Source organism: Terrabacter sp. NPDC080008 (genome assembly GCF_040702505.1).
Taxonomy (GTDB): domain Bacteria; phylum Actinomycetota; class Actinomycetes; order Actinomycetales; family Dermatophilaceae; genus Terrabacter.
The window spans coordinates 110,048-167,718 of record NZ_JBFBLC010000007.1 but is presented as its reverse complement, the minus strand read 5'-3'; the positions used below and the strand labels follow the sequence as shown (position 1 = coordinate 167,718).

Here is a 57,671-nt window from a genome sequence, read left to right as displayed (position 1 = left end):
CCTCGGCGACCAGCAGCAGCAGGCACAGCACGACGAGCACGCTCGCGAGCATGTTGCCGGCGGCGCCGTTGAAGGTCGACTGGTACTGCACCATGATCGCCGTCGTGAAGGTGTCGAAGCGGATCATCGCGAAGGCGCCGTACTCGGAGAGCAGGTGCAGTCCCACGAGCAGTGCGCCGCCCGTCATGGCCAGGCGCAGCTGGGGCAGCACGACCCGCCGGAAGACCTGCCACGGGCTGAGTCCGACCGAGGCCGCGGACTCCTCGAGCGCCGGGTCGAGGCGGCTCAGCGTCGCGGCGGCCGGGATATAGACGAGCGGGAAGTACGACAGCACCGAGATGAGCACGCCGGACCACAGGCCGGCGAGCGAGGGCACCGCGGACACCCAGCCGTAGCTGTTGACGAACGCCGGGATGGCGAGCGGCGCGGCGAGCGCCAGCGCCCAGAACCTGTTGCCCCGCAGGCGGGTCCGCTCCACGAGCCAGGCACCGCCGACGCCGAGGACGATGCACAGCGGCACCGAGACGAGCATGAGCAGGATCGTGTTGAGCAGCAGCTCGCCGACGCGGGCGCGGAAGATCAGCTTCTCCGCGGTGTCCCAGCCGGTCGCGATCGTCATCACGACGACGTAACCGAGCGGCATGAGCGAGAACAGCGCGATGAGCACGGCGATGACCGCGAGCGCCGAGGGTCGGCGGCGGCTGCGCGCCGGGCCCGGGAGGGCGCCCGGGCCCCAGCCCTCGTCGCGGCCGGCGTCGCGGTCGGCGCCGGGTGCCCGGCGGGCACCCGGCGCGGTGGTCAGGTCGGTGGTCACCCGACTACTACAGCAGACCGGCCTTGGTCATCAGATCGGTGACCGTGGCGGAGTTGAGCTTGGCAGGGTCGACGGTCGGCGCCTGGAGGTCCTTCAGGGGCACGAGCGCCGGGTTGGACGGCACGTCCGAGCCGACGGCGTACTCGAAGGACGTGCCCTTCTCGAGCACCTCCTGGCCGGCCTTGCCGGTGATGAACTTCAGCAGGGACTGGGCGGCCGCGGCGTTCTTCGACGACTTGAGCACTCCGCCGCCGGAGACGGACACGAAGGCGCCGGGGTCCTGGTGCTTGAAGTAGTGGGTGCCGAGGTTGGCGGAGTTCTCGCCGGTCTTGGCCTGGTCACCGTAGAAGTAGTAGTGGTAGATGAGCGCGGTGTCGACCTCGCCGGAGTTGACGGCCTTCATCGCGGTGCTGTTGCCCTTGTAGACCTTGGCGTTGGCCTTCATCGCGGTGAGCCAGTCGTTGGTGACGGCCTCACCCTTGAGCTCGAGCAGCGCCGAGACGATGGCCTGGAAGTCTGCGCCCGACGGGGACGCGGCCCAGCGGCCCTTCCACTCCGGCTTGGCGAGGTCGAGCATCGAGGCGGGGAGCTGGTTCTCCTGCACCTTGCGCTTGTCGTAGACGAGCACGGTCGACCGGGCGGCGATGCCGACCCACTTGCCGGTCGACGGGCGGTACTGCTCGGGCACCTGGGCCAGCGTGGCCTTGTCGACGTCGGCGAAGAGGCCCGCGTTCTCGACCTGCGTCATGGCCGGGCTGTTCTCGGTGAGGAAGACGTCGGCCGGCGACGCCGCGCCCTCCTGCATGATCTGGTTGGACAGCTCGGTGTCGGAGCCGTTGCGCACGGTGACCTTGATGCCGGTCTGCTTCGTGAACGCGTCGACCCACTCCTTGGTGAGGGTCTCGTGCTGGGCGTTGTAGAGGGTGATCGAGCCGGAGCCCGAGCCGTTGCCTGCGGAGGCGCCCGTGCCGCAGGCGCCGAGGGCCAGCGCACCGGCGGCGACGGCTGCGACGCCGAGGGAGGTGTGGAGGCGAGAGGTCATGGGTGAGCTGCCTTCGTGGTGGGAGGTAGGTAAGGCTTACCTTACACAGTCCCGCGAGTGCCTTCGTACGCGCTCCTCCGAGGACGTACGCCGCCCCCTCCACACCCCTGCGCGTGACCACTGCGACACGTGGCCACGCATACGCCTCACCCCCTCTCACATCGAGTGGGCACTTTGCGACGCCTGACGCGCCCGGGAGCGTGGCGGAAAGTGCCCACTCGACGTGGGGCTGCCGGGTTGTGGGTCAGAGGACCTGGGAGAGGAAGCGCTGGAGGCGCTCGGTGCGGGGGGCCTCGAAGACCGCGTCGGGCGCGCCCGACTCGACGACCCGACCACCGTCCATGAAGAGCACCTGCTGGGCGACCGAGCGGGCGAAGCCCATCTCGTGCGTCACGACGAGCATCGTCATGCCTTCGGCGGCGAGGTCGGCCATGGTGCCGAGCACGCCCTTGACGAGCTCGGGGTCGAGCGCCGAGGTGGCCTCGTCGAAGAGCATGACCTCGGGCTCCATCGCGAGCGCCCGGGCGATCGCCACGCGCTGCTGCTGACCGCCGGAGAGGCTGCCGGGGCGCACGTCCGCCTTGTGGGCGAGCCCGACCCGGTCGAGGTGGTGGTGCGCCCGCTCGGCCGCCTCGTCCTTCGACAGGCCCTTGAGGTGGACGAGACCGAGGGTGACGTTCTGGAGGACCGTCTTGTGCGGGAAGAGGTTGAAGTGCTGGAAGACCATCCCGACGCGCTGACGGAGGGCGTCCGGGTTGTCGGCCAGAACGCTCCGGCCGTCGAGCAGCACGTCGCCCTGGTCAGGCTCGAGCAGGCGGTTGACGACCCGCAGCAGCGTGGACTTGCCCGACCCCGACGGTCCGATGACGCATGCCGTGGTCGCGGCCTCCACGTCGAGGTCGACACCGCGGAGCACCTGGTTCGAGCCGAACGCCAGGTGGACGTCGCGGGTCGCCACGGCCACTCCGGCGGCGTTCCCGTCGACGGAGGCCGCGGGGGAAGCACTCGGAGACGGGGTCACGGCACTCATCGGACCTCCTGGGGCACGGCGACGGTGGCGGGCAGGGGATCCTCGTCGAGACCGCCGGCGAGCGCTCCGTCGGCACGCCGACCCTCCCGCAGGCGCCGGTCGACGGCATTGACGACGTGGGTGAGCGGCACGGTGATGACGAGGTAGAGCAGGCCGGCCAGGAGCAGCGCCGACTGGTTGCCCGAGTTCGCCGCCGCGTCCTGGCCGATGCGAAAGAGGTCGCGCTGGGTGGCGAGGAGCCCGAGGAAGTAGACGAGCGAGGAGTCCTTGATGAGCGCGATGAACTGGTTGACGAGCGCCGGCAGCACACGCCGCACGCCCTGTGGGATGACGACCAGGAGCATGCCCGAGGGTCGACTGAAGCCGAGGGCGCGGGCGGCCTCGAGCTGCCCGTGGTCGACGCTCTGGATGCCCGAGCGGAAGATCTCGCCGATGTAGGCGCTGGCGATGAGCGAGAGCGCGAGGATCCCGAGCGGATAGGGGTTGGGCCCCCAGATCTTCAGCCCGACGGGCGCCAGGCCCACCCCGATCAGCAGGATCGTCACCGCCGCCGGCAGACCCCGGAAGATGTCGGTCCAGACCCGGGCCGGCCACCGCAGCCAGCGTCGGGGGGACAGGCCGGCGACCGCGAGCAGCATCCCGAGCAGCGTGCCGATGACCGCCGACGACAGGGCCAGGATCAGGGTGTTGACCAGGCCCACCCGCAGCAGGTCGGGCAGCGCGGCTCGCATGGCCCCCCAGTCGAGGAAGGTCTCGCGCAGCGTGTTGAGGACGTCCATGCGGCCCCGGGGCTACTTCGCGGCGCCGGCGCTGCCGGGCTTGAAGTCGGCGGGGATCGCGCGGCCCGGGTAGTACTGCTTCTGCAGCTTGGCCCACGTGCCGTCGGCGACGACCTCGTCGATCCCCTTGTCGAGCGCGGCCCGCAGCTTGTCGTTGCCGGGCGCGACGGCATACGCCATGCCACCCGGGTCGAGCTGCTTGGCGACCGAGACGATCTTGCCGCCGGAGTCGGCGGCAGTCTTCTCACCGATCTCGGCAGGGGTGATCCACGCGTCGGCGGTGCCGGCCCGCAGCTGGTTGAGGGCCGCGTTGTAGTCCGGGACGCGCACCGGGTTGAGGTTCTGACGCGTCGCGTAGTCGTCCTGGACCGTGCCCTGGACCACCGCGACACGCTTGCCAGCGAGCTGCGCGAAGGAGGTGATGGCCGAGCCCTCGGGCACGTCGAGCCCGAGGAAGCCGAAGTCGTACTTGTTCGTGAAGTCGACGGTCTTCCTGCGGGCCTCGGTGATGCTGATGGAGGACGAGCCGACGTCGAACTTGCCGGTCTTGACCTGCGCCAGCAGCGAGCTGAACTCCGTGCCCACGAACTCGACCTTGAGGCCGAGCTTGCCGGCGACGGCGGTCAACAGGTCGTTGTCGAAGCCGGTGAACTTCCCGTCCTTGATGTAGACGTTCGGCGGGGCGTCGGTCAGCGTGCCGGTCCGGAGGACGCCCGGCTGCTGGAGGTTGTAGGGGTTGTCGGCGGACGGCTGGCCGGCGGACGAGCCGCCGCACGCGGTGAGCGACAGGGCGGCGAGGGCGAGCGCCGAAGCGGCGACGGCACGCGTGGGCGTGAGCATGGTGCGATTCCTCCGGGTGGTGGCGGGGCAACGGCCCCCGGGCACGCCGAGGACCGTCTCGCCGGGCGACGGTGCTGGCAGAGCGAACGCGATGGTCAGGCCTGCCCGGGCGCGCCCAGAGATCAAGGCTGAGCCGGCGCGGGGCTCCCGGCGCGTTCGCGTACACGATGTTATAGGACAAGTAACCCAGGGTGATAACTGGGGTCGAGTGAGGTTGGCGCTCGAGGAGCGCCCGCGGCCTCGGACGCGTCAGCTGCGGGGCAGCACCGTGAGCACGCGCTCGATGTGGTCGCGGAACTCCTGCATGAACGCCGAGAGGAACTCTGCCGTGGTGTCGTCGGTGACCTCGCCGTCGTCGGTGACGAGTCCGGGCCGATACATGATGTAGGCCTCCGGCGCCGTCATCTGGCGGGCGTTGCAGAAGCTCAGCACCGCACGCAGGCTCTGCTGGCCCACCGCAGTGCCGATCTGCCCGGGGGAAGCGCCGATGACGGCCGCCGGCACATGGTGGAAGGAGTTCTGACCCCACGGCCGCGACGCCCAGTCGATCGCGTTCTTCAGCGCACCGGGGATGGAGCGGTTGTACTCCGGACTGACGAAGAGGACGGCGTCCGACGCGGCGATGGCGTCCTTGAGGGCGCGGGCCTCCGGCGGGTAGTCGTCGTCGAAGTCGGGGCTGTAGAGGGGCAGGTTGCCGATGGGCAGCTCGGTGAACTCGAGGCCCGCCGGAGCGAGCCGGATCAGGGCCTTGCTCAGCTGCCGGTTGATGGAGGTCGAGGAGAGGCTGCCGACGAAGTAGCCGACCGAGTAGGTGCGCACGTGTATCTCCTTGTCGGGCAAAGGGGTTGGGAAGGTCAGCTCACTCGTCAGCCGGGCTCTCCCCCTCCTCGGCGTCGAGGAACTCCGCGTCGGAGGACGCGTTCTGTGGTGGGGCGTCGTCCGACCCACTCGTGGTCTCGTCGGCAGTCCAGCTCATTCCGTCGGGGCGCCCCTCCTCCGGTGCTGTCATGGTCGCTTCGGTGTCGGGGTCCTGGTCCGGGTCGTAGGGGCCGGCGCCGCCCTGGGTCGTGTGGTCGCTCATGCCCCACGCGTACCCCCTGCCGTCAGCGCAACGCGCGACGCTTCGGGGCCAATCGCCTGACGACCGGAGCCCGCAGTGGGTACGTCGACCGGGCACGAGTCTTCCGAGCGCTGCTCCCGACCCGCACGTCGGGCAGTGCCTGACCTTCGAGGAGAGCCACATGCAGATCGACAAGCAGCAGATCCTGGAGTTCCTGCGCAGCCGCGGCGACCAGCAGCAGGCCCAGCAGGCCGAGAGCGAGCTGCCCGACCAGGTCGACACCGACCAGCACGCCGACCTGCTCGGCAAGTTCGGGATCAACCCGCAGGAGCTGCTGAGCGGCGGCCTCGGTGGGCTGGGCGGCAAGCTCGGCCTCTGAGGCCCCGCCTGCACACTCAGCGGGAATGATCCACCGACTCCCGGGACACCGCGGGCGGGCTCCCTTCGCGAGGGAGCCCGCCCGCGGCGGTCCCGACCGAGCCGCACGTCCGCTTTGCACGGCCTGCGCAGCCGCTCCTAGTCTGACTGCATGGCCGTCACACCACCTGCGGAGTCACGGGGCAAGCCGTCGGCCGACAACACCGGCACCACGGTCGACCACGACGTGCTGGCCAAGCTGCTGAGCGACTTCGCCCGGCGCGTCGAGACGCAGAGCGACCCCGACGCCCTGCTCAGTGAGGTGGTCAGCTCGGCGCTGGCCTTGATCCCGGGCGCCGATGAAGGCTCCATCAGCGTTGTCGTCGGGCGCAGCCGGATCTCCTCCCAGCACCCCTCCGGAGATCTGCCGGCGAAGGTGGACGCCGCACAGATGGAGGCCGGCGAGGGCCCCTGTCTCGATGCTGCCTACGCACATGAGACGGTCCGGGTCGCGGACATGGCGACCGAGGAGCGCTGGCCACGCTTCGCGCCCGCCGCTCTCCGTCTCGGCGCCGCGAGCATGCTCTCCCTGCAGCTCTACGTCGAGAACGACGACCTCGGCGCGCTGAACCTCTACAGCCGCACGCCCGGCAGCTTCACCGACGACTCGGAGCACGTCGGCCTGCTCTTCGCGAGCCACGCCGCCATCGCCTTCGCCGGCGCCCAGAAGGTCCACCACCTCGAGGTGGCCGTCGACCGCCGCGACCTCATAGGTCAGGCCAAGGGCATCCTGATGGAACGCCACCGGATCACGGACGACGAGGCCTTCCGGATGCTCGTCAAGACGAGCCAGGACAAGAACCGCAAGCTCTACGAGGTCGCTGAGGACCTGACGCGCACCGGCCAGCTCGACCAGTGACCGCTCCTACCCTGTCGACCTGACCCGTCGCGAACGCCTACATCCACAGCGGCGCTCCACGTGCGCACAGACGCCCCCGTCAGCGACGGCCGCGACGGCGTCGCACCACGTCCACGACCACCGGCGCCGCCACCGCCACGAGGCCCGTCAGGCAGCCGATCGGCAGCGGTAGGCAGCAGCCGCTGCACGAGACCCGGGTGCCATTGGCCGTCGTCCGTGAGTAGCCGGGAAGCGGGAGCAGGCGGAACCGGCCGGGCTGCGCAGGGGACATGGGTCTCGCCTCTCGGGTGGGCTGTTCGTCGCCGGACGGTCCGGCTCACGAGCCCACGAGCCCACGCGTACCCAACCTCGGAACGGCGACGCTCCCTCAGCCGCGCCTCCCTGCTCGATCTCCCTGACCGGGGACGACCCAGTCGGCGCGCGCACTCTCGTGCGCGGCCTCGTTGAAGGTGCGCAGCGCCGCCACGACGTAGCGCCCGGACTCGGGCTCGAGCGAGCCGAGGAGGTCGCGGATCTCCCGGCGCCGGCGCTCGTCGACCGCGTTGACGACCTCGAGACCCTGGGTGGTCAGGGCGATCTTGACCGACCTCGCGTCGGTGGTGGAGCGACGGCGTGCGACGAGCCCGAGCCGCTGCAGCCGGTCACACACCCGGCTGGCGTTGGACGCGTTGACCCCGAGCTCGTCCGCCAGCATCGAGACCGACTGCTCCCCTTCCGCGGCCAGGAGCACCAGGACGCGGTGCTGCATCAGCGTGACCTCGACCGGAGAGGCGTTGACCGACCTCAGCGCGATGCCCACGAGGGCGCGGGCCGAGGTCACGAAGGCGTCGGTGAGCTCCTCGAGCTCGTCGGGCGGGAGCCCCTGCGGACCGGCGCCCCCGCGCTCGCCCCCCGTGTCAGGTGGGCGTGGACCTGCGTCCGGTCGGGTAGGAGGCACTTGTCGCCACCCCCTCCTCCGTGATTTGTTTGCTGAGACGCAAGTTTTGCGCTCACGCAAGAATGCTACGCGATCACCACCCAGGAGCGAGGAGCAATCGTGAGTGACAGGATCTCTGATATCCACGGCGAGCGCACGCCCCACGCGCGAGGCACCACCTGGCCGGCCCGGGTCGACCTCCACCTCGAGGGCGGACTGGAGGAGTCGGACGTCGACTCCTGGGTGCAGTCTGCCTGCCTGCTGTGCAGCAACGGCTGCGGGTGCGACATCGCGGTCAAGGACGGCCGCATGGTCGGCATCCGGGGCCGGGCCACCGACGTGGTCAACCACGGACGCCTCGGACCCAAGGGTCTCTACGGCAGCACCGCCTGGGCCAACTCGCCCGACCGGCTGACCCGACCGCTCGTGCGCGAGGACGGAGGGCTCGTCGAGACCGACTGGGAGACGGCGATGGGCCGCATCGTCGAGCGCTCGAAGGACCTGCTCCACCGCAAGGGCCCGCTGTCGCACGGCTTCTACACCTCCGGGCAGCTCTTCATCGAGGAGTACTACACGCTCGCGGTGATCGGGAAGGCCGGGATCGGGACGCCCCACATGGACGGCAACACCCGCCTGTGCACCGCCACCGCCGCAGCCGCCTTCAAGGAGTCGTTCGGCGCGGACGGGCAGCCCGGCTCCTACACCGACATCGAGCACTGTGACGCGATCTTCCTCTTCGGCCACAACATGGCCGAGACCCAGACGGTGCTGTGGGCCCGCATCCTCGACCGCACCCGCGGCGAGGATCCGCCCACGGTCGTCTGCGTCGACCCGCGCCGCACCCTCGTGGCCCAGGAGGCCCAGCGCACCGGCGGCGTGCACCTCGCACCGCGGGTCGGCACCAACCTCGCCCTGATGAACGGCCTGACGCGCGAGCTCTTCGCCAACGGCTGGGTCGACGAGGACTGGGTCGCCGCCCACACGATCGGTGTGGACGACCTGCGCTCCACCGTCGAGCCCTACACCCCCGAGCACGTGGCAGACATCTGCGGGGTCGACGCGGAGGACGTCCGGCGCGCCGCACGCATCTTCGGCGAGAGCGGAGCGGTTCTCTCCACGGTGCTCCAGGGCTTCTACCAGTCGCACCAGGCCACCGCGGCGGCCGTGGCGGTGCACAACCTGCACCTGCTGCGCGGCATGATCGGCCGCCCCGGCGCCGGCGTCCTGCAGATGAACGGCCAGCCGACGGCCCAGAACAACCGCGAGTGCGGCGCCGACGGCGACTTCCCCGGCTTCCGCAACTGGGACAACGTCGAGCACGTCGACCAGCTCGCCGACGTCTGGAACGTCGACCCGATGACCATCCCGCACTGGGCGCCGCCCACCCACGCGATGCAGATCTTCCGCTACGCCGAGACGGGATCGATCGAGCTGCTCTGGATCTCCGCGACGAACCCGGCCGTGTCGATGCCGGAGTCGGCCCGCATCCGCAGAATCCTCTCCGGCGACCAGTGCTTCGTCGTCGTCCAGGACCTCTTCCTCACCGAGACGGCCGAGCTCGCCGACGTGGTGCTGCCGGCGGCCGGGTGGGGCGAGAAGACCGGCACCTTCACCAACGTCAACCGCACGGTCCACCTGTCCGACAAGGCGGTCGAGCCGCCCGGAGAGGCGCGCAGCGACCTCGACATCCTCCTGATGTACGCCGACCGAATGGGCTTCACCGACAAGGACGGCGACCCGCTCATCACCTGGCGCACGCCCGAGGAGGTCTTCGACGCGTGGCGGGCGGTCACCGCGGGGCGGCCGGTGGACTACACGGGGCTCAGCTACGGGAAGCTGAGGGGACCCACCGGCATACCGTGGCCCGTCAACGAGGAGCACCCCGACGGCACGGACCGCCTCTACGGCGACGGCGTCTTCCCCACCGACACCGACTACTGCGAGACGTACGGCCACGACCTCGTCACCGGCGGCACGGTCACCGAGCTCGAGCACCGCGCCCAAGCACCCGGCGGGCGGGCCTTCCTCAAGGGCGCCCCGTACTCCCCTGCCCACGAGCTGCCCTCCGACGACTACCCGCTGCTCTACACGACGGGGCGGACGGCATACCACTTCCATACCCGCACGAAGACCGGGCGCGCCCGGTCCCTCCATGACGCGGCGCCCGACGCGTGGGTTGAGCTGTCCGCGCCCGACGCCGACCGGCTCGGCATCGCCGAGGGCGACTGGGTATGCGTGGAGTCCCCTCGCGGGGCGATCGAGGTCCGCGCCCGGGTCGGCCGGGTCATGGAGGGCGCGGTGTTCGCGCCGTTCCACTACGGCCACTGGGACCCGACGGGGCTGGCCCCCGACGCGGAGCACCGGCTCGCCAACGAGCTGACGATGACGGTCTGGGACCCCGTGTCCAAGCAGCCCTACTTCAAGACCGCGGCCTGCCGGGTGACCAAGGTCCGCGACGGCGACGGGCCCTCCCCCGCGCCCACCACCACAGCCTCGGCGCCGGCCCCGGGCCGCCACCACGTGCTCGCGACCGGCGGTGGCGAGCCGACCAGCAGCCACGTGCTCGAGGAGACGCCGGCATACAGCCTCGACCCCAGCCAGTCGGGCACGGCCGGCCACCATCAGTCGCGGGTGGCCTCGGCCGTCGACACCGTCAAGGAAGCAGCCGCCGACACCGTCCACCGGAGGTCCTGATGCCGCACCTCAGCACCTACATCGGTCTCGCCGACCACAGCGAGAAGACCCTCGCGGACTCGTTCCGAGCGGTCGCGCAGGGACACCAGCAGGAGGCGGACGTCTACCACACCTGCCAGACCCTGGCCGGCTGGAGCGACCAGCACCGCGAGAGACTGGCGCCCGTCATCGAGCGCTACGGGGAGGACGAGCAGCTCGAGGAGCCCGAGCGCCTGCACGCCTCGGGGCTCGCCGACGTGCGCTCGGGTCCGGTGGGCTTGCTGCGCGACCTGCAGGACCTGCACGTGCTCGGCTCACTGGTCCAGACGACGTGGACGGTCGTCGCCCAGGGGGCCCAGGGCCTGCGCGACCGCGAGCTGCTCGAGGTCGCGAACTCCGCCAACGCCGAGACCGGGCGCCAGCTGCGCTGGCTCAACACCCGGATGAAGCAGGCCGCACCGCAGGCCCTCATCGTCGACCCGTGACAACGGGATCGTGTCCGCAGCACACTTGAGTGGCCCACCGCAGGACGCCGCCCCACCCCTCCCACGGATCGGAACCATGACCGGTGTGATCGACCACCCGTCCTCACCCGAGGAGTTCGCCCACCTGGCCCGCGAGCTCGTCGAGACTCCCGGCGTCATGCCCACCGTCCACGGGGTCGTCGAGTCGGCGATCCACGCCGTGCCCTGCACGTGGGCCGCCGTCGTCGTGACCGACGACGTGCACCAGCGGCCGGCCCGGATGCTCGCGGCGAACGACTCCGAGCTCGTCCGGGTGATCGGCGGGATCGCGGTCGGGGTCGGCGCGAGCCCCGGGATCGTCGCCTTCGACGAGGCCCGCACCGTCTGCTGCCCCGACCTCGAGCACGAGGAGCAGTTCCGGCACTACGCGGAGGAGATGGTGGCGCACACCCGCGTGCGCGCAGTCATCTCGATCCCCCTGGTGCTGCGGGGTGCGACCACCGGAGTGATGACTGTGTACGCGGACCGGCCGCACGCCTTCGACCGCGACGCCGCCGCCCGGGCCCACGTGCTGGCCGAGCACGCCGCCATCGCCATCGACGCAGCACGCGTCGAGGACGCCGCGGAGAACCTCGAGGTGGCCCTGCTGCGCAGCCGCACCATCGGGGCGGCGATGGGCATCCTCATCGAACGCCACAAGCTGACGGTGGACGAGGCGTTCGACCGGCTCCGCGTAGCCAGCCAGAACGCCAACCGCAAACTGGCCGACATCGCGGCCGAGCTCGTCGAGACGGGAACCGCGGACGGCTTGTAGTCAAACCGCGCGCCGCACTACGCGACGGGCTCAGCAACCCCTCGTCACGAAGCTGCGTCTGAGCCGGGGTCGAAGACTCGCGCGGAGGTCGCGGCCGGCCGGTCATGGAAGAAGTCGTCGGCCGCCTGAGCCTCGAGCTCGTCGTCGCCCGGGTCACCCGGCGCGTGTGGGCCGTCCGGGATCGCGTCCCTCTCGGGCTCCCGCTCCTCCGCCGTCCCTGCAAACGGCTCGCGCCGAACGGACGAAGCCGCCTGCGTCGCAGGCTCGGTGCGCGGCTGGGCGTCAGGGTTCTCGGGCACGGTTCGCTCCCTTCGATCGTGCGGTCTTCCGCTGGGCCGGTTGCCGGACCGGAAGACGTCACCGTCGGGAACTCCCCGGCGGCGCTCGTTCCGGTCGGACGGACCGGCATCTGTTGTCCTACCCATCGGGGTCTCGTCGACGCAGGTCCCTGCTGCGGATGAGCCCGATCCACTGTCGGTGATCGAATGTATGTTCGACTCATGGCCCCAGAACCATCGAAGCTCGAGCTCCTCCGGAGCCGGCTCACCGACCTCGAGGCGCGTCAGCGCGCCGCGGGTGGGGTGGCCGAGGGCGGGTTCTGGGAGCGCTTCGCGGGGCGTATGCCGTCCGCTCCCTCGCAGCTGTCCGCGCGGTCGGTGGGGTCGGCCTTCTTCACCCAGGCGCGCGAGGGGTCGGAGTGGGCTCATGCCTCGCAGTCGGCCGACTCGGCCCTCTTCGCCCAGCCGGCCGGGTCGGCGTTCTTCGCCCCGACAGCCGGTCCCGCTCAAGCCGCGCAGCCGGCGTGGTCGGAGTGGTTCCGGGAGCCAGGGCCGGCGCAGTCGGCGCAGGCGGGACCCGCCGACGGATCCGAGCACCAGCCAGCCAAGCTGGCCAATGCCGCCGATGCCGCCGACGCTGACGCCGGTGCCGGCGACGGTGAGAGCGCGTGCGACGCCGCGGCCGCTCGGCGGCGGACCCGGCGGGTCGCCCCGCATACCCGACCGGCCGGGGCACCGGCCGGGCCGTGGGGAGGCAACTCAGCCGAGGAACTGGAGTCGCTGGACCTGGACCAGGTGCAGTGGCTCGACGAGGCCGGCTACCAGCAGATGATCGACGACCCCGCCTGGCTCGCCGCGATAGACGCCCACGCCGCCGCCCACGCCGACCGCGACCACGGCACCGGGAGCCGGCCCGAGACGTTGGACGCGATCGAGGTCGCCGCGATGGCCGGGTTCGGCCTCACCACCCACGCGGACCTCGACCTGACCGCCGCTGCGGAGCGGGTCGCCGCACAACGCCGCACCTACGAGGTCACCCTCGTCACGATCATCGCCGAGCTCGCCGCCCGCGGCACCGACGCCCCCGAAGGCCTGTCCCGCACCGACTGGCTCCGCCGGCACGACCCGTCCCTGACCGCCGCACAGGCCAAAGCCTTCGTCACCGTCGGCACCGCCCTGACCGAAACCCGGTGGGCCCGGCTACGGATGCTCGTCGCCACCCAACAGGTCACCGTCGGCCACGCCGCCCAGATCATCGACTTCCACACCCGCACCCACCCCATCGCCGACCCCGCCGACCTCGCCACCGCGATCGCCGACCTCACCGACCAGGCCGCGCAGCTGCGCCCTGAGGAGCTCGCCCGCCTCGCCCGGCACCACACCGAACAGATCCGCCCACCCAAGGACGAGGACCGGCTCGACCACCGGCGCCGTGACGCTCGCGGCCTGTGGTTCACCCAGCCCACCGCCACCGGCATGGTCGGCCTGCGCGCCACCCTCGACCCGGAGGCGGCCGCCATCGTCAAAGCCGCCATCGACCCGCTCTCCGCGCCCGCCCCCGTCACCGACGAGCACGGCCACAAGATCAGCGACGACACTCGCAGCTTCGCCCGGCGCCGCCTCGAAGCCCTGCTGACGATGGTGCAGCGCGGCGTCGCCGCCGCCGATGGCGTCCCGGTCACCGACAAGGCCAAGGTCGTCGTCCTCATCGACTGGGACACCCTCCTCGGCGACCTCACCAATACAGGCACCGGCACCACCCTCTCCGGTGACGTCCTGTCCCCCGGCGTGGTGCGGCGGATGGCGTGCGACGCCGAGATCATCCCCGTCGTCCTCGGCACCGACAGCGAACCCCTCGACGTCGGCCGCAGCCGGCGCCTGTTCACCCGGGGCCAACGCCTGGCCCTGATCCACCGCGACAAAGGCTGCACCTACCCCGGCTGCACCGTTCCGGCCACCTGGTGCGAAGCCCACCACGTCGTCCACTGGCGCCACGGCGGCACGACCTGCGTGTCCAACAGCGCCCTGCTCTGCCAGCGACACCACACCGAGGTCCACGAACGCGACCTCACCGCCACCATCACCGCCCTCGGCGTCACCTGGCACACCTGACCACCACGCCCCACACCCCGCCACCACCGGCGGGGTCGCTGGCACGTCCGGGGGCAGCGCAGGGCGCGGGTCGCCGACCCGTCCAGGGCCGCCGGGACGTCCAGGGCCGCCGGGACGTCCAGGGCCGCCGGCACCTCCAGGTCGCCGCGCCGCTCGAAGCGGCCGCGGGGGCCGACCTGGGTCAGGCCCGTTGCGTTCCGGGCGGCTCCGGCGCGTTGAGGTCGTAGCGGATGCCCACGAGCCTGATGACGAAGCAGGCCACGACGGCCACGACGGCGGCGGGCCAGCCCCGAAGGCCGAGCTCGGCGGCCACGACGGTGATGGCGGCACCGACGAGGGCCGGGATGGCATACAACCCGCTGCTGAGCACGGTGGGGACGCGCCCGATCATCACGTCCCGGATCGTTCCCCCGCCCACCCCGGTGATGGCCCCGAGCACCATGGCCTGGATCGGTCCGAGACCCGCATCGAGTGCCTTGCTGGCCCCGGTCACGGCGAAGAAGCTGAGGCCGAGCGCGTCGAAGACGTCGATGGCGAAGGTCATCCGGTCGAGCCTGCGGCCCCAGACGAACGCGACCAGCGCACCGGTCGCGGCCACAACGAGATAGCGCCAGTCGCGGAACGTCGACGGCGGCAGGTAGCCGATGATGACGTCACGCACGATGCCACCGCCGATCGCCGTGACGATCCCCAGGGTGAGGACCCCGACGATGTCGAGGCGGGCCGCCCTGACCGCGGTCAGTGCCCCGTTCAGGGCGAAGACCGCGGTCCCGGCCAGGTCCAGCGCGAGCAGCAGCGTGCTGACGTGGATCACCTCGGCGCCTCCTCGACAGCTGCGCTCATGCCGACACGCTACGCGCACGGACGGTGCACATCGCCGTTGAGCCGTTCGCGTCCCAGTGCCATACGCACCCGGTCAGCCCGCGAGGTGACCCCAGTCGTCCGACAGCTCGACCCAAGGCCCGACCGCGGCCACCTGACCCTCGACGAGCACCACGACGCGGTCGGCCTGGGCCAGGGCGGCGCGCTTGGAGGTGGCTCCGATCACCGTGGCACCCCGCTCCCGCAGGGTGGACCACAGCTCGATCTCGGTGGCGGAGTCGAGCGCGGACGACACGTCGTCAGCGAGGAGCAGCTCGGCGTCGCAGGCGAGGGCTCGCGCGAGCGCCAGCCGCTGCACCTGCCCACCCGAGAGCCGGACGCCGCGGTGGCCGACCAGGGAATCGGGCCCGCCGGCCGCGTCCACGTCGGCGCCCATCCGGGCAGCCTGCAGCGCGGGCATGACCTCACGGTCGGCGTGGTCGAGTCGCACGTTGTCGCTGAAGGTGCCCGACAGCACGAGCGGCACCTGTGCGACGTGGGCCACCCGACCGGGTCGCAGGAACGCCTGCGCGTCGGACACCGACTGGCCGTTCCAGCGGATCTCGCCGCGGGAGCTGATGAGCCCGGCCAGCGCCGAGAGCAGGCTCGACTTGCCGGAGCCGACCTGGCCGAGGAGCAGCACCAGCTCGCGGGCGTGCACCGTCAGGTCGACGTCGGTGGCGCCCAGTGTCCCGTCGTCGTGCACCGCCGTGACACCCGTGAGCTCGAGGGTGCGCAGCGGCTCCCGCTCGACTGGCGCCGGAGCCGGGGCTGCGCCGTGGACGAGGTCGACCCCCGTCGTGACGTGCATCAGGTCACCGCCGCCGGCGAGCCGGCTGGTGGCCTGCATCCACGCCTTGGTGCCCGGGGCCTCGGTGATGACGGACCCGGCCACCCGGCCGAACCAGTCGAAGCCGTTGACGGCCCCGGCGACGAGCAGGGCCGTGGCCAGGCCCCACTCCCCCATCACGAGCAGGGCCCAAGCCGCCACCACGCCGCACTGCACGAGCACGACCGGCACACCGTCGAGCAGCGCCTGCACGCGGTGCTCACGCACCGCCGCCTCCACGCGCCCGGAGTCGACCTCCCTCAGGTGGGCGTGGACGCTGGGCGTCGAGGCGGCGAGCTTGATGGTGCGCACCGAGTCGAGCGCCGAGACCAGCGAGCGTCCGAACCGGGCGCGTGCAGCGGCCGAGGCCGCCGCGGAGCGGCCTGCGACGCGCCGCCCCAACGACGAGGCCAGGGCCGAGGCCGCCATCACCGCGAGCAACACGGCACCGGCCACCCAGCTCCCGGCGACCGCCGCGGTCACACCGGCGATGACAAGGCCGTTGACGAAGTCGACCCAGCGGTCGGCATAGCGCGCGAGCCGGTCGGCGTCCATCGTGCGGGCAACGGCCTCCCCCGGCGGCGTCGGCTCCAGCCGGTGCTGCGCCGTCTGGCCGACGAGGACGGCTGAGCGCGCGCGCAGCATGACCGAGATCCACCACCGGGGGTAGCGGCGGAACGCCTCGGCGAGCATCAGCGGCGAGAGCATCAGCGAGGCGACCAGCGCGACCGTCAGCCCGGTCGGGCTCTGCCCCTGCTGCAGCGCCACGACGAGGTGCCCCCAGATCCAGCCCGTGAGGGCGCCGAAGGCGCCGGTCAGCGCGGAGACGAGGAAGAGTCCCACGCTGACGAGGCCCCACTGCGGCTCGATGAACAGGGCCGACGCGGTCGCCCGAGCCAGACCGGGTGTGGGCCGCAGCTCCGGCGCCGGGGGCGCGGTGCCGGTGCGGCGAGCCGTGCCGACCTGTCCCACCGCCGCAGGGCCGGGGACCATGGTCTCGCCGGTCTCGGCCGATGCCACCAGCAGGGCGCGGAAGGGCCCCTCCTGCGACGCCAGCCGGGCGCGTGGGCCCTGCTGCACCACGTGACCGGACTCGAGCACGGCCACCTGCTCGGCGCGCTCCGTCGTCGAGAGGCGGTGGGCGACGAGCAGCCCGGTGCGTCCGGCGAGCAGCCGCTCGGCGGCGCGGACCACCTGGGTCTCGGTGACCCGGTCCATGCGGGCGGTGGCCTCGTCGAGCACCACGACGCGGACGTCGCGGACGAGCAGCCGCGCGAAGGCGACGAGCTGCTCCTCCCCCGACGACAGGGTGGTGCCACCGGGGCCCAGCACCGTGTCCAGCCCGTCGGGCAGGCCGGCCACCCAGTCGTCCAGGCCCAGCTCGGTGATCGCGCCCTCCACCTGCGCGCGTGTGACCGGCTCGAACAGGGTGATGTTCTCGGCCAGCGTGCCGGCGAGGATCTCGGTCCGCTGGGTCACGACGCCGACGGCGGACCGCAGCTGCTGCAGGTCGACGTCGAGCACGTCCACACCACCGAGCAGCACGGTGCCGCGCTCGGGCTCGACGGCGCGCGAGAGCAACGAGGCCAGCGTCGACTTGCCCGAGCCGGTGCGCCCGACGAGTGCGCACGTCGTGCCGGCGGGGACCCGTAGGTCGACGTGCTCGAGCGCGAACCGGCCACCGGCGTACGCGAAGTGCAGGTCGCGGAACGCGACGTCGAGCGGACCGTCGGGCAGGTCCGCCCCGCCGACGGGCTCGCGTTCCGCGTCGAGGAGTCCACGCAGCCGCAGCACCGCGCCGAAGCCGGCCTGCAGGTCGGGGAGGTGGCGCGCCAGCATGTCGACCTGGCCCACGAACATCGTGGTGACGAGGAAAAGTGTCACGAGCGCGGCCGTGTCGAGGCGGTCGCCGACGACGAGGGCCACTCCGACGAGCGCCGTGCCCGCGAGCACGGCGTGGAGCAGCGAGCCGGTGCGTCTCCCGATCCGGCTCTCGAGGCCCAGCACGATGGCGAAGCGGCGGTGCACGGTGGCGGCGAGCTCGGTGCACCGGCGTACGACATGGGCCTGGCCGAGGCTGGCGCGCAGGTCGTTGCGGGCGGCCACCCCCTCCTCGAGGGCGGCGGCGTGGTCGGTCCACGCCATCTCCTCCTCCACCTTGCGGGCGGACACCTGCGGCAGCAGGGGCCGCACCACGGCGACGGCCCCGAGCCCCGCGAGCGGGAAGAGGATGAACGCCGGCCACCACGTGGTGCCGGCCACGATCCACAACGGCCCGGACGCGAGCACGGTACGGATGGCCTGCCAGGCGCTCTGGCGCAGCAGCGCGCCGACCTCGTGCGTGTCGTCGTCGACGCGGTCGAGCACCTCGCCGACCGCCTGGTCGTTGAGGGCCCTAAGCGGCTGGTGCATCGCGGCGTCGAGGAGGTCGGCTCGCAGGCGCCCCTCGGCACGGTCGACCGACCCGGCCCAGAGCGTGCGGCCCACGGTGTCGAGCAGCGCCGCACCGACGACGCACACGGCGAGCAGCTCGACGAGCGTGGTCGTGGCGTGCTCGGCCAGGCGGCCGGCGAGGAGCGAGCCGAGGGAGGAACCGACCGCGGCGATCGCGCAGGCCACCAGCGCCCACACCGCCACGGGGTTGCGCAGCCGCCGCCAGTCGACGGATCGGTGGACGTCGCGCGGCGCCGCCGGAGCCGTCTCGGAGCGGTGCGAGTCCAGTCGCGTCGAGGTCACTGACGAGACCCTAGGACGGGCCGCCGACAGCCGTCGCCCGATTTTCGGGCCCCCTCACGACACGTAGCGACGCGACCGGCCGTTCAGCTGCGACTCCTCGAGCAGCCGGTAGCCCTGCTCCACCTCGGGCGGCACGACCCGGCGTTCGCGAGCCACCCACCGGGCACCCCGCAACGCGTCGAGAACGCCCTGGGCGGTCACGCGGTCGCGCGGCAGCCGCACGAGGAGCCTGGCCGTGCGGCGCACCGCGCTTCCGAGTGGTCGTCGGAGCCAGGTGAACCACAGCGTGTTGCGTATGCCGTGTCGTCGCCTGAGGTGCGCGTCGCGCAGGACCGAGGCGTGGTGGTGGGCGACGACCTCGGGGACGTAGGCCAGGTGCCACCCGGACCGCACGAGGTCCGAGGCGAGCAGTTCCTCCTCACCGCCCAGCCACAGCCGTTCCGAGAAGCCGCCCGCCTCGAGGAACGCCCGACGGCGCACCACCGACACCCCCGCCAGGAAGCTGAGCAGCGGGTGCCCGGGCAGGCCCGGCGGGCACTCGATCGGGCTCTGCGCCATTTCCTCACAGATCCCGTCGAGCCTCCCGTCCGGCTCGACGCGGATGCTGCCGGTGACGACGGCCAGCGTCGGGTGCGCGTCGAGCAGGTCGGCCGCGAGGGTGAGCGCGCCGGGGTCGTACCACGTGTCGTCGTCGCAGAAGGCGACGTAGGGCGTCGTGGCCCGGTGGACACCGACGTTGCGGCCCACGGCTCCGAGGTTCTCGCCGGCGGTCACGAGCTCGGCGGCAGGGTGTCTGGTCCTGACCATCCCGCTGGTGCCGTCGGACGAGCCGTTGTCGACGACGATCACCGGCGGCTGCTCGGGCAGGCGCTCGAGCGAGGACAGCGTGCGGTCCAGCTCCGCGCAGCGGTTGTGGGTGATGACCACCACCGTCAGGCGCTCGTCAGGTCCTGTCACGGCGGACGCTTACCCCGCCCGTGAGCGCTCAGGCTCGGGACCTGTCCGACCAGCCGACCGGATCGGACAAGACGGACATCTCGGATTGCCCGCTGTGCAGGGCCCTCCCTAGCGTGGCGGGCTCAGGGCCAGAGCCGACGCCGGCGAAGAAGCCGGCAGGAGGAGAACCGACATGCACCTTCCGAGAACCAGGGGCAGGTGGGTGGTCGCTCTCACGACCGCCGGCCTGCTCGCCGGCGCGACCGGAGGGGCGGCGAGCGCGGACTCCGACCACCGGGCCGTCCCGCCGCACCACCGCCAGGTGCTGCCCCTGACCCAGTTCGTCGATCCCTTCATCGGGACCGCCGTGTCACCGACGAGTGGCTACGCCGGCAACGACAACCCGGGCGCCAAGGTGCCGTTCGGGTTCACGAACTTCGGGCCCGACATGCCCAGGACCAACTTCAACGGCTCGGGCGGCTACCTGAACCCGCCCGGCGCCACGACCGGACGGATCAACTTCTTCAGCCTCACTCACCTCAACGGGGTCGGCTGCCCCGGCGAGGGCGCGGTGGGGATGATGCCCTCGGCCACCGCCACACCCGTCGCGTCGAGCACCGGCGTGCCGAGGGGCGTCCCCTTCCACACCGCCACCGAGTCGGCGTCGCCGGGCTACTACGGCGTCACGATGGACGACCAGGTCAAGGTCGGCCTCACCGCCACGACCCGCACCGGTCTGGCGCGCTTCACCTACCCGGACGCCGGCTCGGGCTACTTCTCCATCGACACCCGGCTCAACGGCAACAGCAACCGGCGCACCGAGGCCGGCAAGATCACGCCCGACCACGTGTCGCTCGAGGTGGGCAACCACGGGCGCGTGCTGTCCGGCATGGCCGTCGCCCCGGCCTTCTGCACGCCCTACGGCACGCCCTGGAACTCCCCGGTCTACTTCTACGCCGAGCTCGACCGGCCGCTCGCCACGGGCGGGCCGACCGACCCGGCCGGCGTCAACACCGTCCGCGACGGCGCCGCGCTGCTGCACTACGAGCTGCCCGCCTCCGACCCGACGCTCACCATGCGCGTGGGCATCTCGGCGGTCAGCGTCGCGAACGCCAAGCTCAACCTGCACACCGAGAACCGGTCCTCGTCCTTCGAGCAGACCCGGCGCGCGGCCGAGGCGGCGTGGAACACCCGGCTCAACACCGTGCAGGTCGACCGGGCCGCGAACCCCGGTGCGCTCACGGCAGCGCAGCGTGCCGACCTCGTGAAGTTCTACACCGCCCTCTACCGGGTCTTCGGCTCACCGACGGTCTACTCCGACGTCAACGGCGACTTCCGCAGCATGGGAGCCGAGAAGCCTTTCCCCACCGGGGTGGACACGACGGGTGGGGTCGCACCGCGCGCGGTGGCGAACGTCGCCGACTACCGCTACACGCGGCCGGGCGGCGGGCGCGGCGGCTACACCACCCACTACAGCAGCTTCTCGATGTGGGACACCTACCGCTCCCAGGCCCAGCTCCTCGCGCTCCTGGCTCCGAAGGAGTCCGCGGAGATGATGCAGTCGCTGGTGGTGGACGCCCAGCAGTGCGGGGCCTTCCCGCACTGGGTCGACGCGAGCGACGACTCCACGCCCATGGCCGGCGACAACGCCCTGCCGGTCCTCGCCGGCGCGTACGCCTTCGGCGTGAAGGACTTCGACGTCACGACCGCCGCCAGGCTCGTCAAGCAGTCGGTCTTCGACCCGTCGAGCGCCTGCAACGGCAACAAGAGCATGGCCAGCTCGGAGCAGTACCTCCGTGACGGCTACTACCCGAGCCCGGAGTGGTCCTCGAGCAACATCGAGCGCTGGAACAGCGACCGCGCCGCGGCAGCCTTCCTCCAGGCGCTTCCCGCGTCGGTCCGCCACGACCCCCGCGTCCGCGTCACCGACGCCGACCTGGCCAAGCTCTACGACCGAGCCGGCTGGTGGCGCAACATCTTCGACCCGGCCACCGGCAGCATCGCCACCCGAGAGGCGCCGACGACACCCGGCACGCCCGGCAGGCTGCTGCCGGGAACCTTCCACGAGTCGACCGAGCCGAACTACTTCTGGTCCTTCGGCTACGCCTGGACCGACCTCGTCGAGGCGATCGGCGGCAAGGAGCAGGCCGTCGCCCGCCTCGACCGGCTCTTCTCGGTGGACTCCTCGCTGTCGACCACGCCGACCATGCAGCAGCTCAACGGCGGCCAGGACTCGGACACCTTCTACATGGGCAACGAGATGGGCTTCAACGCTCCGTGGGCCTACAACTGGGCAGGCTCTCCGGCCTCGACGCAGTACGTCGTGCAGAAGCTCATGGACGTGACGTTCGGCACCGATCGGGACGGCCTGCCGGGCAATGACGACATGGGCGCGCTGTCGAGCTGGTACGTCTTCGCGGCCCTCGGGATGTACCCGACCGTCGCGTCGGCCCCCGGGCTGGCCCTGTCCACGCCACGGTTCCCCGCGGTGACGCTGTGGCTCGGCAACAAGCCGCTGCGCCTGCAGACCGACCGGGACGCCACCGCGAGCCCGTTCATCGCCGGGCTCTCGCTCGACGGCAGGGCGTATGCGAGCTCCTGGCTGCCGCTTCGCGAGGTGCACCGGGGTGGCCGGCTGGCCTTCACGCTGGCGTCACGCCCGACCGGCTGGGCGGCCTCCGACGCGGTGACCCCGCCGTCCGGGCCGGATGCCGACTACAGCAGGCCGACGGCCGACCGGACGGCACTGACCGGACGGCACTGACCGGACGGCACTGACCGGACGGCTTCCGGCCAGGAAAGACCGAGAGGGCCCGGTGGCAGCGCGCGTGAGCGGCTGCCACCGGGCCTTCGCCGTACCACCGGGCCTTCGCCGTACCACGGGGCCCTCTGGTGCGACCGGGGCCCCAAGCGCCTCGGCCGTGCCTCAGCCCTCGGGAAGGGCCTCGAAGGCCGCCTTCGTGTCGCGGTACCAGCCCATCGACTGCCTGGGGTGGCGCCAGCGGCTCTTCATGGCATCGCGGGCCTGCTGGTGCGTGGCGTCACCGGCACGCTCGGCCTCCTTGAGGTGTCGGTCCTGGGCCTTGATGACCTCGTCCGCGTTCTCGCCGCGGTGCGCGACGTCGCACGGTCCACCGAGGTCTCGGCAGCTCATCGTCTTCATGGTTCGACTCCTTCGATCGGTGCTCTTGCCCTGATGACGAACGGGACGCGCGAAGTGTGACGGCGCCTTCGCAAGGTCGCTGTTCCCGCGACGAGGACGGCAGCGGTCAGAAGCCCCGACAACTCCGAGGGCTCCTGAACGCACCGGCTGTGCGCCTGCCATGATCGCCGGATGCGTGCCGTCGTCGTCGATGCCGTCCGAGCCCAGCCGCAGGTCCGCGAGGTCCAGGCGCCCACCGCCCCGCCCGGCGGGGTCGTCGTGGAGGTGGCGGCGACCGGGCTGTGCCGCAGCGACTGGCACGCCTGGGCGGGGCACGACGAGATCGCCTTCCCGCACGTCCCGGGACACGAGCTGGCCGGCGTGGTCACCCAGGTGGGTGACGGCGTGCGCCGGTGGTCGGTGGGTGACCGGGTGACGGTGCCCTTCGTCTGCGGCTGCGGCCGGTGCGAGTGGTGCCTGGCCGGCGACGCCCAGGTCTGCCCTCACCAGGAGCAGCCCGGCTTCACGCATTGGGGATCCTTCGCCGAGCAGGTGGCCCTGCACGCCGCGGACACGAACCTCGTCGCCGTCCCGGACGCGGTCGACCTCGCCACGGCGGCGAGCCTCGGCTGCCGGTTCGCCACCGCCTACCGTGCCCTGGTCGCCCGGGCGCGTGTCCGCGACGGCGAGTGGGTCACCGTCGTCGGTGCGGGAGGCGTGGGACTGAGCAGCGTGATGATCGCCAAGGCCCTCGGTGCACGCGTGGTCGCCGTCGACCGCAACCCGCAGGCGCTCGAGGCGGCGAAGGCCCTCGGTGCCGACCACACCGTGGAGGCCGGGGACACCAGCAGCAGCGGTGACACCGACGTCCCCGCCCTGGTGGCCGAGCTGACCGGCGGAGGCAGCCACGTGTCCGTCGACGCCGTCGGCAGCGAGCAGACCTGCGCCCAGGCGATCCGCGGGCTGCGTCGCCGCGGCCGGCACGTGCAGGTCGGCCTGCTGCCCCCGGTGTCGGGTCACCCCCGCGTGCCGATGGACCGGGTGATCGCCTGGGAGCTGGACGTGCTCGGCAGCCACGGCATGGCCGCGGGCGACTACCCCGGCATGCTGCAGCTCATCGAGCAGGGCCGGCTCCAGCCGCAACGGCTCGTCGAGCGCACCGTCGGGCTCGAGGAGGCGGCCGCCCTGCTCCCCGGCTTCGACCGGGCCGCGGTCGCCGGCATCACCGTCATCGACCCCAGCCGCTGACCGGCCCCGCTGACCGGCCCCGCTGACCGGCCCCGCGCGACCACGGACCCGGCGACACGGCATACGCCATCGGTCAGATGCTGACGGTGGCGCCCATCGAGACGGTGCGGTCCTCGGGGAGCTTGAAGTAGCCCGTCGGTGACGCCGCGTTGTGTGCGAGCGCGAGGAAGAGGCGCTTGCGCCAGGGCGGCATCGTCGTCGCGGCGCCGCGCTCGAGGGAGATCCGCGAGAGGAAGTAGTACGCCGTGTCGGGGTCGACGTCGACGATCTCCTGCCTCCGGCACAGGGCGAGGGCGCGCGGCACGTCCTGCTCCTCCTGGAAGCCGAAGCGCAGCGTGAGGTGCGTGATCGCGTCGTAGGGGTCGCCGAGGTGGTCGAGCTCGATGCGCTCGGCGTCGTCGACGAACGGCACGTTCTCGGAGGAGATGCTGACGATGAGGACCAGCTCGTGGATGACGTGGTTGAAGGTGGCGTTCTCGCGCAGCGCGAGCGGCGTCGAGAGCTTGCCGGGGTGCAGGAACACGGCGGTGCCGGGCACCTTGTCCACCGGGTTGGTGTGCAGCCACTCGATGAAGGGGTCGAGCGGCCCCTCCATCTCGATGCGGCGGTCGGTCACGATGCCGCGCCCGCGCTGCCACGTGAGCATCACCGTCGCGACGAGCGTCGCGATGACGAGCGGCAGCCACCCGCCGTGGGTGATCTTCGTGAGGTTGGCCGCGAAGTACGTCAGCTCCAGCGCCGCGAGCGGGATGCCGAGCAGCAGCAGCCGCCGCCGGCTCCAGCCCCAGGCGGCCTGCGCGTGGATGAGGAAGAGGGTCGTGGTGATGAGGAACGTGCCCGTCACCGCGAGGCCGTATGCCGTCGCGAGGCGTTCCGAGGACCCGAACAGCAGGAGCAGGGCCATGACCCCGACGTAGAGCGTCCAGTTCACGGCGGGGACGTAGATCTGGCCGCGCTCGCGGTGCGAGGTCTGCCGCACCGTGAGTCGGGGCAGGTAGCCGAGCCGCTCGGCCTGCCTCGACACCGAGTAGGCCCCCGAGATGACCGCCTGCGAGGCGATGATGGTCGCCGCCGTCGAGAGCACGACCAGGGGGATGCCGAGCGCGTCGGGAGCCAGGTGGAAGAAGGGGCTCTCGGCGGTCGACGGGTCCTTCAGGATCAGGGCGCCCTGTCCGAGGTAGTTGAGGGTCAGGGCCGGGAAGACGACGAGGAACCAGCCCCGCCGGATGGGGGCCCGGCCGAAGTGCCCCATGTCGGCATAGAGCGCCTCGGCACCGGTGATCGACAGCACGACCGCGCCCATCGCCACGAACGCGACGACCGGGTGCTCGACGACGAACAGCACCGCGTAGTGCGGCGACAGCCCCGCGATGACCGAGGGGTCCCGGACCACCTGCGCCCCACCGAGGACCGCGAGCACCGCGAACCACAGCGCCATGATCGGCCCGAAGAACCGGCCGACGAGCTCGGTGCCGAAGCGCTGGCCGGCGAAGAGCAGCGTGATGATGACCGCCCCGACCGGGACGACGAGATGCGCGACGCCCGGGCTCGAGACCCCGAGGCCCTCGATCGCCGACATGACCGAGATGGCGGGGGTGATGACGCTGTCGCCGTAGAAGAGCGAGGCCCCCAGAACCCCGAGCAGCATCACCAGGCCGAAGCGCCGGCCTCCCGGGCGGACCGCCGTGCGGGCCAGCGCGGCGAGGGCCATGACGCCGCCCTCGCCGTCGTTGTCGGCCCGCAGGATGAAGACGACGTACTTCACCGAGACGATGAGCGTGACCGACCAGAAGACGAGCGAGATGACGCCGAAGACGTCACCGGGGGTGGTCGCCACCATGTTGTGGTCGATCGAGAAGACGGTCTGCAGGGCGTAGAGCGGCGAGGTCCCGATGTCGCCGAAGACGACGCCGAGCGCTCCCACCGTGAGGGCGGCCAGGCCCGCATGGGGGCGCCGAGAGGTGCTGGTCACGAGGAGCCATCCTTGCACCCCCGGGCGACGGGCGATTCCTGCCGGGAGGGTGACGGCATCAGGGTTGCGTCAAGATTCGTCAGGATCCCGGCGAACTGCTGCGGCAGGCCCGGGGCAGGAGTTGGGTGGAGATATGACGCACAGCTGGTTCGCCGCGCACCGGGTCGCCGTGCGCTGGCTGGCCGTGCTGCTGCCGGTGGTCGTCGGCGCAGCCCTGGTGCTCGTCCGCGACAGCATGAGCGGGGCGGCGGCGGCCATGGTGCTCGTGCTGGCCGTCGTCGCAGCGGCGGCGACCGGCGACCGGATCGCCGGCGTGGGCGCGGCGCTGTCGGCCACCGCGAGCTTCGACTTCTTCCTCACGGTCCCCTACTACACGCTGGCCATCACCTACCGGGACGACGTCCAGCTCGCCGTCACGCTGGTCCTCGTCGGCCTCGCGGTCACCGAGATCGCGATCTGGGGGCGCCGGCAGCAGGCGGCGGCGCTGCGGCGCGACGGCTACCTGCAGGGCCTGGCCCACCTGCTCGACCTGCCGCCGGAGGCCGACGAGACCGAGCGCGGACGGGTCATCGCGGCGGCCGTCAACCAGGTGCTCGGTGCGGACCGCACCGAGTGGGTGCCGTACCCGCCGGACGCGGACGACGCCGTCGTCGAAGCCGACGGGGAGGTACGCGCCGCCGGGGCGGTGCTCGACGTGCGCCGCGTGGGGCTGCCGACCGACGGCTACACCGCGATCCCCGTCCGCGTCGCGGACCACCCGGTGGGTCACTTCCGGATCGTCACGTCGACCCGCGTCGTGCACCCCGGCGCCGAGCAGCTGCGCGTGGCCATGCTCCTCGCGGACCGCATGGGAGCGCTCAGCAGCGCGACGTGACCCTGCCAGGCTCGGCGGCTCGAGGCGTACGCGGGCTCGTCCTCGGGCGGGCACCCGGGGGACGTTGGGCCCTGCCGGGTGGGACCGACATCGCGACATGCTGGTGGTGGAGGCGAGCATGAGGTGGGCGACGGGGTTATGGACCGCCGGGGCGCGGCGGCGCGTGCCGGCGGTGGTGGCGACGCTCGGACTGGTGGGGTTGCTGAGCGGCGTGGCCGCGTGCGGCTACGCCGCCCCGGGCCACGTCGAGGTCGGGGCGGGCGACGTCGTCTCACGCTCGAGGAGCGTCGGTGACTTCACCGAGGTGCAGGCCGGCGGCGGCATCTCGCTCACCCTCGCGCAGGGGCCCCACGCGGTGGTCGTCACCGCGCAGCCCAACCTCGTCGACATCACGAGGACCGAGGTGTCCGGGTCGCGCCTCACCGTCGACACGACGAGTGGGTTCGCCAGCCCCGACGGCATCACCGTCGCCGTCACCGTGCCACGGCTGACCGTCCTCGAGCTGTCCGGCGGGGCGAGCGCGTCGGGCAACGCGGGCCGTGCCGGCACCCTCACGGTGCAGATGTCCGGCGGGGCGCGCACGACGGTCTCTGGAACCGTGACGCGCCTCGACCTCCACGCCAGTGGCGGAGCCATCCCCGCCCTCGGCGACCTGCACGCCACGACGGCCGCCGTCGACCTCAGCGGCGGGGTGGTGGCCACCCTCGACGTCACCCAGTCCGTCACCGGTTCCGCGTCCGGAGGCGTCGTGCTCATCCTGACGCGCCGGCCCGCCCGCACCGGCGTCGAGACCTCCGGCGGTGCCGTGGTGCGCACCCCGTGAGCGCGGACGCGGAGTTGGGCGGCGACGGCGTCACCCGGGCACCGGAGGACCGCCTCGACCCGCACCGGGCGGCGGCGATCGTCGACGTCTTCGTCTACGTGGTCGTGCTCAACCTCTTCGTGGAGTACCTCCCGGCGGTGATCAGCGAGACGTTCACCCTGTCGCTGCTCACCGCGGTGCTGCTCAAGGTCATCCTCGAGGTCGTCGTCGCCGTGAAGAACCGGGTCAGAGCGCGCTACCGCCGGGCGTCCGGACCCGCGGGGAAGCTCGTCGCTGCATCGCTGCTGTGGGTCGTGCTCTTCGGGAGCAAGTTCGTCGTGCTGGAGGCTGTCGCGCTCGTGTTCGGCGACCGGGTCACGCTGGGCGGGTTCGCGTCGGTGACCCTGCTCGCGATCGCGCTGCTGCTCTCCCGCGCGTTCGTCCGGCGGCTGCTGCGGACGCCGCACCGGACACCGCTGGGAGCGGACGCACCCCGGAGACGCGGCGGTACGCATACGCAAGCGTGAGCGCGGGGAGTCGGGGCCCGTTCCGGAGGCTAGTCAGGCAGGCAGCGCATCTCGAGGAGCGTGTAGCCCAGGTCCTGGAACCGGTCGATGACCCCGCGCAGGTGCGCGGTGTCGAGGATCTCGCCGTAGAGGACGCTTCCCCGCGCCCCCACGGCCACCGTGGACTCACGCAGCTCGGGAAACGCCCATTGCGCGATGTCCGCGAGACGCTCGGCAAGGATGAACTCGTAGCGCACGGCGGGCTCCCATCACACCCTCGATGGCAGGTACCACCCATGCTCGTCGGGGCTCCCTGCGCCGGCCTCACCCAAGCCGGGTGAGCGATGGGACGTCCGTCACGTCGCGGATGGACGCAACCGGCCACGCGCCGGGAGCTCCTCGGCTACCGTCGAAGACACGGGGGCCCGCCGGACTTGGCGGAGTCCCCTCACTGCTGGAGGTTTCCATGCGACGGTTGTCACGCGCACGGACACACCGGGCCTGGCCGACGACGATGCCGTCACCGGCTGCGGCCACGGACGGCGAGAACAACAGGGCCGGCCCCGTGGGAGAGAGCGCGGTGCGGCCAGAGCGTGCGGAGCAGACGCGATGACGACGGCCTCGGGGGCTGTCGTGACGCCGAAGCACCGCAGGCCCGCCGTCACGGCGCGGACGGTCCGCCGGGCCGCGCTGCCGGCGCCGCGCGCCCTGGCAACGGCCGTCGAGCGTGACGCCGGGACCGTGGTGCTGGTCGCCGGGTCGGCCGGGACCGGCAAGACGACGCTGCTCGCGACGTGGGCCCGGGACCTCGAGAGCCGCGGGGACGCCGTCGGGTGGGCGAGCCTGGACCGCGACGACGACGAGCCGAGCGTCCTCGCGCAGAGCATCGCCGAGGCGATCCGCGGGGCACTCGCGACCGGACCGGACCGCCGGCCCACGTCACCCGACGGAGCCGACGAAAGCGACGCGAACGACGGGGACAGCGGGGGCAGCGAGAGCAACGACGGCGGTGCTCGCGTTCCCACGCTCGACGGAGCCGCCAAGCCCCGGGTGCTCGTCGACGAGGTGGTCCGCGTCGCCGCCTCGCGTGACCGGCAGCTGTGGCTGCTGCTCGACGACGCGCACGTCGTCCGGTCGGCGACCAGCCGAGCCCTCCTCGACCGGCTGATCCGCTGGGCGCCGGCCAACCTGCACCTCGTCATGGCGACCAGGTCCGAGCCCGACCTGCACCTGGCGCGGCTGCGCGTCGAGGAGCGCCTCGTCGAGCTGCGCGAACCCGAGCTGAGGTTCTCCCTCGACGAGGCCGGCGAGCTGCTGCGGCTGCACGGCCTGTCCCTGGACGCCGGCGACGTCGACCGGCTCCACCAGCTGGCCGAGGGCTGGCCCGCCGGGCTGGGCCTGGCTGCCATGTCGCTGTCACGGGGACGGGACACCGACACCTTCCTGCAGGAGTTCGCCCACAACGACAGGGCCATCTCCAGCTACCTCGTCGAGGAGGTCCTGTCCACCCTCGAGCCCGACGCACGGGAGTTCCTCGTCACCACCTCGGTCCTGGACCGGGTGGACCCGGATGCCGCCGCCGCGCTCACCGGGCGCCCGGACGCGCGGGCGATGCTGCTCGAGCTGTCGGCCGACAGCGCCATGGTGACTGCGGTCCCCACCGGAACGGCTGCGCCCGACACGTTCCGCTACCACTCGCTGCTGCGCAGCCACCTCGCCGCGCTCCTCGCCTCCCAGGGGTCCGGCCGGTTGCGCCGGGCCCACCGGGCGGCGGCCCGCTGGTACCTCGCCTCGGGCCGGCCGCGACAGGCGCTGCACCACGCCCGGGAGGCCGGCGACGACGCGCTCGCCTCGGAGGTGATCCGGCGCCAGGCGCTGCACCTGCTGACCGAGGGGCAGGCGGACGAGGTGCGGCGCACCGTCGCCGAGCTCGCCACCGAGGACCCACTGGTCACCGGCATGGCTGCGCTGGCCCTGGGCGAGCTCGCCGACCCACAGGCGGCCCGGGAGGCCCTGGACCGGCTGAGCGAGCGGATGCCGGAGGCGCGAGGCGCCGTCGCCCTGGGCCGCGCGGCCGGTGGCGGCTCGCCACCCCTGCAGGACCTCGTGTCGCTGGGCGGCCGGATGCTCGCGCTGATCTCCAGGCCCGCGGAGCCGCAGGGCAGCTCGCGGGCGCGGACGGCAGCGCCGCGAACGACCTCGGTGCGCTCGCTGGTGGGCCGGGCGCACCACGCCTCGGTTGCCGCCGTCCCGTCGGGGCGTTTTGGGCCGTCGGGTCCGCCGGGGTCGGGGCGGTCGCGGCTGTCGGGGTCGGCGTCGCCGGGGCCGTCGGGACACGCGGGAGCAAACGGGTTCGCACCTGAGGCCGGACACGGCGTCGGTCATGGGGTCGCCAATGGGGTCGGACACGTGGCCCGAAGTGACGCCTGGGAGCACCACGCTCTCGACTTCTCCCTCCTGGCCGGCCTGACAGACGGTGGCGAGCTCCTTGCTGCGGGTCGGTTCGACGAGGCGAGCCGGGCCTTCCGCGACGTGCTGGAGACGGCGCGTCGGACCGGGCACGAGCTCGTCGCGCTGCAGGCCATGAGCGGGCTGGCGTCGGTGTGCGCCGGAGCCGAGGACTTCCAGGGCGTGGACCTGTGGTCCGGCCGGGCCCTGCGGATGGCGGAGGGCACGCCGTGGCAGCGCTCGCCGCGGCTGCTGCCGGCCTACGTCCTGGCCGCTTGGTCGGCCTACCACCGCATGGACGACGACGCGGCCCGCCGGCGCAACGACGTCGCGCGCACCCTGCTGGCCGAGTCCGCCTCGCCGGTCGACGGAGGTCCGGGACCGGACGAGGGCTCCCCGCGGCAGCGTGGTCTCGCGCAGCTGGGGAGGATGAGCCGCCTGCTGGACGCGCACCTGGCCCTCGCCGTCGACCGCAGCCCGAGCTCGACGTATGCCGTGGCCCGGTCCGTGAGGGCCGACGTGCGGGCCATCGCGACGCAGTCGCTCACCGAGGGGATGGCCGCGAACGAGGTCGTCTCCATCCACGAGCTGCTCCTGCGGGCCGGGTGCGCCCGAATGGCCCCCGAGGTCGAGGACGTGGCAGCGCACCTGGGCATCGACCCGCTCCGGCTCTGCGTCATGACGGCCCTGCGGCTGCTCCACGAGGGCGATGACGACGCCGCACGCGAGATCGTGCACGACGTACTGGCCGAGCCGGACGCGGCCTCCTGGCGCGACGTCGTCAAGGCCGAGCTCATGGCAGCCGTCCTGGCCTCACGCCGGGGGCAGCCCTGGCGGTCCCACGAGCTGCTCGTGGCCGCGATGGAGCGGGCCGCGCCGGAGGGGGCCGTGCGGCTCGTCGTCGACACCGTCCCGGGCGTGCCGGACCTGCTGCTCGCCGACGCCGGGCGGTTCGGACCGCTCGAGCGGTTCGCGAGCGACCTGCTCGAGCACGTCGCGGAGGCCAGGCCCGTGCCTGCCTCCCGCCGGGAGGGACGGCTGACGGCGCGCGAGCTGTCACTGCTGCGCGAGCTGCCGTCGCTGCTGACCATCAAGGAGATCGCGGCCGCCCGTTCGGTCAGCGCCAACACCGTCAAGACCCAGCTGCGCTCGATCTTCGACAAGCTCGGCGTCTCCTCCCGGCGCGAGGCCGTGGCGGCCGGCCGCCGGCTCGGCCTGCTCTGATCCCGGGAACCCGGCAGGTCACCCCTGCCGGGTGATCAACCCGGAAGCGGTGGCGCGGCCGGCGTGATGCCGTGCCGACGAACCGACCGGTGCGCTGACGATGTGGTGGTCGTCGGGGCCTCACCGCACGGCGATCGCCAGCAGGTCACGGGCCGGTTCGGACAGCCGCTGGTCGGCCCGCCAGACCCCGGTGAGAGGCCGGCGCAGGTCGAGCCGGTGCGGCACGGACACGAGCCGGCCCGTCTCGAGCTCGCCGCGGATCGACAGCTCGGACACCACTGCCGGTCCGACCCCGGCCATCACCGCCCCGAGCAGGGCCGTCGTCGACGTCGCCTCCAGCGCGACCTGGGGCTGGTCACCCAGTGCGGCCTCGAACGTGCTGCGCGTGCCGCTGCCGGGCTCCCGCAGCACCCAGCGCGCGGCCGTCAGCTCAGCCTGGTCGAGTTCAATGCGACGGCGGGCCCACGGGTGTGTTCGTGCCACCACGACGACCAGCCGGTCGCGCCCCACGGTGCGGCTGGCAAGGCCGGCGGGCAGGCTCGTCGACTCGACGAAGCCGATCTCTGCAGCCCCCGAGCGCACGGCGTCGGCCACCGACTCGCTGTTGACGACCTGCAGCACCGGGCGCGTCGCCGGACGCGTCGCGTGCAGCTCGCCGAGCCAGCGTGGCACCAGGTGCTCGGCGAGGGTCAGGCTGGCGGCGATGTGCAGGTTGGCCGAGCGGCTCTGGCTCAGCGCCTCCATGGAAGCGCGCATGGTGTCCACAGAGCCGAGCACGTCCCGGGCCCACGCGACCACGGCCTGCCCGTCGGTCGTCAGCGTCGCCCCGCGCGAGGAGCGCCGGACGACCGAGAGCTGCCAGCGCGCCTCGAACTCCCGGATGCGCGCGCTGGCGGCCGGCTGGCTGATGCCCTGCAGCCTCGCCGCGGCCGTCAGGCTCCCGGCCTCGACGAGCGCGGTGAGCAGCCGCAGCGTGTCCAGCTCGAGGTCAGCAGGCATGTCCGTCCTTCGTCCGTCGCTTGTCGTTCTCGCTCCCGAGCCGACAGTTCGCGACACAGCAGAGGATCTCCAGTCATAACCCATCTGGATGGTTCGTGCGTGATGAGGGTCTTCTGGGCGTTCCGCGAGGACGCGAAGGTGGACTCATGCCCACCACCGAGCGCACCGTCCCAGCCGTCTGGCGCATCGCGCCCCCGCTCGTCGCAGCGCTCGCCGCCACGCTCGTGAGCCGGTTCGTGCCGCTGCCGGGCCCCCTGCTGCTCGCCCTCATCGTCGGCGCGGTCGTGGCCAACACGGCGTGGTCACGCTCGGCGGTGCTCGACGGGCACGCGTCGGTGACCCGGCTGCTGCTGCGCATCGGCGTCGTCATGATCGGCCTGCGGCTGCCCATCGGCGACATCGCCGCGATCGGGCTGCGCGGCGTCGCCGTCGTCGTGCTCACCGTGTGCGCCACGTTCGTCGGCACCCGGCTCGTCGGTCGGCGGCTGCGGCTGGACGAGGGCTTCGTGACCGTGCTGGCCACCGGCTTCTCGATCTGCGGTGCGGCCGCGATCGCGGCCGTCTCCGACACGGTGCGGGTGCGCCAGCGCGACGTCGCGCTGGCCGTGGCGATGGTGACCCTCTTCGGCAGCGGCATGATCATCGCCCTCCCCTGGCTCGCGCACGCCCTCGGGCTGACGGTCGAGCAGTCGGCGATCTGGGCCGGCGCGAGCATCCACGAGGTGGCCCAGGTCGTCGCCGCCGCCTCGATCGTGGGCACCGGAGCCGTCGCGATCGCCACCACGGTCAAGCTCGGCCGGGTGGCGTTGCTCGCCCCGACCTACGGCTTCGTCGCCAAGGGCAGCCAGGCTGCCGGGAGGTCCGTGCCGCTCGTCCCGTGGTTCCTCGCCGGCTTCCTCGTCGCCGTGGTCCTGCGCTCGACCGGGATCGTGCCGGCCGGCGCCCTCGCCGTGGCCGACGTCGTGACGAACGTGCTGCTCGCCGCCGGGATGTTCGGGCTGGGGCTCGGCTTCCGGCTCGCCGACCTGTGGCCGGTCCCGCGCCGGGCGCTGGCGCTCGCGATCGCCTCGACCGTCATCGCAGCCGGGGTGTCCCTGTCCCTCGTCGTCGCGCTCTACTGACCACACGTTCCGAGGGCGTGTGGCGTGGCGTCCCGAGGGCGTATGCCGTGGCGTCCCGAGGGCGTATGCCGTGGCGTCCCGAGGGCGTATGCCGTGGCGTCCCGAGGGCGTGTGCCGTGGCGCCCGCCGGCGGGTCAGCCCACGCTCTGCACCTCGAGCTCGCCGGCGGCGTACCTGCTCCGCAGCACCTTCTTGTCGAACTTCCCGACGCTCGTCTTGGGCACCTCGTCGATGAGCGCCCACCGCTCGGGCACCTGCCAGTGGGCGACGCGCCCCTCGAGGAACTCGCGCAGCTGCTCGACCGTCACGTCGGCGCCGGGGCGCAGCACGACGGAGGCCAGGGGCCGCTCGCCCCACCGCTCGTCCGGCACACCGACGACCGAGGCCTCGAGCACGTCGGGGTGGGCCATGATCGCGTTCTCGAGGTCGACGGAGCTGATCCACTCCCCGCCAGACTTGATGACGTCCTTGGCCCGGTCGGTCAGCTCGAGATAGCCGTCGGCGGAGAGGCGGCCGACGTCGCCCGTGCGCAGCCAGCCGTCGTCGAACTTGGCCGCCATCTCGTCGAGCTCGGACTGCGGCTCGGTGCCGTTGGAGTAGTAGGAGCCGGTGATCCACGGCCCGCGCACCTCGACCTCGCCGACCGACTCGCCGTCGGCGGGCACGACGTCTCCGTCGGGCCCGACGAGCCGGGCCTCGACACCGCAGAGGATGCGGCCCTGCGAGGACTTGTAGCGCCAGTACTCCTCGGAGCCGGGCTCCACCCGCGCCGGCGGCAGCGCGAGGGAGGCGACGGGCGAGGTCTCGGTCATCCCCCAGCCGTGGACGATGTCGATGCCGTGCCGGTCGGCGAACGCCCGGATCATCGCCGGCGGCGCGGCCGAGCCCCCGACCATGAGCATCCGGCACGACGACACGTCGGTCTCGTGGTTGTCGAGGTGGTGCAGCAGGTCGTTCCAGATCGTCGGCACGCCGGCGCCGCCGGTCACCCGCTCCGCGGCGATCATCGCGGCGAGCGGCTCGGCCTGCAGGTAGCGGTCCGGCATGACGAGGGTGGCGCCGGTGACCATGGCGCTGTAGGGGTAGCCCCAGGCGTTGGCGTGGAAGAGCGGCACGACGATGAGGAACCGGTCGGCCTGCGTGATCCCGAGCGAGGACGCGACACCCATGGCGTGCAGGTAGTTGCTCCGGTGCGAGTAGACGACGCCCTTGGGGTGGCCGGTGGTCCCGGAGGTGTAGCACATCGACGACGCGTCGTTCTCGTCGATGTCCTCGGGCCAGTCGAAGGTCGTGGGCTCGTCGGCGATGAGGGTCGCGAGGTTGTGGACGCCCTCGACATGCTCTGCGAGCGCAGCGGTGACGGCACCGTCGACGGGGCCGTTGACGATGACGTGGCGAACCTCGGGCAGGTGCGGCAGCAACCGCGAGAACGCCTCTGCCAGCGTGTTGTCCACGATGACCACCTGACTGCCACCGTGCCGGGTCACGTAGACGAGCTGCTCGGGGAAGAGCCGGATGTTGAGCGCGTGCAGCACCGCACCCATCGACGGCACGGCGAGGTAGGCCATCAGGTGCTCGGCGTTGTTCCACATGAAGGTGCCGACCCGCTGGTCCCCGGTGATGCCCAGACCTCGCAGCGCGTGGGCGAGCTGGACTGCCTGCCGGCCGAGCTCGCGGTAGCTGGTGCGGCGGGCGCCCTCGCCCGTCCACGTGACCACCTCGCTGTCGCCGTGCATCGTCGTGCCGAAGCGCAGCAGCGACGAGATCAGCAGAGGCGAGGTCTGCATGGTGCTCTTCATGTGCTGAGACTGCCACCAGCGGGACGGGACCGCACCCCCTTCGACAGACGCCCCCTCGCCGGCGTCTGGTGCGTCACAGTCCGGCGTCCGGCTGCACCGTGGCGGCTCGCGCGGGTACTGGCGACACAGAGGATGCTCGGGCAACCGGCCCCGAGCCGACGAGAGGACGAGGTGCTCCCCCATGACGCTGTCGCTGCCTGTGCTGCTGCTGGTCTTCGTCGCCGCGGCGGCAGCCATCTGGGTCGCGGGGGTCCAGCTGTCCAGGCAGACCGACGTCCTCTCCACGCGGCTGCACCTCGGTCAGGCGCTGGGCGGCCTCATCCTGCTCGCCCTTGCCACCAACCTGCCGGAGATCGCGATCGTCGCGAGCGCCTCGCTGTCGGGCAACGTCGGCGTCGCGGTCGGCAACATCCTCGGCGGCATCGCGATCCAGACGGTGGTGCTCGTGGCGCTCGACGCCTTCGGCATCCGCGGCAGGCGTCCTCTGACCTACCAGGCGGCCTCGCTCGTCCTCGTGCTCGAGGGGGTCCTCGTCGTGGCCGTGCTCGCCGTCGTCATCGCCGGCAGCCAGCTGCCCGCCGGCCTCATCTGGTGGAGGCTCACGCCAGCCCCCGTGCTGATCGCCGCCCTCTGGGTCGTCGGGCTCCTGCTGCTCCAGCGCGCGGGCAAGCACCTGCCGTGGCACGAGTCCGGTGAGGCCCCCGACAACCAGGGACCGCCGAAGGGCCACTCGCAGCAGGAGGCCGAGCACGACGCCACGTCGAAGGGCACCAGCACCGCCAAGTCGGCCACGATCTTCGGCATCTCCGCCCTCGTGACCCTGGCCGCAGGCGTGGTCCTCGAACGCAGCGGGGACGCCATCGCGGGAGACATCGGCCTCTCCGGGGTGCTCTTCGGCGCCACCGTGCTGGCCGCGGCCACCTCGCTCCCGGAGCTGTCGACGGGCCTGACGTCGGTGCGCCAGGGCGACTACCAGCTGGCGGTGAGCGACATCTTCGGAGGCAACGCCTTCCTGCCCGTGCTCTTCCTCGTGGCCACCCTGCTGTCCGGCAAGGCGGTCCTGCCGCATGCGCAGAACACCGACATCTATCTCACCGCCCTCGGCGTGCTGCTGACGATCGTCTACGTCGTCGGGCTCGTGTTCCGGCCCGAGCACCGACGAGCCCGGATGGGGCTGGACTCGATCGTCGTGCTGGTGCTGTATGCCGTCGGGGTGGCCGGCCTGTTCGCCGTCGCCAGCTCCTAGCCGCCCGGCCGGGCGCCGTGGGCCCGCGGGCGTACGCGTGCAGCCCCACGCGTACGCCCCCGGGCGACCCGGCCGTCGACGGGCGGACCGTCGCGCGTCAGCGGGTGCGGGCACCCACCTCGTAGCTCGTGTTCGTCGCCTCGAAGAAGTTGACGAGCTCGAGCGTGTCGTTGGCTGCCGCCATCCACTTGGCCGGGTTGCTGACGCCGAAGTGCGCGTCGAACCCGAGCTCCTCTAGCCGCCGGTCCGCGAGGTAGCGCACGTAGGTGTTGAGGTAGGTCGCGTTGAGCCCGAGGATCCCGTGCGGCAGCAGGTCGTGGTTGTAGCGCTCCTCCAGCTCGACCGCGTCGAGGATCATCTGCCGGATCTCGTCGGCGAACTCGGGTGTCTGCAGCTCCGGGTTCTCCTCGAGCACCGTGAGGACCAGGCTGATCCCGAACTTGAGGTGCAGGCTCTCGTCCCGCACGACCCAGTCGATGAGAGACCCGAAGTTGCGCAGCAGGTTCCGCTGCCGGAAGCTCAGCGCCACCATGAACCCGCTGTAGAACCAGATGCCCTCGAGGATGACGTTGTACGCGACGAGGTTGCGCACGAAGTCGCGCTTGCCCTCGGGCGTCGTGATGTCGAGCGTGCCCTCGGTCATGCGGCCGAGGTAGCGCAGCTCGAAGGCCTCCTTGGCGGCCATCGACGGCGTGTCCACGTGGGCGGCGTACGCGGCCTGCCGGTCGATCGGGAACGTCTCGAGGACGTACTCGAAGGCGACGCAGTGGTTGGCCTCCTCCCACATCTGCTTGGCGAGGTAGAGGTGCGCCTCCGGCGCGGCCACGTAGGGGTAGACGCCGAACGCGAGGGCCTTGTTGACGAGCAGCTCGTTGGGGTTGAAGTAGCTCATCAGGAAGGTGACGGCGTGCCTCTCCTCCTCGGTCATGCGCGCGAAGTCGGCGAGGTCCTCGCCGAGCTGGACTTCGTGTGGGAACCACGTGTTGGCCACCGCCTGCTCGTAGAGCTCGTATGCCCACGGATAGCGGATCGGCTTGAGCAGCAAACCCTCCGACAGGCCGGTGCCGAGGATGCCGGGCGTGCCATGGGCGCTCACTGGCAGGCCTCGCAGTCCAGTCGCTCCTGCGGGTCGGTGGGGCACGCGACCACCGCCTCCGCGGCGTCGAGGCCCGGTGTTGCGCGGGCGAAGCCGAAGCCCCCGCCGGCGCGGCCCGAGGCGGTCGCCTTGTTGACGCGCACCGTCGACTGCTCGGCGGTGTGGCGCGGCAACACATGCAGGTAGTAGGTCGTCTTGACGCCCATCCGCCACGCCGCGGTGTAGATCCGCGCCATCTCGGCCAGGTCGCGCGTCTCGAGGTACATGTTGCGGCTGATCGCCTGGTCGACCCACTTCTGCGCGCGGGCCGCCACGTGGAGGAACGCGTACGGCGAGAGCTGGAAGGAGGTGCGGTAGACGTCGCGGACGCTCTGCGGGACGGCGTCGATCGATTGCACGTCGCCCTGCGAGCGCAGCAGCTCCTCCCGCACGTCCTCCCACAGGCCGAGCTGCTTGAGGGTCGCGACGAGGTTGCGGTTGACCTCGAGGAACTTGCCCGAGCTCGTCGTCCGGCTGAACAGCTGTGAGAACTGCGGGTCGAGCCCGGGCGTGGTGCCGGCGACCAGTCCGATGGAGGCGGTGGGCGCCACGGCCATCAGCGTGGCATTGCGTATGCCGCCGGCGACCTTCTCGCGCAACGTGTCCCAGTCGAGCCGCGACGACCGGTCGACCTCGACGCCGATGCCGCGGTCGGCCTCGAGAGTGTCGATCGTGTCCACGGGGACGAGTCCTCGCGACCAACCGGAGCCGGCGAAGTTCGGGTAGCTGCCCCGGTTGCGCGCGAGCTCACAGCTCTCGTCGATCGCGGTGTGGCTGATGAACTCGGCGAGCCGGTCGACCAGCTCGAGGGAGGTCTCGCCGCCGTAGGTGATGCCGAGGCGCTCGACGACGTCGGTGAAGCCCATCATCCCGAGCCCGACCGCCCGGTTGTCCTCGTTGGAGCGCTCGGACTCGGCGACCGACGACAGGGTGATGTCGATGAGGTTGTCGAGCTGCCGGACGGCCGTGCGGACGGTCGCCTCGAGCCGGTCCCAGTCGACGACGGCGTCGAGGTCGGGGGCCTGGCCCGGGGCCGGAAGGGCGTCGGCGCGCAGGTGCCGGGCGAGGTTGACCGAGGCGAGGTTGCACACGGCCGTGTTGTCCCGGTCCTGCGGGAGCGTGATCTCGGTGCAGAGGTTCGACAGGTGGATCGTGCCGGTGTTGTCGTTGAGCGCCCGCAGGTTGATGGTGTCCTTCCAGGTGAGCCACGGGTGCGAGGCGGTCTGGAGGGCCACGAGGATCGCGGTGAGCTGCTCCCGGGCCCGGACGGTGCGGAACGTCCGCAGCCGGCCCTGCTCGGCCAGCGCGACGTACTCGGCGTAGCGCCGGCTGAAGGCGGCGCCGGTCAGCTCGACGAGGTCCGGGGTCTCGAGCGGGTCGAAGAGGTACCACGCCTCGTCCTGCTCGACCCGGCGCATGAACTCGTCGGAGATCCACACGGCGGTGTTGGCCGTACGGGTGCGGCGGTAGGGGTCGCCGGCCTGCTGGCGCAGGTCGAGGAACTGGGGGAAGTCGAGGTGCCAGTTCTCCATGTAGAAGCACAGCGCCCCGAACTTCTTGCCGCCGCGCGAGATGGCGCGCAGCGTCGAGTCGATGGTGTGCATGAACGGGATCGGCCCGGTGGAGGTGGTGTTGTTGCTGCGGATCGGCGAGCCCTCGGCGCGCAGCTTGGTCACCGACAGGCCGATGCCGCCGGTGCCCTTGGTGATCCACATGACGTCGCGCACGCTCTTGGCGATGTGCTCGATGTCGTCCTCCATCTGCATGACGAAGCAGTTGGACAGCTGCGGTCGCGGCGTGCCGGCGTTGACGAGCGTCGAGCCCGCGGGCAGGTACTCCAGGCGGGCCATGGCGCGGTAGAAGCGGACGGCCGCGGCGGTCGGGTCGTCCTCGTTCAGCGAGAGCCCCATCGCGACACGCATCCAGAAGTACTGCGGCACCTCGACGTCCGTGCCGCCTGGACCGGTCAGCAGGTAGCGGTTCCGCATGGTCACGACGCCGATGTAGGTGAGCAGCTCGTCGTGGCCGGGGTCGAGCTCGTCGGCGAGGCGCTCGAGGTCGAAGCCGGTCGCGAGCCGCGCGTCGAGCAGTCCGTTCTCGACGGCGTCGCGGACGTAGCCGGGGAAGCGGGCGCGGTGCAGGAGGGTCAGCTCGCGCGCGCTGTCGTAGCCGCCGAGCACCCGCTTGTAGATCGTCTTGAGCAGCAGGCGGGCCGCGACGCGGTCGAACGCCGGGTCGTCCTTGACGTCCTGGACGGCGACCTGGATGACGGCCTCGTCGAGCTGCTCGGTCGTGATGCCGTCGAAGAGCGTGATCGCGAGCTCCGAGGCGATCTGGACGGTGAGGCCGACGGCGTCCTCGAGTCCCTCGGTGGCGCGCTCGACGGCGCGGTTGATCCGGTCGGCGTCGAACGGCTCCCGGGAGCCGTCGCGCTTGGTCACCGACAGCCTCGGGGACACCGAGGACGGCGCCGAGGACGGCTCGGCGGACGTCTCCGTCCGCTCGGGGTCGTATGCGGTGGGGCCGGGTCGGGCGCTCCCGGCCCGGTCGGTCGTGTCGTGCAGTGGCGTGTTCACGGCTGTCTCCTCGCAGCGTGGGCGAACGGTCCGCCGGGCGGGAGGAGGGTGCGAGGAACGACAGCCGCTGCGGTCGCGGCGCGCTCGGCGCCACGGCCTCGAGGTTCGGCCGCTGTCCACGAGCCCTCCCTCGGGGCCTGCCGGACCACCGCGTGAGGTCTCACGCGGTGCGCTGGCAGGTCTTCGGACTCGTGGGCGTGCACACCCTCCGAAGCGCTCGGACGGTCCGTCTCCTACTGGTCGTCGCTTCCCGGGCCGGAGGCCCAGTGCTCATGACGACGGTCGTTCCCACTCACCGCTGCGGGGCAGTCCCGGACTCTCACCGGGTTCCCTCTTGCGACGACGTCCCTGGCTGGGACGCCGAACCAGCTGCGCGACAGACACTATCCCTAGTGGCCACCCGTCGCCGGGACCCCACATCTTGCGCGTGTCGTGGGTATTCCTCGTGGTGGACCGGTGGCCGGCACGGCTCGAGGGGCCGCGAGGCTAGGGAAGGAACGTGCGGAAGGCGCGGTGGAACACCTCGGCGCGGGCCGCGCCGGGCTGTCGAGGGACCTGCTCGGTCCGCAGGTAGTCGCTGAAGCCGGGCACGGCCTCCGCCTCCTCACGACCCAGCTCGCGGAAGCCCATCGACCAGTCCGCGAAGTGGCGCTCGGTGATCTGCTCGCGCAGCGCGATGGACACCGACCGGTGCCGCACGTCGCCGCAGATGCGGCGGAAGGCGTCCTCGACCACCTCGTCCGGACCCTCGAGGGTCTGCACGAAGCTGCCGTCCGCATACAGCAGCAGCCCCGTCAGGCCGGCCGCCTCGTTGTTCGAGCGGGACCGAGCCAGCAGGTCGACCAGCTCGTCCTTGCTCAGCTCACCGGTGGCCGTGCTGAAATACGTTAGCGAAAGCACCCTGCTCCTCCTGGTCGCCGCCCCTCGTGGCAGCTCGACGTCAGCTGAGGCGCGCTGCTGGGCCCTGCTGATGGAGTACGCATGCTACGCACGACGGACCTCCCGCCGGAGCCGCGCCACGACGGGATGCTCGATGTCGGTGACGCTCACGAGATCTACTGGCAGGAGTGGGGGTCCCCCGACGGCGTTCCCGCGCTCTACCTGCACGGTGGTCCGGGTGGCACCCTCGGCACCGGTCGGTACCGCGAGCGGTTCGACCTCGGCCGCACCCGCCTCGTCGGCTTCGAGCAACGAGGCTGCGGGCGCTCGACACCACACGCCTCCGACCCGCAGGTCTCCCTCGCCGGCAACACCACCATGGCGCTGGTCGGTGACATCGAACGCCTGCGTGCCCACCTCGGCATCGACGCCTGGCTCGTCAACGGCGCCTCGTGGGGGTCGACCCTGGCCCTCGCCTACGCCCAGGCCCACCCGCACCGGGTCCTGGGCCTCGTGCTCTTCGCCGTGACGACGACCAGTCGCCGGGAGGTCGACTGGATCACCGAGGGGGTCGGTGCGATCTTCCCCGAGGCATGGGACCGCTTCGCCGGTCATGCCGAACGCGCCGGCATCGGCTTCACCCGCGGTGACGGACGGCTCGTGCGGGCCTACGCCCGGCTCCTGGACTCGGCGGACGCAGCGGTGCGCGAGGCCGCCGCGCAGGAGTGGGCCCTCTGGGAGGACACCCACGTCTCACTGCCGACGGGCCGTGTGGAGCGCGACCCCCGGTGGCAGGACGGGCGGTTCCGCCTTGCCTTCGCGCGGCTGACCACGCACTACTGGTCGGCCGACGGCTTCTGCGAACCCCCGCTGCTCGAAGGCGCCGAGACGCTGCGCGACATCCCCGGTGTGCTCATCCACGGCCGACAGGACGTGTCCTCGCCACTGGTCACGGCGTGGGAGCTGCACCGCCGGTGGCCGGGCTCGCAGCTCGTCGTCGACGAGGGCGGCGGGCACGGCGGGGTGTCGATGGTGCAGCGGTGGCGCGAGGCGAACGACGCCCTCGTCGAGCGGTGGGCGCACTGACCTGCTCCCTGTGACGACGGCGCCCGACCCGGCGACCCGCGCCCCGGAGACCCGCGCCCCGGCGCCCCGCGCCCCGGAGACCCGCAGCCCGGAGACCCGCAGCCCGGAGACCCGCAGCCCGGAGACCCTCGGCCCGCCGGACTCAGCGGCCCGGTGGGTCCACCCTGGGCCGGTTGCCGGGCCCGGCGACGAAGACGGCGGCCCCGAGCACGAGCGCGGCGCCGGCGAGCTGCCACAGCCCGAGCCGCTCCCCGAGCAGGAGGTAGCCCAGGAGCACCGACACGATGGGGATCACGTAGGTCACGAGCGAGCCCACCTGCTGGCCCACCGCCCGCACCACGTCGAACTGCAGCAGGTAGGCCACGCCGGTGCCGAGGACGCCGAGCGCCAGCAGCGACAGCGCGGGCCGGACCCAGGTGCCGGTCGCGCCGGGGTCCGCGGACCACGGCGCCGCGTGGGAGCCCCGGTGCAGCGCCCACCAGGCGAGGAGGACGACGAGCATCTGCGCCGAGGCGACCACCAGCAGGGCCGCCGGCAGCTGGAGGCCACCGAGGTCCTCCTTGGCGAGGTGCTTGCGCACCCACGTCCAGCCGATGCCGTAGGAGGCGCCGGCCACCAGGGTGAAGCCGAAGCCGAGCAGGTCCGGTCGACCGGCCGCCTGCCAGGGCTGCGCGATGACGAGGACGCCGAGGAAGCCGATGCCGACCGCGGCGATCTTGCGGCCCGGGAGCCGCTCGGCCGGGAGCATGGCCGCGGTGGCCAGCACCGTCGCCATGGGCGTCGTGGCGTTGCCGATGCCCGCCAGGGCGGAGGCGACGCGCTCCTCGCCGAGCGGGAAGAGGGTGAAGGGCAGCGAGGCCAGGAGCAGCCCGACGACGAGCAGGTGCGCCCAGACCCGCCGGGAGCGCGGCAGTCGGCCGCCGCCGAGGTGGAGCAGCAACGTCACGGTGACGGCGCCGAGGACGATGCGCCCCGTCGCGATCTGCAGCGGCGCGAACCAGCCCAACGCGTACTTCATGAGCAGGAAACTCGAGCCCCAGATCAGGGCGAGCGCACCGAACTTCACCTGCCACGGCACGACGCGACGCCGCACGGCAGGCGCCGGGGTGGCGGTGGACGGGGAGACGACGTCGGCGGTGCTGGGCAGGACGCGGTCGGACACGCGCACACCCTAGACCGGGCCACCGACAGCGGACCGGGCATTTCCCGGCCGGCGCCCGTCAGCGCCCGTCGGCCCCCACCGCGCCGTCGAGGAGCTGCGCGAGGTGCACCCCTCGACGGCCCCGCAGGTCCGCCACCTGGGTGCGGCAGGAGAACCCGTCGGCCAGCACGACGGCGTCCGGGGCGGCGTCGAGGGCGGGCAGCAGGTTCTGGTCCGCCACGGCGAGCGACACCTCGTAGTGACCGACCTCGACGCCGAAGTTGCCGGCGAGGCCGCAGCAGCCGGCCAGGGTCCTCACCGTCGCACCCGTCGCGGCGAGCAGGTCGGCGTCGGCCTTCCAGCCGAGCACGGCGTGGTGGTGGCAGTGTGGCTGCGCGACCACCTCCGTGCCGCTCAGGTCGGGTGGGCTCCAGCCCGGCGTCTCGGCGAGCAGCTCGGCAAGGGTGCGCACGTGGGACGACACGATGGCCGCGTCCTCGTCACCGGGCAGCAGCTCGTGCACGTCCGAGCGGAGCACCGCCGTGCACGAGGGCTCGATGCCCACGATCGGCACGCCGGCGCGCGCGTCGGCAGCCAGGGCCGCGACGGTCCGGCGCAGGATCGTCCTGGCCGAGTCGAGCTGCCCCGTCGTGATCCACGTGAGCCCGCAGCACACCGAGCTGCTCGGCAGCCGCGGCTCGTAGCCGGCGGCCCGGAGCACTCTCACGGTGGCCGCGGCGACCTCGGGCGAGAACGAGTCGGAGAACGAGTCGGCGAACAGCACAACCGGTTTCAGCTCGGAGCGACGGGCCTCGAAGGTGCGGCGGAACGGCTTGTCGGGGAAGGCGGGGATGGAGCGGCGCCGGTCGACTCCGGCGAGCCACAGCGCCACCGGGCCGACCACGGGCAGGGTCAGTGCCCGGTTGGCCACCTTCGGCACGCGCCCAGCCAGTCGCGCCCACATCGGCAGCCGGCCGAGCGTGTAGTGCGAGCGCGGGCGCAGCCGCCGCCGGTAGGTCTGGTGCAGCACCTCGCTCTTGTAGGTCGCCATGTCGATGCCCGTGGGGCAGTCCGAGGCGCAGCCCTTGCACGACAGGCACAGGTCGAGGGAGTCGTGGACCGACGGGTGCGACCAGGGCAGCTCCCCCCGGACGACCTCCTGCAGCACGCGGGCGCGGCCCCGGGTCGAGTCCTTCTCCTCGCGCGTCGCGAGGTACGACGGGCACATCACGCCGCCGGCCGCCGAGTTGTCGGCGCGGCACTTCCCCACGCCGGTGCAGCGGTGCACGGCCTGGGCCAGGTCGCCGTCGTCGTGCGGGTAGGCCATCGCCAGCCGGCGCACCGGGAAGTGCCCGGCGGCCCGCACGTCGGCGTCCACCGGGTCCGGGTCGACGAGGACACCGGGGTTGAGCAGGTTGCCCGGGTCGAAGGCGTGCTTGATCCCGCCGAAGAGCGCGATGGCGTCGGCGGAGTACATGTGCGGGAGCAGCTCGGAGCGCGCGCGTCCGTCGCCGTGCTCACCGGACAGCGAACCGCCGAATCCGCCCACCAGGCGGGCTGCCTCGGTGAGGAACTCGCGCATCACGCGGGTGCCGTCGGGCCGGTCGAGCGGCAGGTCGAGCCGCACGTGCATGCAGCCCTCGCCGAAGTGCCCGAACGGCGCCGACGTCATGCCGTAGGAGCCGACGAGCTCGTCGAAGGCAGCGAGGTACTCCCCCAGCCGTTCCGGTGGCACCGCCGCGTCCTCCCAGCCGGGCCAGGCGGGCCTGCCCGAGGGAGCGCGACCGGCGAGGCCGGCCCCGTCCTCCCGGATGCGCCACAGGCGGGCCTGCACGAGCGGGTCCTCGACGACCACGGCATCCTCGGCCAGGCCCTCCCCCGCCAGGCGGCGAGCCCGGGCCGCGACCTCGGCGAGCTCCTCGCCGGCGAACTCGACGAACAGCCAGGCTCGCCCGCGCGGCAGCGGCGGGATCGCGTCCGGGCCCCGGCGAGCCCGCAGCACGTCCGTGAGCCGTGAGTCGAGGCCCTCGCACGACGTCGGACCGTGTGCCACGACCGCCGGCGCGGCCTGCCCGGCGGCGACGATGTCGGGGAAGCCGAGCACGACGACGACGCGCACGGGCGCGTCGACGACGAGCCGGACCGTGGCCTGCGTGATGACCCCCAGCGTCCCCTCCGAGCCGACGAGGGCCTGGGTCAGGTCGAAGCGCTCGGGCAGCAGGTGGTGCGCCGCGTAGCCGGAGACCTGGCGACCGAAGCGGTCGAACTCCGTGCGCGCCGTCGCCAGGTGCCGCGAGGCCACGGTACGCACCGCCGTGACGACGTCGTCGGCGCCCCGGGCGAACGGCATACCGCTCTCGTCGTAGCCGGTGGAGAGGGAATCCCCTGCGGCAGTGAGCAACTCGAGCCCCGCGACGTTGTCGGACGTGCGTCCGTAGGCGAGCGAGCGCGACCCGCAGGCGTTGTTGCCGATCATCCCGCCGATGGTGCAGCGCGGGTGCGTCGAGGGGTCAGGTCCGAACCGTATGCCGTGTGGCGCGGCGGCCCGTTGCAGGACCGCGTGGACGGTGCCGGGCTCGACGACGGCCGTACGCGTGTCGGGGTCGATCGAGAGGACGCGGCCCAGGTGCCGGGAGAAGTCCAGGACGATGCCGCGCCCGACGGCGTTGCCGGCCACCGACGTGCCGGCTCCCCGCGACGTGACCGGGACGCCGGTCTCGCGGGCCACGGCCAGGGTGGCGGCCACCTCGTCGACGTGGCGGGGGCGCACGACGGCGAGCGGGGGGATGCGGTAGAGCGAGGCGTCCGACGCGTACATGCCGCGGGTGCCGGCGTCGGCGCGCACCTCGAGCCCGGCGCGTTCGAGCGTCCCCACCACGTCGGCCACGTCCACCATGCGTAACATGTTACGCATGGTCCAGCTGGCGCTCCCCCATGGCGCTCCCTCCCTCGCGGAGGCCGTCGTCGAGGCGGTCCGCTCGGGCATCACTGCCGGGGAGCTGGTCCCGGACGAGACGTACTCGGTCTACCAGCTCGCCGAGCTGCTCGGCGTCTCCCGCAGCCCCGTGCGCGAGGGCCTGCTGCGCCTGGCCGAGGCGGGGCTGGTCCGGATCGAGCGCAACCGCGGCTTCCGGGTGCTGCCGCCGCAGGCCCACGACATCGAGGAGATCTTCGACCTGCGCCTCGCGCTCGAGCCGGTGGCGGCCCGACGTGCGGCCGAGACGGCCACCGACGCCGCTCGCGCGTCGGTCCGCGAGGCCTTCGAGGCGCTGTGCGCCGCAGCGGGCGACGGCACGGGCGACGGCACGGGCGACGGCACGGGCGACGGGCCAGGCTCCACGATGGGCGACGAGGCGAGCTTCTGGGTGGCCGACCACGCGGTGCACGCCTCGCTCATGCGCGCGGCCGGCAACCAGCGCGCCGCCACGATCGTCGAGCGCCTGCGGGCCACGACGGCCCTGCTGGGGCCGCCCACGACGACGGCCGGCCGCACCCTGGCCGAGATCCGCGACGAGCACGAGCCGATCGTCACCGCCATCCTGCAGCGCGACGGCGAAGCGGCCGAGCAGGCGATGCGCGAGCACCTCGAGCACACCGGCGCCCTGCTGGCCCGCAGCCTGGCCGGCCGGCGCGAGCACGAAGGGGCGTCTCAGCCACCGCACGACCTCGCGCCGGTGCCGTCGGCTGGGGCACCCTGAGAGGCCAGCAGCACCACGAGCAGCACGACCAGCAGCACCACCAGCAGCACCGACCACCACCCACCCGCAGCAACCAACGAGCACGGGCCCGCCGGCGAGCGAGGACCCGAAGGAGAGAAGCGTGAAGGTACTCCTGCTGGAGAACGTCCACCCCATCGCGGTGGAGACGTTCCGACGTCACGGCTTCGACGTCGAGACCCGGCCGCGGTCGCTGGGCGAGTCCGAGCTCATCGAGGCCCTCCAAGGCGTCTCGGTGGTCGGCATCCGGTCCAACACCAAGATGACCCGCGCGGTGCTCGACGCCGCGCCGGACCTGCGCGCCATCGGCTGCTTCTGCATCGGGACCAACCAGGTCGACCTGGGCCACGCGACCGACCTGGGCATCGCCGTCTTCAACGCCCCCTTCTCCAACACGCGCAGCGTCGTCGAGCTCGTCATCGGCGAGATCCTCGCCCTGGCGCGGCGCCTCCCGGAGAAGACGCAGCGCATGCACGACGGCGTCTGGGACAAGTCGGCCAAGGGCAGCTACGAGACCCGCGGCCGGACCCTCGGCATCGTCGGCTACGGCAACATCGGCACGCAGCTGTCCAACGTCGCCGAGGCCATCGGCATGCGCGTCGCCTTCTACGACACCGCCGACCGCCTGGCCCACGGCAACGCCCGGCGCATGGGCTCGCTCGACGAGCTGCTCGAGATCTCCGACGTCGTCAGCCTCCACGTCGACGGACGCCCCGGCAACGCCGGGCTGTTCGGCGCCGAGCAGTTCGCCAAGATGAAGCGCGGGTCGGTGTTCATCAACGCCTCGCGCGGCATGGTCGTCGACGACCTGGCCCTGCGTGAGCACATCCTGAGCGGGCACCTCTCCGGCGCCGCGATCGACGTGTTCCCCATCGAGCCCAAGGCCCAGGGCGACCTCTTCGAGTCGCCCCTGCGCGGCCTCGACAACGTCATCCTGACCCCGCACGTCGGCGGCTCGACCGAGGAGGCCCAGGAGGAGATCGGCACCTTCGTCGCGACGAAGCTGACGGCATACATCCTCGACGGGGCCACGGCCCTGTCGGTCAACCTGCCCGACGTGGCGCCGGCACCCCCCGAGGGCGGCTTCCGGGTCGCCCTGCTGCACCGCAACGTCCCGGGCGTGCTCGCCGCCATCAACAACGTGCTGGCCGCGGCGGGAGCCAACATCGTCGGGCAGTCGCTCGCCACCCGCGGCGAGCACGGCTACGTCATCACCGACACCGACGTGCCGCTGGCGCCCGAGACGCTCGAGTCGCTGCGACACGTCGGGGAGGCCGTCCGTCTCGAGGCGTGGTACGGCCACTCCGACTGACAGGCGCGCCCGGCGCCCCGCGCGCTCGGGCGCTCGGCAAGCGGTGCCGGACGACCTGCATCCGCGTTGACGCCTGCCGTTCACCGAGGAGGCCTACCGTCGGGAGGGAACCCGACCCGAGGAGGCCCGGTGACCGGTCCGCTCCGTGCCGCAGCCCGCGCGCCCGAACCGCGCACGCTCGTCGACGTGCTCGCGGCCACCACCGCGGCGCACCCGCACGCCCCGGCGGTGGACGACACCGAGACGGTGCTCACCTACACCGAGCTGACGGCGGCGGCCCGCGAGATGGCCGCCGACCTGGCCCGGTCGGGTGTGGTCCCGGGCGACCGGGTCGGCGTCCGCGCGCCGTCGGGCAGCGTCGACCTCTACGTCGCCGTCCTCGGTGTGCTCCTCGCCGGTGCGGCCTACGTGCCCGTCGACGCGGACGACCCGCAGGAACGCGCCGACCTCGTCTTCGGAGAGGCGGCCGTACGCGTCGTCATCGGTTCCGGGCGGCGGATCCGTCCCGCTGCGGGCCCTCCCCCGCCACGGCACCTGGCGAGCGACCCGCCGGGCGGCGCGCTCGGGGCCACCGAGCCGGTGCGGGTCACGCCGTCGCACGACGCCTGGGTGATCTTCACCTCCGGCTCCACCGGCGTGCCCAAGGGCGTGGCGGTCACGCACCGCTCGGCAGCCGCGTTCGTCGACGCCGAGGCGCGGATCTTCGTGCAGGACGACCCGATCCGCCCCGGTGACCGGGTGCTCGCCGGCCTCTCCGTCGCCTTCGACGCCTCGTGCGAGGAGATGTGGCTCGCGTGGCGGCACGGGGCCTGCCTCGTCCCCGCGCCCCGCTCGCTCGTGCGCACCGGCCAGGACCTCGGGCCGTGGCTCGTCGCCCAGGACATCACCGTCGTCTCGACCGTGCCGACGCTCGCCGGGCTGTGGCCGGTGGAGGCCCTCGAGCCCGTGCGGCTGCTCGTCTTCGGCGGCGAGGCGTGCCCGCCCGAGCTGGCGGCACGGCTCGCGACGCCCGGACGGGAGGTGTGGAACACCTACGGCCCCACCGAGGCGACGGTCGTCGCCTGCGCGGCGCGCCTCGACGGCACCGGGCCGGTCCGCATCGGCCTGCCGCTCGACGGCTGGGACCTGGCCGTCGTCGGCCCCGACGACCACCCCGTGCCCGAGGGCGAGACCGGGCAGCTCATCATCGGCGGCGTGGGCCTCGCCCGCTACCTCGACCCGGCCAAGGACGCCGAGAAGTACGCCGCGATGCCGACGCTCGGGTGGGAGCGGGCCTACCGGTCCGGCGATCTCGTCGTCGACGACCCGGCAGGCCTCGTCTTCGTCGGCCGGGCCGACGAGCAGGTCAAGCTCGGCGGTCGCCGGATCGAGCTCGGCGAGATCGACGCCGCCCTGCAGGCCCTGCCCGACGTCGCGGCGGCCGCCGCCGCGGTGCAGGCGACGCCGGCCGGTGGCCAGGTGCTCGTCGGCTACCTCGTCGCCGCGGACTCCGAGCCGCTCGACCTGGCCGCGGCCCGCGAGCGGCTGCGCGAGGAGCTGCCGGCCGCCCTCGTGCCGGTCCTGGCCGCCGTGCCGGCCATCCCGACGCGCACCTCGGGCAAGGTCGACCGCGCGGCGCTGCCTTGGCCGCTGCCGGGCAGCGGCGGCTCCAATGGCGCCGGCGGCGCCTCGGACGGCTCCCGCACCGGCGACGGGCTCGAGGGGACCGCCGCCTGGGTTGCCGGCCACTGGTCGTACGTGCTCGGCACCTCGGTTGGCTCGACCGACGCCGACTTCTTCGCGCTCGGCGGGGGCAGCCTGTCGTCGGCGCGGCTCGTCTCCCTCCTGCGTGAGCGCTACCCCACGGTGACCGTCGCCGACCTGCACGCCCACCCCCGCCTCGGCGCCCAGGTCGAGCTGCTCGAGTCCTTCACACCCGCGGACGGCGCCGACGGACCCGGACCGCCGACGCGTACGGTGCGTCGCATCCCGCGCCGAACCCAGCTGCTGCAGACCCTTGTCTCCGTCGTGCTGCTGACCGTCAAGGGCCTGCAGTGGTTCGTCGGTCTGGCCGTCGTCACCGAGCTGCTGCGCGCGGCCGGGATCGCCGCGTGGCCGCGGCCGGTCTCGTGGTGGGTGCTCGGCGCCGGCATCCTCGCGTTCGTGACGCCCCTGGGGCGGATGGGGATCACGGCCCTGGCCTGCCGGCTGCTGCTGCGCGGCCTCAAGCCGGGCTCCTACCCGCGCGGCGGCTCCGTGCAGATGCGGCTCTGGGCGGCCGAGCGGTTCGCCGACGCGATGGGCGCGGTCACGATGGCGGGCGCCCCGTGGATCGCCTCCTACGCGCGCCTGCTCGGCGCGACGATCGGCGAGGGGGTCGACCTGCACACGGTGCCACCGGTCACCGGGCTGCTGCGGATCGGCAGCGGCGCGAGCATCGAGCCGGAGGTCGACCTGTCCGGCTACTGGATGGACGGCGACGTCGTGCACGTGGGCACGGTCCACATCGGGCGAGACGTGGTGGTGGGGGCCCGCAGCACCATCGGCCCCGACGTGCACATCGGCCGCGGCGCCGTCGTCGAGGCCGGCTCGACCGTGCTCACCTCCGTGCCCGCCGGGCGGGTCGTCGCCGGGTCGCCCGCGCGGCGCGTCCACGACCCCGTCGACCTCGGCTATCCCGACGAGCCCGCGCCGCGCCGGGCCGGCTGGGCCGGGGTGTATGCCGTCTCGGGCGTCCTGCTCTCGCTGCTGCCCTTCGTCGCGGTGGCGCCCGCGCTGCTGCTGCTCGCCCGGTCGCTGCGCGGCACGACCGGGGTCGGCGAGGCGACCGCGACGGCCCTCGTCTGGGCGCCGGTCGTGACCGTCACCGGCATGGCCGGCCTGATGGCGCTGACCGTGGTGCTCGTGCGGCTGCTCGCGATCGGGATGGGCGAGGGGTTCCACCCGGTGCGCAGTCGTGTCGGTTGGCAGGTGTGGTTCACCGAGCGCCTCCTCGACCAGGCCCGGACCCTGCTGTTCCCGCTCTACGCGAGCCTGTTCACCCCGGTGTGGCTGCGCCTGCTCGGGGCGCGCGTCGGGCGCGACGTCGAGGCCTCGACGGTGCTGCTGCTGCCGTCGATGACGACCGTGGCGAGCGGCGCCTTCCTCGCCGACGACACGATGGTGGCCAGCTACGAGATGGCGCGCGGGTGGATGCACATCGCCCCGGTCAAGATCGGCAAGCGCTCCTTCCTCGGCAACAGCGGCATGACGGCGCCGGGTCGGCGGGTGCCGAAGTACGGTCTCGTGGCGGTCCTCTCGGCGGCTCCGGCCAAGTCCAAGGCCGGCTCGAGCTGGCTGGGCAACCCGCCCGTGCGGCTGCGCCGGCCGCCGCAGGGCAACGACGACGAGCGCACCTTCCGGCCACCTCTGCGCCTCAAGGCCCTGCGATCGCTCGTCGAGCTGTGCCGCGTCGTGCCGGTCATGGTGACCGTCGCACTGGCCCTCGGGGTGCTCCTTGCCCTGGAGTCGCTGGCGCTGCGGTGGGGGTGGCTGGTCGCGGCGTTGCTGGGCGGTCTCGTCCTGGCGGCCACCGGGGCGCTCGCCGCCGCGGTCACGACGCTGGCCAAGTGGGTGGTCGTCGGCCGCATCCCCGCGGTCGAGCACCCGCTGTGGAGCTCGTTCGTGTGGCGCAACGAGGTGGTCGACGCGTTCGTCGAGATGGTGGCGGGGCCGTGGTTCGCCTGGACCGCCACCGGCACGCCCGCGATCAACGTCTGGCTGCGCAGCCTCGGCGCCAGCATCGGCCACGGCGTGTGGTGCGAGACGTACTGGCTGCCGGAGGCCGATCTCGTCAGCCTCGGCGACGGGGCGACCGTCAACCGGGGGTGCGTGCTGCAGACGCACCTGTTCCATGATCGGATCATGAGCATGGACACCGTCACCCTCGCCGAGGGCGCCACGCTCGGACCCCACGGGGTCATCCTCCCGGCGGCCTCGATCTCGGCGGCCGCGACGGTCGGGCCCGGGTCCCTGGTGCTGCGCGGCGAGGACGTGCCGGCCGCCAGCAGGTGGACGGGCAACCCCATCGCCCCGTGGCGCGAGAAGCAGGGCGCCTGAATGGGGACCGTCCCCGCCGACGCCAGCCCGACGGCAGCCCAGGTCCTCGACCCCTACACCCCGGAGCGCGGCGACTCGCGGTACCGCGTCGAGCACTACGACCTCGACCTCGACTACCGCGTCTCGAGCAACCGGCTCGGCGGACGCGCCACCCTCACGGTCAGGGCCCTCGTCCGCACCGACATCCTGCGACTCGACCTCGTGGGGCTGCGGGTCGGCAAGGTCGCCGTCGACGGCTCCCCCGCGAAGTGGCGGCACCGTGGTGACGCCCTGACGGTCCGGCTCCCCCGCCCCCTCGAGGTCGACGAGACGGCGGAGGTCGTCGTCGCGTACGCAGGCACCCCGGGTCCGACACGCACGCGCTGGGGCACCCTGGGCTGGGAGGAGCTCGCCGAGGGCGCCCTCGTCGCCTCTCAGCCGACCGGGGCCCCGACGTGGTTCCCCTGCAACGACCACCCCAGCTGCAAGTCGACCTACCGGCTCACCGTCGAGTGCGACTCCCCCTTCGCCGTGACCGCCACCGGGGTGCTCACCGACCTGCGCGTGCGCGGCAGCCGCACGTGCCGCGTCTTCGAGCAGCGGCACCCCATGGCGACCTACCTCGCAGCGGTCCACGTGGGGCGCTACTCCGACCACGTCCTCGCCGAGCGCCCCGTTCCGGTGCACCTCCTCGTCGCCGACCAGCACGCCGCCGACGCCGCGCACGAGCTCGCGAGGCTGCCTGCGATGGTGGCCGTCCTGTCCGAGCGGTTCGGCCCCTATCCCTTCCCCGACTACACCGTCGTCGTGACGCCGGACGACCTCGACATCCCGCTCGAGGCCCAGGGCATGGCGACCTTCGGTGCGAACTGGCTCAAGGGCGACCGGCGACACGAGCGACTGGTTGCGCACGAGCTGGCGCACCAGTGGTTCGGCAACAGCCTGACCCTCGGCACCTGGAGCGACATCTGGCTGCACGAGGGCTTCGCCTGCTATGCCGAGTGGCTGTGGGCCGAGGTCGCCGACGGGGTCCCCGCAGCCGTGAGCGCCCGCGAGCACCACGTGCGACTGGCCCGGCTGCCGCAGGACCTCGTCCTCACCGACCCCGGTCCGCTGGACATGTTCGACGACCGGATCTACAAGCGCGGCGCCCTGACGCTGCACGCGCTGCGCGGGCTCGTCGGCGACACCGCTTTCTTCGACCTGCTCCGGACGTGGACGAGCGAGCACGCCGACGGGACCGTCTGCACGGCCGACTTCGTGGAGCACGCGGCGGGGTATGCCGCCGACCCCGCCGACGTCCGCCGCCTGCTCGGAGCGTGGCTCGAGCACCCGGCGCTGCCGGACCTGGCCTGAGCCGGCCCTCGCGCGCGGATCCGGGCCGCGCCGGGGCTACGCGAAGAGGACGGGCACCGCTGGAACGGCGCGGGCGAGCGCAACGGCGCCCACCAGCGCGTCCTGTGGCCGCGGCGCGTCACCGAACGGCCCACGGGTGGGTCCGACGGCAGGCAGGTCGACCAGGGCCACGGCGGCGTCATCCGGTCCGATCCGTGACACCGTGCCCGGTCGCGGGGCCGGGAACGATGCCGGGTCGACGTCGAGCCCGGCCCCGACGGCCTTGAGCACCGCCTCCTTGCGCGCCCACAGCCGGGCCCGTGAGACCGCGTCGGCGTCGGCCACGTCGTCACGGTGACGCACCACCGTGTCGAACCCGTCGAAGTCCGCCTCGGCGACGACGACCAGGTCGATGCCGACGGGTGCCAGGCGGGTCACGGCCACAGCGACGACCGGATCGGACACGTCGTGGGCGGGGCCGGGCGCAGGTCCGCCGGAATGGGTGACCGACAGGTGCAGCCCGCTGTCGCTCACGACCCGGGGGCGCCCGTGCGCCTCGCCGCACCGCTGGCAGGTCCGGTCGAGCACGACGTCCGCGACCTCCTGTCCCAGCACCTGCCCGACGGCTCGCCGCGCCAGCAGGTAGCCGGCCGCACGCCGGGCCGCGACCGCAGGAGTCCCGGCGTCGCGGACGCGGCGGAGCTCGCAGGCATCGAGCACCTCGAGGTCGCCGGACGAGACGACACGCGGCACGGGGGCCCACCACACCACGACGGCCTCGCGGACGCCGTCGGTGACGGGAACGATGGGCTCGCAGCTCACCCGTCGATGCCGATCGACGGCCCGGGGCTCACGTCGCCACGAGGTCTCGCGATGTCGAGCCGGGCCTGCACGTCGGCGAGCGCTCGCAGCTCCTCCGCGCGGTCCATGAAGGCCATGCTCGGGCCCGGACCTCGCGCGCGCAAGCCGTTCGGCGAAGAGGCCGTCCACCTCGAGGGCCGGCACGGCCATGACGACTGACGGGCGCCTGCGACGAGGCCTCGGGCTCAGGCGCTCTCACCTTCGACGGGTGAGGCGCGATCCACCGACCTATCCGCCCATATGTGCGGATGTCGTTGCGGCACAAGCACTCTCACCACGTGACACTTGTCATGCTCACTGGTTTCCGTGCGCCGTTCTCCTCGCCGTGGATACGGTCAGAGGGAGAAGCGCGGTTGACGGTACGCGTTCACTGTGTGGCGCTGAGGCGCCCGTGCGGTCGCTGGTCGTCGACGAGCGACCGCACCACCGCAGGAGGCGACCCCGATGGGCACGGTCACACCACCCGGCTCCCCCGACGGTCCACATCACGCCGACGCCGCCGGCACCGTGCAGTCCAAGGGACTCAAGCAGGGCGCCCTCGGTCTGCTGTCCAGCATCGTCGTCGGCGTGGCCTCCACCGCCCCGGCCTACTCCCTCGCTGCGAGCCTCGGACTGGTGGTCGCCGCGGGTGCCGGGCTGAAGGCCCCCGCCATCATGCTGCTGGCCTTCGTGCCGATGTACTTCATCGCCGTCGCCTACCGCGAGCTCAACGAGGCCGAGGCCGACTGCGGGACCACGTTCACGTGGGCGACCCGGGCCTTCGGTCCGCTCACGGGATGGATGGGCGGCTGGGGCATCATCGTGGCCGACATCATCGTCATGGCGAACCTCGCGCAGATCGCCGGCACGTACACCTTCCAGCTGCTCGACGAGCTCGGGCTCCACAACACGCTCTCGACGAGCGTGCTGTGGTCGACGGTCGCGGGGCTGGTCTGGATCGCGCTGATGACCTGGATCTGCTACCGCGGGATCGAGATCTCGGCCCGCATCCAGTACGTCCTGCTCAGCATCGAGCTGCTCACGCTGCTGACCTTCGCCGTCGTCGCCCTCGTGCGGGTGTATGCCGGCGATGCCGCTCCCGGGTCAGCGACCCCCAGCTGGTCCTGGCTGTGGCCCGGCGGGCTGTCGCTGACCGACGTCATCGCGCCCGCGGTGCTCATCGCCGTGTTCATCTACTGGGGCTGGGACACCGCAGTGGCCACGAACGAGGAGGCCGACGAACCGGGCCGTACCCCGGGTCGGGCGGCCGTGCTCTCGACGGTGCTGCTGCTCGTGACCTACGTGCTCGTCTCCACCGCGGCCGTCGCCTTCGCCGGCGTGGGCAGCAGCGGCATCGGCCTCGGCAACAGCACCAACGCGAGCGACGTGTTCAACGCCATCGGCCCGACGCTCTACGGCAGCAGCCTCATCGGCCAGGCCGGGATGATCCTGCTGTCGCTGTCGGTCCTCTCCTCGGCCGCGGCGTCGACCCAGACCACGATCCTGCCCACAGCGCGTACGGCCCTGTCGATGGCCGCCTTCCGCGCCATCCCCACCCGCTTCGCCCGGATGCACCCGCGCCACCTCACCCCCACGTGGTCCACCGTCGGCATGGGCCTGGTATCGGCCGCCTTCTATCTGCTCATGACGTGGATCAGCCCCAACATCCTGCTGGCCCTGATCGGCGCCATCGGCCTGCAGATCGCCTTCTACTACGGCCTCACCGGGTTCGCCTGCGCGTGGTTCTACCGGCACACCCTCGCGTCCTCGGCCCGCCACCTGCTCATGCGCGGCATCGTGCCGCTGGTCGGCGGCGTCTTCCTGCTCGTGATGTTCGTCTACGCGACGATCACCTACGCGAACCCGGACTACCTCACCGACGACAACGGGACCCCCATCACGATCTTCGGGATGGGTGCCGTGGCCGTCGTCGGGATCGGCGCGCTCCTGGTGGGCATCCTGCTGCTGGTGGCGCAGCGCCTCAACGACCCGGCGTTCTTCCGGGGCACTACCCTCCCCCGCCGCACCTACGTGCCGCCCTCCGGGGCGGGGCCCCACCGCGCGCGGCGCTGAGGCCCCCACGGGCGCTCCGCGACACGGCACCACCACGGGGTATGCGGAAGATGTGCCCGACGCCCGTCGGCGCGCTCGCCAGCCCCCGGAGATCCAGCATGCACATCCTCGGTGCCGTCCTCGAGGCTCTGAAGACGGCGGGGCTCATGGCGTGGCAGATCCTCTGGCCGCTCGTCCTGGGCTTCACCCTCTCGGGCGTCATCCAGGCGGTCGTGCGGCGTGAGCGAGTCACGGCCTTCCTCTCGGACGACTCTCCGCGGGCGCTGGCGTGGGCCACCGGGCTCGGTGCCGCGTCGTCGTCGTGCTCCTACGCCTCCGTGGCCATCGCCCGCAGCCTCTTCCGCAAGGGCGCGCACCTCACCGCGGCCATGGCCTTCGAGATCGCCTCCACGAACCTCGTCCTCGAGCTCGGCATCATCCTGTGGCTCCTCATGGGCTGGCAGTTCACCCTGGCGGAGTTCGTCGGCGGGCCGCTCATGGTGATCCTCGTCGCGCTGGGCTTCCGCCTGTGGATGCGGGGCAAGGTCGTGGAGGCGGCTCGGGAGCAGGCGGACAAGGGCGTGGCCGGCTCGATGGAGGGCCACGCCGCCATGGACATGTCCGTGTCGAAGGAGGGCAGCTTCCGGCAGCGGCTCTTCTCCTCGGAGGGCCTGACCTCCGTCAGCCACTACTTCGTCATGG

At 72.5% G+C, this 57,671-nt stretch carries 45 protein-coding genes and 1 riboswitch (2 of these 46 running past the window's edge); of the genes, 21 read left to right on the top strand and 24 right to left on the bottom strand.

Annotated elements, in window-relative coordinates; genetic code table 11:
• The 7 genes from AB0316_RS18545 to AB0316_RS18515 form a co-directional block, all read right to left on the bottom strand.
• On the bottom strand, positions 1-814 hold the 5' end (the start) of the coding sequence (locus AB0316_RS18545) for an iron ABC transporter permease (RefSeq protein ID WP_366274545.1). Its footprint begins 818 nt before the window's first position; 814 of the gene's 1,632 nt are visible here — the first part of the coding sequence; it begins with the start codon at positions 812-814; the stop codon falls past the left edge of the window.
• A gap of 7 nt (positions 815-821) precedes the next feature.
• Positions 822-1,856: an iron ABC transporter substrate-binding protein gene (locus AB0316_RS18540; RefSeq protein WP_366274543.1), complete on the bottom strand. Its 1,035-nt coding sequence runs from the start codon at positions 1,854-1,856 to the stop codon at positions 822-824.
• A 244-nt stretch (positions 1,857-2,100) separates the two neighbouring features.
• Positions 2,101-2,886: an amino acid ABC transporter ATP-binding protein gene (locus tag AB0316_RS18535; protein ID WP_366274541.1), complete on the bottom strand. Its 786-nt coding sequence runs from the start codon at positions 2,884-2,886 to the stop codon at positions 2,101-2,103.
• Complete coding sequence (locus AB0316_RS18530) at positions 2,883-3,665, bottom strand: amino acid ABC transporter permease (protein ID WP_366274539.1); 783 nt, start codon at positions 3,663-3,665, stop codon at positions 2,883-2,885. Before AB0316_RS18530 ends, AB0316_RS18535 begins: the two co-directional genes overlap by 4 nt.
• A 12-nt stretch (positions 3,666-3,677) precedes the next feature.
• On the bottom strand, positions 3,678-4,505 hold the full coding sequence (locus AB0316_RS18525) for an ABC transporter substrate-binding protein (protein ID WP_366274538.1): 828 nt from the start codon (positions 4,503-4,505) through the stop codon (positions 3,678-3,680).
• Positions 4,506-4,754: 249 nt separating this feature from the next.
• Positions 4,755-5,324: an NADPH-dependent FMN reductase gene (locus tag AB0316_RS18520; RefSeq protein WP_366274536.1), complete on the bottom strand. Its 570-nt coding sequence runs from the start codon at positions 5,322-5,324 to the stop codon at positions 4,755-4,757.
• Between the two features lie 40 nt (positions 5,325-5,364).
• A complete protein-coding gene (locus AB0316_RS18515; RefSeq protein WP_366274534.1) occupies positions 5,365-5,586 on the bottom strand; it encodes a hypothetical protein in 222 nt (73 codons plus the stop codon).
• 160 nt (positions 5,587-5,746) lie between these two features.
• On the opposite strand from AB0316_RS18515, the gene AB0316_RS18510 reads away from it, so the two are divergent.
• The gene (locus AB0316_RS18510; protein ID WP_366274532.1) at positions 5,747-5,944 is read left to right on the top strand and encodes a hypothetical protein; all 198 of its coding nucleotides are present in this window, start codon (positions 5,747-5,749) and stop codon (positions 5,942-5,944) included.
• 150 nt (positions 5,945-6,094) lie between these two features.
• A complete protein-coding gene (locus AB0316_RS18505; protein WP_366274530.1) occupies positions 6,095-6,841 on the top strand; it encodes a GAF and ANTAR domain-containing protein in 747 nt (248 codons plus the stop codon).
• Between the two features lie 79 nt (positions 6,842-6,920).
• Here AB0316_RS18505 and AB0316_RS18500 read toward each other — a convergent pair whose 3' ends face one another.
• Complete coding sequence (locus tag AB0316_RS18500; RefSeq protein WP_366274528.1) at positions 6,921-7,112, bottom strand: hypothetical protein; 192 nt, start codon at positions 7,110-7,112, stop codon at positions 6,921-6,923.
• A 96-nt stretch (positions 7,113-7,208) separates the two neighbouring features.
• On the bottom strand, positions 7,209-7,661 hold the full coding sequence (locus tag AB0316_RS18495; RefSeq protein ID WP_366274527.1) for a MarR family transcriptional regulator: 453 nt from the start codon (positions 7,659-7,661) through the stop codon (positions 7,209-7,211).
• A 216-nt stretch (positions 7,662-7,877) separates the two neighbouring features.
• Here AB0316_RS18495 and AB0316_RS18490 point away from each other — a divergent pair, with 216 nt between their 5' ends.
• The 3 genes from AB0316_RS18490 (at position 7,878) to AB0316_RS18480 (ending at position 11,708) form a co-directional block, all read left to right on the top strand.
• Positions 7,878-10,451 carry a nitrate reductase gene (locus AB0316_RS18490; RefSeq protein ID WP_366274526.1) on the top strand — a complete coding sequence of 858 codons (2,574 nt, stop codon included), beginning with the start codon at positions 7,878-7,880 and terminating at the stop codon, positions 10,449-10,451.
• Positions 10,451-10,915, top strand: a complete 465-nt coding sequence (locus AB0316_RS18485) for a hypothetical protein (protein WP_366274525.1) — start codon at positions 10,451-10,453, stop codon at positions 10,913-10,915. The genes AB0316_RS18490 and AB0316_RS18485 overlap by 1 nt, the downstream gene beginning before the upstream one ends.
• Before the next feature lie 76 nt (positions 10,916-10,991).
• Positions 10,992-11,708 carry a GAF and ANTAR domain-containing protein gene (locus AB0316_RS18480; protein ID WP_366274523.1) on the top strand — a complete coding sequence of 239 codons (717 nt, stop codon included), beginning with the start codon at positions 10,992-10,994 and terminating at the stop codon, positions 11,706-11,708.
• A gap of 44 nt (positions 11,709-11,752) precedes the next feature.
• Here AB0316_RS18480 and AB0316_RS18475 read toward each other — a convergent pair whose 3' ends face one another.
• Positions 11,753-12,007: a hypothetical protein gene (locus AB0316_RS18475; RefSeq protein WP_366274522.1), complete on the bottom strand. Its 255-nt coding sequence runs from the start codon at positions 12,005-12,007 to the stop codon at positions 11,753-11,755.
• A 201-nt stretch (positions 12,008-12,208) separates the two neighbouring features.
• Here AB0316_RS18475 and AB0316_RS18470 point away from each other — a divergent pair, with 201 nt between their 5' ends.
• Entirely contained in the window at positions 12,209-14,098 is a 1,890-nt protein-coding gene (locus AB0316_RS18470; protein ID WP_366274520.1) for a DUF222 domain-containing protein, read from the top strand.
• Between the two features lie 181 nt (positions 14,099-14,279).
• Here AB0316_RS18470 and AB0316_RS18465 read toward each other — a convergent pair whose 3' ends face one another.
• The 3 genes from AB0316_RS18465 to AB0316_RS18455 form a co-directional block, all read right to left on the bottom strand.
• On the bottom strand, positions 14,280-14,912 hold the full coding sequence (locus AB0316_RS18465; RefSeq protein ID WP_366274518.1) for a trimeric intracellular cation channel family protein: 633 nt from the start codon (positions 14,910-14,912) through the stop codon (positions 14,280-14,282).
• 102 nt (positions 14,913-15,014) lie between these two features.
• The gene (locus AB0316_RS18460; protein WP_366274652.1) at positions 15,015-18,437 is read right to left on the bottom strand and encodes an ABC transporter ATP-binding protein; all 3,423 of its coding nucleotides are present in this window, start codon (positions 18,435-18,437) and stop codon (positions 15,015-15,017) included.
• 141 nt (positions 18,438-18,578) lie between these two features.
• Entirely contained in the window at positions 18,579-19,481 is a 903-nt protein-coding gene (locus AB0316_RS18455; RefSeq protein ID WP_366274517.1) for a glycosyltransferase, read from the bottom strand.
• 202 nt (positions 19,482-19,683) lie between these two features.
• Here AB0316_RS18455 and AB0316_RS18450 point away from each other — a divergent pair, with 202 nt between their 5' ends.
• Positions 19,684-22,224, top strand: coding sequence for a GH92 family glycosyl hydrolase (locus tag AB0316_RS18450; protein ID WP_366274516.1), 2,541 nt, complete (start codon positions 19,684-19,686; stop codon positions 22,222-22,224).
• A 162-nt stretch (positions 22,225-22,386) separates the two neighbouring features.
• Here AB0316_RS18450 and AB0316_RS18445 read toward each other — a convergent pair whose 3' ends face one another.
• Positions 22,387-22,623 (bottom strand): DUF1059 domain-containing protein, encoded by a 237-nt coding sequence (locus AB0316_RS18445; RefSeq protein WP_366274514.1) that lies wholly within the window; start codon positions 22,621-22,623, stop codon positions 22,387-22,389.
• 171 nt (positions 22,624-22,794) lie between these two features.
• Between AB0316_RS18445 and AB0316_RS18440 the strand changes: the two genes are divergently transcribed.
• On the top strand, positions 22,795-23,850 hold the full coding sequence (locus AB0316_RS18440) for a zinc-dependent alcohol dehydrogenase family protein (RefSeq protein ID WP_366274513.1): 1,056 nt from the start codon (positions 22,795-22,797) through the stop codon (positions 23,848-23,850).
• Between the two features lie 73 nt (positions 23,851-23,923).
• On the opposite strand, the gene AB0316_RS18435 is transcribed toward AB0316_RS18440, so the two are convergent.
• Positions 23,924-25,822 (bottom strand): potassium transporter Kup, encoded by a 1,899-nt coding sequence (locus tag AB0316_RS18435; protein ID WP_366274511.1) that lies wholly within the window; start codon positions 25,820-25,822, stop codon positions 23,924-23,926.
• Between the two features lie 133 nt (positions 25,823-25,955).
• Here AB0316_RS18435 and AB0316_RS18430 point away from each other — a divergent pair, with 133 nt between their 5' ends.
• From AB0316_RS18430 to AB0316_RS18420, 3 genes are all read left to right on the top strand, one after another.
• The gene (locus tag AB0316_RS18430; RefSeq protein WP_366274509.1) at positions 25,956-26,696 is read left to right on the top strand and encodes a DUF4118 domain-containing protein; all 741 of its coding nucleotides are present in this window, start codon (positions 25,956-25,958) and stop codon (positions 26,694-26,696) included.
• A 118-nt stretch (positions 26,697-26,814) separates the two neighbouring features.
• Positions 26,815-27,519 carry a DUF2807 domain-containing protein gene (locus AB0316_RS18425; RefSeq protein ID WP_366274507.1) on the top strand — a complete coding sequence of 235 codons (705 nt, stop codon included), beginning with the start codon at positions 26,815-26,817 and terminating at the stop codon, positions 27,517-27,519.
• The gene (locus AB0316_RS18420; RefSeq protein WP_366274505.1) at positions 27,516-28,025 is read left to right on the top strand and encodes a hypothetical protein; all 510 of its coding nucleotides are present in this window, start codon (positions 27,516-27,518) and stop codon (positions 28,023-28,025) included. Before AB0316_RS18425 ends, AB0316_RS18420 begins: the two co-directional genes overlap by 4 nt.
• A 29-nt stretch (positions 28,026-28,054) precedes the next feature.
• On the opposite strand, the gene AB0316_RS18415 is transcribed toward AB0316_RS18420, so the two are convergent.
• Entirely contained in the window at positions 28,055-28,261 is a 207-nt protein-coding gene (locus tag AB0316_RS18415) for a hypothetical protein (RefSeq protein WP_366274504.1), read from the bottom strand.
• Positions 28,262-28,613: 352 nt separating this feature from the next.
• On the opposite strand from AB0316_RS18415, the gene AB0316_RS18410 reads away from it, so the two are divergent.
• Complete coding sequence (locus tag AB0316_RS18410; protein ID WP_366274502.1) at positions 28,614-31,676, top strand: AAA family ATPase; 3,063 nt, start codon at positions 28,614-28,616, stop codon at positions 31,674-31,676.
• 120 nt (positions 31,677-31,796) lie between these two features.
• Here AB0316_RS18410 and AB0316_RS18405 read toward each other — a convergent pair whose 3' ends face one another.
• Complete coding sequence (locus AB0316_RS18405; RefSeq protein ID WP_366274501.1) at positions 31,797-32,675, bottom strand: LysR family transcriptional regulator; 879 nt, start codon at positions 32,673-32,675, stop codon at positions 31,797-31,799.
• Positions 32,676-32,821: 146 nt separating this feature from the next.
• On the opposite strand from AB0316_RS18405, the gene AB0316_RS18400 reads away from it, so the two are divergent.
• Complete coding sequence (locus AB0316_RS18400) at positions 32,822-33,796, top strand: putative sulfate exporter family transporter (protein WP_366274499.1); 975 nt, start codon at positions 32,822-32,824, stop codon at positions 33,794-33,796.
• Between the two features lie 134 nt (positions 33,797-33,930).
• Here the strand turns inward: AB0316_RS18400 and AB0316_RS18395 are convergent, their stop codons facing one another.
• A complete protein-coding gene (locus AB0316_RS18395; RefSeq protein ID WP_366274498.1) occupies positions 33,931-35,595 on the bottom strand; it encodes a fatty acid--CoA ligase in 1,665 nt (554 codons plus the stop codon).
• 181 nt (positions 35,596-35,776) lie between these two features.
• Between AB0316_RS18395 and AB0316_RS18390 the strand changes: the two genes are divergently transcribed.
• Entirely contained in the window at positions 35,777-36,841 is a 1,065-nt protein-coding gene (locus AB0316_RS18390) for a sodium:calcium antiporter (protein ID WP_366274497.1), read from the top strand.
• A gap of 97 nt (positions 36,842-36,938) precedes the next feature.
• Here the strand turns inward: AB0316_RS18390 and AB0316_RS18385 are convergent, their stop codons facing one another.
• The 3 genes from AB0316_RS18385 to AB0316_RS18375 all read right to left on the bottom strand — a co-directional run bounded on the left by AB0316_RS18385 (position 36,939) and on the right by AB0316_RS18375 (position 41,452).
• Positions 36,939-37,937 carry a ribonucleotide-diphosphate reductase subunit beta gene (locus tag AB0316_RS18385; protein ID WP_366274496.1) on the bottom strand — a complete coding sequence of 333 codons (999 nt, stop codon included), beginning with the start codon at positions 37,935-37,937 and terminating at the stop codon, positions 36,939-36,941.
• Entirely contained in the window at positions 37,934-40,435 is a 2,502-nt protein-coding gene (locus AB0316_RS18380; protein ID WP_366274651.1) for a ribonucleoside-diphosphate reductase subunit alpha, read from the bottom strand. Before AB0316_RS18380 ends, AB0316_RS18385 begins: the two co-directional genes overlap by 4 nt.
• Before the next feature lie 273 nt (positions 40,436-40,708).
• Positions 40,709-40,937, bottom strand: a riboswitch (cobalamin riboswitch).
• A 101-nt stretch (positions 40,938-41,038) separates the two neighbouring features.
• On the bottom strand, positions 41,039-41,452 hold the full coding sequence (locus AB0316_RS18375) for a BLUF domain-containing protein (RefSeq protein WP_366274495.1): 414 nt from the start codon (positions 41,450-41,452) through the stop codon (positions 41,039-41,041).
• 81 nt (positions 41,453-41,533) lie between these two features.
• Here AB0316_RS18375 and pip point away from each other — a divergent pair, with 81 nt between their 5' ends.
• The gene (gene pip / locus AB0316_RS18370) at positions 41,534-42,517 is read left to right on the top strand and encodes a prolyl aminopeptidase (RefSeq protein WP_366274493.1); all 984 of its coding nucleotides are present in this window, start codon (positions 41,534-41,536) and stop codon (positions 42,515-42,517) included.
• Positions 42,518-42,659: 142 nt separating this feature from the next.
• Here pip and AB0316_RS18365 read toward each other — a convergent pair whose 3' ends face one another.
• Both AB0316_RS18365 and AB0316_RS18360 read right to left on the bottom strand, forming a co-directional pair.
• Positions 42,660-43,679 (bottom strand): DMT family transporter, encoded by a 1,020-nt coding sequence (locus AB0316_RS18365; protein WP_366274492.1) that lies wholly within the window; start codon positions 43,677-43,679, stop codon positions 42,660-42,662.
• A 58-nt stretch (positions 43,680-43,737) separates the two neighbouring features.
• Positions 43,738-46,563, bottom strand: coding sequence for an FAD-binding and (Fe-S)-binding domain-containing protein (locus AB0316_RS18360; protein WP_366274491.1), 2,826 nt, complete (start codon positions 46,561-46,563; stop codon positions 43,738-43,740).
• Here AB0316_RS18360 and AB0316_RS18355 point away from each other — a divergent pair.
• The 4 genes from AB0316_RS18355 (at position 46,562) to AB0316_RS18340 (ending at position 54,098) form a co-directional block, all read left to right on the top strand.
• Complete coding sequence (locus tag AB0316_RS18355) at positions 46,562-47,356, top strand: GntR family transcriptional regulator (protein ID WP_366274490.1); 795 nt, start codon at positions 46,562-46,564, stop codon at positions 47,354-47,356. The two genes, AB0316_RS18360 and AB0316_RS18355, sit on opposite strands and share 2 nt — an antisense overlap.
• 121 nt (positions 47,357-47,477) lie before the next feature.
• The gene (gene serA / locus AB0316_RS18350; RefSeq protein WP_366274489.1) at positions 47,478-48,686 is read left to right on the top strand and encodes a phosphoglycerate dehydrogenase; all 1,209 of its coding nucleotides are present in this window, start codon (positions 47,478-47,480) and stop codon (positions 48,684-48,686) included.
• A gap of 129 nt (positions 48,687-48,815) precedes the next feature.
• Positions 48,816-52,763 carry a Pls/PosA family non-ribosomal peptide synthetase gene (locus tag AB0316_RS18345; RefSeq protein ID WP_366274488.1) on the top strand — a complete coding sequence of 1,316 codons (3,948 nt, stop codon included), beginning with the start codon at positions 48,816-48,818 and terminating at the stop codon, positions 52,761-52,763.
• Positions 52,764-54,098, top strand: a complete 1,335-nt coding sequence (locus tag AB0316_RS18340) for a M1 family metallopeptidase (protein WP_366274487.1) — start codon at positions 52,764-52,766, stop codon at positions 54,096-54,098.
• Between the two features lie 36 nt (positions 54,099-54,134).
• Here AB0316_RS18340 and AB0316_RS18335 read toward each other — a convergent pair whose 3' ends face one another.
• Positions 54,135-54,899, bottom strand: coding sequence for a 4'-phosphopantetheinyl transferase superfamily protein (locus tag AB0316_RS18335; RefSeq protein WP_366274486.1), 765 nt, complete (start codon positions 54,897-54,899; stop codon positions 54,135-54,137).
• A 483-nt stretch (positions 54,900-55,382) separates the two neighbouring features.
• On the opposite strand from AB0316_RS18335, the gene AB0316_RS18330 reads away from it, so the two are divergent.
• Positions 55,383-56,990, top strand: a complete 1,608-nt coding sequence (locus AB0316_RS18330; protein ID WP_366274485.1) for an APC family permease — start codon at positions 55,383-55,385, stop codon at positions 56,988-56,990.
• 98 nt (positions 56,991-57,088) lie between these two features.
• Positions 57,089-57,671, top strand: the 5' portion of a protein-coding gene (locus AB0316_RS18325) for a permease (RefSeq protein ID WP_366274484.1). It continues 281 nt past the right edge of the window; the window shows 583 of its 864 coding nt (coding positions 1-583); the start codon lies at positions 57,089-57,091; the stop codon falls past the right edge of the window.

What these genes read in the sequence shown, in the direction of transcription:
- AB0316_RS18540 (WP_366274543.1), bottom strand. Translation starts at nt 1,856, where the DNA reads ATGACCTCTCGCCTCCACACCTCCCTCGGCGTCGCAGCCGTCGCCGCC.
- AB0316_RS18535 (WP_366274541.1), bottom strand. Translation starts at nt 2,886, where the DNA reads ATGAGTGCCGTGACCCCGTCTCCGAGTGCTTCCCCCGCGGCCTCCGTC.
- AB0316_RS18530 (WP_366274539.1), bottom strand. Translation starts at nt 3,665, where the DNA reads ATGGACGTCCTCAACACGCTGCGCGAGACCTTCCTCGACTGGGGGGCC.
- AB0316_RS18525 (WP_366274538.1), bottom strand. Translation starts at nt 4,505, where the DNA reads ATGCTCACGCCCACGCGTGCCGTCGCCGCTTCGGCGCTCGCCCTCGCC.
- AB0316_RS18515 (WP_366274534.1), bottom strand. Translation starts at nt 5,586, where the DNA reads ATGAGCGACCACACGACCCAGGGCGGCGCCGGCCCCTACGACCCGGAC.
- AB0316_RS18510 (WP_366274532.1), top strand. Translation starts at nt 5,747, where the DNA reads ATGCAGATCGACAAGCAGCAGATCCTGGAGTTCCTGCGCAGCCGCGGC.
- AB0316_RS18505 (WP_366274530.1), top strand. Translation starts at nt 6,095, where the DNA reads ATGGCCGTCACACCACCTGCGGAGTCACGGGGCAAGCCGTCGGCCGAC.
- AB0316_RS18500 (WP_366274528.1), bottom strand. Translation starts at nt 7,112, where the DNA reads ATGTCCCCTGCGCAGCCCGGCCGGTTCCGCCTGCTCCCGCTTCCCGGC.
- AB0316_RS18485 (WP_366274525.1), top strand. Translation starts at nt 10,451, where the DNA reads ATGCCGCACCTCAGCACCTACATCGGTCTCGCCGACCACAGCGAGAAG.
- AB0316_RS18480 (WP_366274523.1), top strand. Translation starts at nt 10,992, where the DNA reads ATGACCGGTGTGATCGACCACCCGTCCTCACCCGAGGAGTTCGCCCAC.
- AB0316_RS18470 (WP_366274520.1), top strand. Translation starts at nt 12,209, where the DNA reads ATGGCCCCAGAACCATCGAAGCTCGAGCTCCTCCGGAGCCGGCTCACC.
- AB0316_RS18445 (WP_366274514.1), bottom strand. Translation starts at nt 22,623, where the DNA reads ATGAAGACGATGAGCTGCCGAGACCTCGGTGGACCGTGCGACGTCGCG.
- AB0316_RS18440 (WP_366274513.1), top strand. Translation starts at nt 22,795, where the DNA reads ATGCGTGCCGTCGTCGTCGATGCCGTCCGAGCCCAGCCGCAGGTCCGC.
- AB0316_RS18430 (WP_366274509.1), top strand. Translation starts at nt 25,956, where the DNA reads ATGACGCACAGCTGGTTCGCCGCGCACCGGGTCGCCGTGCGCTGGCTG.
- AB0316_RS18425 (WP_366274507.1), top strand. Translation starts at nt 26,815, where the DNA reads ATGAGGTGGGCGACGGGGTTATGGACCGCCGGGGCGCGGCGGCGCGTG.
- AB0316_RS18410 (WP_366274502.1), top strand. Translation starts at nt 28,614, where the DNA reads ATGACGACGGCCTCGGGGGCTGTCGTGACGCCGAAGCACCGCAGGCCC.
- AB0316_RS18405 (WP_366274501.1), bottom strand. Translation starts at nt 32,675, where the DNA reads ATGCCTGCTGACCTCGAGCTGGACACGCTGCGGCTGCTCACCGCGCTC.
- AB0316_RS18400 (WP_366274499.1), top strand. Translation starts at nt 32,822, where the DNA reads ATGCCCACCACCGAGCGCACCGTCCCAGCCGTCTGGCGCATCGCGCCC.
- AB0316_RS18395 (WP_366274498.1), bottom strand. Translation starts at nt 35,595, where the DNA reads ATGAAGAGCACCATGCAGACCTCGCCTCTGCTGATCTCGTCGCTGCTG.
- AB0316_RS18390 (WP_366274497.1), top strand. Translation starts at nt 35,777, where the DNA reads ATGACGCTGTCGCTGCCTGTGCTGCTGCTGGTCTTCGTCGCCGCGGCG.
- pip (WP_366274493.1), top strand. Translation starts at nt 41,534, where the DNA reads ATGCTACGCACGACGGACCTCCCGCCGGAGCCGCGCCACGACGGGATG.
- AB0316_RS18355 (WP_366274490.1), top strand. Translation starts at nt 46,562, where the DNA reads ATGTTACGCATGGTCCAGCTGGCGCTCCCCCATGGCGCTCCCTCCCTC.
- AB0316_RS18360 (WP_366274491.1), bottom strand. Translation starts at nt 46,563, where the DNA reads ATGTTACGCATGGTGGACGTGGCCGACGTGGTGGGGACGCTCGAACGC.
- AB0316_RS18340 (WP_366274487.1), top strand. Translation starts at nt 52,764, where the DNA reads ATGGGGACCGTCCCCGCCGACGCCAGCCCGACGGCAGCCCAGGTCCTC.
- AB0316_RS18330 (WP_366274485.1), top strand. Translation starts at nt 55,383, where the DNA reads ATGGGCACGGTCACACCACCCGGCTCCCCCGACGGTCCACATCACGCC.